We start from the raw sequence: 52,512 nt of genomic DNA on the forward strand, positions 1-52,512 counted from the left end.
GGCGCGACGGCGCCGGCAGGCGCATCGGGCGCGGCGGTGGCCGCACCGGCCTCGGGCACGGCCGAATCGCCGAACCCGGCCAGCGAAACGAACGTGCCGCCGATGCAGGTGGCGCCGCCGTCGCCGGGCGGGTTCCGCTTCCCGAGCATTCGTCTGCACTGACGGATTTACATTCGTTACAGCCAGAAACGATTCAGTCGGTAGCGTGCGCGAACTTGCGCGTAAGCTACCTGCTCCAACCTTCGCATCGACATATTCATGCAGGTCACTATGATGAAAAAACTGTTCCTGATCCCCGTTTTCGCGGCGCTGTTCTCGTTCGGCAGCGCAGCCCACGCGCAAGTCGACCAGTCGAACCCGCAGGCGCTGATCAAGACGGCGACGCAGCAGGTGCTCGACGAAGTCAAGCAGCAGACGATCAAGCAGGGCGACACCAACCGCATCATCACGATCGTCAACAAGGACATCCTGCCGTACACCGATTTCCGCCGCACCACGCAGCTCGCGATGGGCCGCAACTGGCGCGCGGCGACGGCCGAACAGCAGCAGCAGGTTCAGGAGCAGTTCAAGCTGCTGCTGATCCGCACGTATTCGGGCGCGCTGGCGCAACTGAAGCCGGACCAGCAGATCCAGTACCCGCCGTTCCGCGCCGATCCGGCCGATACCGACGTCGTGGTCAAGACGGTCGCGATGAACAACGGCCAGCCGGTCCAGATCGACTACCGCCTGTACAAGACGTCGAACGGCTGGAAGGTGTATGACCTGAACGTGCTCGGCGCATGGCTGATCCAGACGTACCAGCAGCAGTTCAACGAGAAGATCCAGCAAAGCGGCGTGGAAGGGCTGATCCAGTTCCTCACGCAGCGCAACCAGCAACTTGCCGCCGGCAAGCAAGCGTCGTGAGCGGCTTCGAAGCCGGCTCCTCGCTGACCGTCGCGAGCGCGAAGTCCGCGCTCGCGGACGGTCTTGCGCGCATCGGCGCGGGCGCGACCGCCGTCGATTGCGCGGCGCTGACGCAGTTCGACTCGTCCGCGCTCGCCGTGCTGCTCGCATGGCAACGTGCCGCCAAGGCGCGCGGCGCGACCCTCGACATCCTCAATCTCCCCCCGAAGCTCGCCAGCCTCGCGCGCGCCTACGGCGTCGACGCGCTCATCGAAGGCACCGGGCGACATTGACCCTGTCCGACCGGAGCCTGCCGCGCCAGCCGGCGCGCGCACGCTTCAGGCCGCGTGCCTCCGGCACCGGCTCCACCAGCCGGTTTGCCCTATAATCAAGCGTTTTGCGGGGCAGCCAATCGGCGTCCGGCCCCCATTTTCATTCGCAGCAAGCACAGAATAGGCGTCGCGGCCCTTGCGCCGCGCACAGTCATGTCAGCCATAGAAATCCGTCACGTCAAGAAGCGCTACAAATCGCTTCAGGCGCTCAAGGGCGTCAGCCTGTCGGTCGAGGAAGGCGAGTTTTTCGGTCTGCTCGGCCCCAACGGCGCAGGCAAGACCACGCTCATCAGTATCCTCGCCGGGCTCGCCCGGGCCGACGAAGGCAGTATCTCGGTGCGCGGTCACGACGTCGTCAAGGACTTCCGTGGCGCGCGCCGCGCGCTCGGTGTCGTGCCGCAGGAACTCGTGTTCGACCCGTTCTTCACCGTCCGCGAGACGCTGCGGATCCAGTCCGGCTATTTCGGGCTGCGCCGCAACGACGACTGGATCGACGAAGTGATGGCCAATCTCGACCTCACCGAGAAAGCCGATGCGAACATGCGCGCGCTGTCCGGCGGGATGAAGCGCCGCGTGCTGGTCGCGCAGGCGCTCGTGCACCGGCCGCCCGTGATCGTGCTCGACGAGCCGACCGCCGGCGTCGACGTCGAATTGCGCCAGACGCTGTGGAAATTCATCTCGCGCCTGAACCGCGAAGGTCACACGATCGTGCTGACCACCCACTACCTCGAGGAAGCCGAGTCGCTGTGCGACCGCATCGCGATGCTGCGCCGTGGCGAAGTCGTCGCGCTCGACCGCACCGACGCGCTGCTGCGCCGCTTCGCGGGGCTGCAGCTGTACCTGCGGCTGGCAACGGGCGCGCTGCCCGCCGAGCTGCGCGGGCTGGAGACCGATCCGGCCGCGCGCGCGCCGGGCGAGCACCTGCTGCGCCTGACGAGCTACGACGATGTCGAGCGGATCCTTGCGCAATGCCGCGCGGCGGGCTGCACATTCGACGAGATCGAGGTCCGCAAGGCCGACCTCGAGGACGTGTTCGTCCAGGTGATGAACGGGGCCGAGGTGATCGAGGGACTGGCATGAATCAACAACCCCCACGCGAACTGCGTTCGCTCGGGGGGGCGAAGCCCCCCCGTTCCCTCCAAACTCCTGAGCCGGGCGCTATCGGGCGAGTGTCGGGTAGCGGTTTTCAAACGCTGTTCTACAAGGAACTGCTGCGTTTCTGGAAGGTGTCGTTCCAGACGGTGCTCGCGCCGATCGTGACGGCGCTGCTGTACCTGACGATCTTCGGCCACGCGCTGTCGGGCCGCGTCGAGGTCTATCCGGGCGTCGAGTACGTGAGTTTTCTCGTACCGGGCCTCGTGATGATGAGCGTGTTGCAGAACGCGTTCGCGAACAGCTCGTCGTCGCTGATCCAGTCGAAGATCACCGGCAATCTCGTGTTCGTGCTGCTGCCGCCGCTGTCGTACCGCGACATCTTCGGCGCGTACGTGCTCGCGTCCGTGGTGCGCGGCCTCGCGGTCGGCACGGGCGTGTTCGTCGTGACGATCTGGTTTATCCCGATGCATTTCGCGGCGCCGCTGTTCATCATTGCGTTCGCGCTGCTCGGCTCGGCGATCCTCGGCACGCTCGGCCTGATCGCCGGGATCTGGGCCGAGAAGTTCGACCAGCTCGCCGCGTTCCAGAACTTCCTGATCATGCCGCTGACGTTCCTGTCCGGCGTGTTCTATTCGACGCACTCGCTGCCGCCCGTGTGGCGCGAGATCTCGCGTCTCAATCCGTTTTTCTACATGATCGACGGCTTCCGTTTCGGGTTCTTCGGCGCGTCCGACATCAACCCGTTCGCGAGCCTCGCGATCGTCACCGGTTTCTTCGTGCTGCTCGCGCTGATCGCGATGCGGCTGCTCGCGACCGGCTACAAACTGCGTCATTGATATCGACAGGCAGCGGCCGCCCTCCGGGCGGCGCGCGCCGACAGGAGCCTTACACCATGTTGCCGACTCCCGAACAGGTCAAGCAATACATCGCCGGCGGTCTCGCCTGCACGCATCTGGAAGTCGAAGGCGACGGCCAGCATTTCTTCGCGACGATCGTGTCGGCGGCCTTCGAAGGCAAGCGGCCGATCCAGCGGCACCAGCTCGTCTATGCGGCGCTCGGCGATCGCATGAAGCAGGAAATTCACGCGCTCAGCATGAAGACGCTGACGCCCGCCGAATGGCAGAACGCATAACCGGAACTCACTGAGTGCAAGTCACCGTCAACGAGCGCGACGCCGTCCAGAGCGTCGCCACGGCACACCCGGCCGCCAACGGGGAATCGCATGGCCATGGGATGGACAAGCTCGTGATCGAAGGCGGCCACCGCCTGTCGGGCGAGATCGTCGTGTCGGGCGCGAAGAATGCCGCGCTGCCGATCCTGTGCGCGGGGCTGCTCACCGCCGATCCGGTCGACCTCGACAACGTGCCGAACCTGAAAGACGTGCGCACCACGCTGAAGGTGCTGAACCAGATGGGCGTGAAGAGCGAGACCGACGGCTGCCGCGTGCAGCTCGACGCGTCGCGTGTCGACAACCTCGTGGCGCCGTACGAGCTCGTCAAGACGATGCGCGCGTCGATCCTCGTGCTCGGGCCGCTGCTCGCGCGTTTCGGCGAGGCGAAGGTGTCGCTGCCGGGCGGCTGCGCGATCGGCGCGCGGCCGGTCGACCAGCACATCAAGGGCCTGCAGGCGATGGGCGCCGAGATCAGCATCGAGCACGGTTTCATCGAAGCCCGCGCGAAGCGCCTGAAGGGCGCGCGCATCGTGACCGACATGATCACGGTGACGGGCACCGAGAACCTGCTGATGGCCGCGACGCTGGCAGACGGCGAGACGGTGATCGAAAACGCGGCGCGCGAGCCGGAAGTGAGCGATCTCGCACACTTGCTGGTCGCGATGGGCGCGAAAATCGACGGCATCGGCACCGATCGCCTCGTGATCCAGGGCGTCGAGCGGCTGCACGGCGCGCGCCATTCGGTGATCCCCGATCGCATCGAGGCCGGCACGTTCCTGTGCGCGGTCGCGGCGGCGGGCGGCGACGTGATGCTGACGGGCGTGCGCCCGCACATCCTCGACGCGGTGATCGACAAGCTGCGCGAAGCCGGCGTGTCGATCGAGGAAGGCGACAGCTGGCTGCGCGTGAAGATGGACCGCCGGCCGTCGGCGGTCACGATCCGCACGTCGGAATACCCGGCGTTCCCGACCGACATGCAGGCGCAGTTCATGGCCCTCAATACGGTCGCGACGGGCACCGCGCAGGTCGTCGAAACCATTTTCGAGAACCGTTTCATGCACGTGCAGGAGCTGAACCGGCTCGGCGCGAACATCACGATCGACGGCAACACCGCGCTCGTGACGGGCGTCGAGAAGCTGTCGGGCGCGAACGTGATGGCGACCGACCTGCGTGCGTCGGCGAGCCTCGTGATCGCCGGGCTGCGTGCCGACGGCGAAACGCTCGTCGACCGCATCTATCACCTGGACCGCGGCTACGACCGCATGGAAGCCAAACTGACCGCCGTCGGCGCGAACGTGCGCCGCCTTTCCGGGAGCCAAGCATGACCGCGCCGCTGACCCCGCCGTTGACCCTTGCGTTGTCGAAGGGCCGGATTTTCGAGGAAACCCTGCCGCTGCTCGCCGCCGCCGGCGTGCAGGTGACGGAGGATCCGGAAACGTCGCGCAAGCTGATCCTGCCGACGACGAACCCGGACCTGCGCGTGATCATCGTGCGCGCGAGCGACGTGCCGACCTATGTCGAATACGGCGCGGCCGATTTCGGCGTGGCCGGCAAGGATGTGCTGGTCGAGCACGGCGGCTCGGGCCTGTACCAGCCGATCGACCTGAACATCGCGCGCTGCCGGATGTCGGTGGCCGTATCGGCCGGCTTCGATTACGCGAGCGCCGTGCGCCAGGGCGCGCGGCTGCGCGTCGCGACGAAGTACGTCGAAACGGCGCGCGAACACTTTGCCGCGAAGGGCGTGCACGTCGACCTGATCAAGCTGTACGGCTCGATGGAGCTCGCGCCGCTGGTGGGGCTGGCCGACGCGATCGTCGACCTCGTCAGCTCGGGCGGCACGCTGAAGGCGAACAATCTGGTCGAGGTCGAGGAGATCATGGCGATCTCGTCGCGCCTCGTCGTGAACCAGGCTGCGCTGAAGTTGAAGCGCACGGCACTCAAGCCGATCCTCGACGCGTTCGAACGCGCGTCGCAGAATGGCGGTTGAGCGCATCACCGTAACGGAACTCCCATGTCCATCACCATCCGCAAGCTCGATTCGACGAGCGAAGGCTTCGGCGCCGAGCTGCGCGCGCTGCTCGCATTCGAGGCAAGCGAAGACGCGGCGATCGAGCAATCGGTCGCGCAGATCCTCGCCGACGTGAAGTCGCGCGGCGACGCCGCGGTGCTCGAGTACACGAACCGCTTCGACCGGCTGAGCGCGAACAGCGTCGCCGCGCTGGAGCTGCCGCAGGACGCGCTGCAGACGGCGCTCGACGGCCTCGCGCCGAAGGCGCGCGCGGCGCTGGAAGCGGCGGCTGCGCGGGTGCGCGCGTACCACGAGAAGCAGAAGATCGAGTGCGGCACGCATAGCTGGCAGTACACGGAAAGCGACGGTACGGTGCTCGGCCAGAAGGTCACGCCGCTCGACCGCGTCGGCCTGTACGTGCCGGGCGGCAAGGCCGCGTATCCGTCGTCGGTGCTGATGAACGCGATTCCCGCGCGCGTCGCGGGCGTCGGCGAGATCGTGATGGTCGTGCCGACGCCGGACGGCGTGAAGAACGACCTCGTGCTCGCCGCGGCGCTGCTCGGCGGCGTCGATCGCGTGTTCACGATCGGCGGCGCGCAGGCGGTCGGCGCGCTCGCGTACGGCACGGCGACGGTGCCGGCCGTCGATAAGATCTGCGGTCCCGGCAATGCGTACGTCGCGTCGGCGAAGCGCCGCGTGTTCGGCACGGTCGGCATCGACATGATCGCCGGGCCGTCGGAAATCCTCGTGCTGTGCGACGGCACGACCGACCCGAACTGGGTCGCGATGGATCTCTTCTCGCAGGCCGAACACGACGAGCTCGCGCAGTCGATCCTGCTGTGTCCGGACGGTGCGTTCCTCGAGCGCGTCGAGAAGGCGATCAACGAGCTGCTGCCGTCGATGCCGCGCCAGGACGTGATCCGCGCGTCGCTCGAAGGCCGCGGCGCGCTGATCAAGGTGCGCGACATGGCCGAAGCATGCCGGATCGCGAACGACATCGCGCCCGAGCACCTGGAAATTTCCGCGCTGGAGCCGCAGCAATGGGGCCAGCAGATCCGCCATGCGGGCGCGATCTTCCTCGGCCGCTACACGAGCGAGAGCCTCGGCGACTACTGCGCGGGCCCGAACCACGTGCTGCCGACGTCGCGCACCGCGCGTTTCTCGTCGCCGCTCGGCGTGTACGACTTCATCAAGCGCTCGAGCCTGATCGAGGTCAGCGCCGAAGGCGCGCAGACGCTCGGCGAGATCGCATCCGAACTCGCGTACGGCGAGGGGCTGCAGGCGCACGCGAAGAGCGCCGAATTCCGGATGAAGAACTGAGCGCACGCAGCGCGGGGCCGGGGCAGGCGCGAATGTGCCGCCCGGCCCGCACCCCGAAGGCCGGGGCTGGAGACACCTGTGCAGGGCGGCGGCCGCCGCCCTGCCGATCATTTGACGCCGGCGCGACGCACGCCGGCTTGAGATCATGACGACGCCACAAGACATCATTCGCCGCGACGTGCTCGCGATGACGAGCTATCCGGTGCCGGACGCGAGCGGATTCGTGAAGCTCGACGCGATGGAGAACCCGTACCCGCTGCCCGAACCGCTTGCCGCGGCGCTCGGCGAGCGTCTCGCGCAGGTCGCGCTGAATCGCTACCCGGCGCCGCGCCCGGCCGCGCTGATCGACAAGCTGCGCCACGCGATGGGCGTGCCGGCCGCCTGCGACGTGCTGCTCGGCAACGGCTCGGACGAAATCATCAGCATGATGTCGGTGGCCTGCGCGAAGCCGGGCGCGAAGGTGCTCGCGCCGGTGCCGGGCTTCGTGATGTACGAACTGTCCGCCAAGCTCGCCCAGCTCGAATTCGTCGGCGTGCCGCTGAAGGCCGACCTGACGCTCGACGTCGACGCGATGCTCGCGGCGATCGCCGAGCATCGTCCGGCGCTCGTCTATCTCGCCTATCCGAACAACCCGACCGGCACGCTGTACGACGATGCCGACATCGAACGGATCGTCGCCGCCGCGCGGCACAGCCTGATCGTGATCGACGAGGCGTACCAGCCGTTCGCCGGGCGCTCGTGGCTGCCGCGCGCCGCCGAATTCGACAACGTCGTCGTGATGCGCACGGTGTCGAAGCTCGGCCTCGCGGGCATCCGCCTCGGTTATCTGGTCGGTTCGCCCGCATGGCTGACCGAATTCGACAAGGTGCGCCCGCCGTACAACATCAACGTGCTGACCCAGGCGACCGCCGATTTCCTGCTCGACCACCTCGGCGTGCTCGACGCGCAGGCGGCCGATCTGCGGGCGGAACGCGCGCGTCTCGCGCAGGCCGTGGCCGCGCTGCCGGGCGCGACGGTGTTCCCGAGCGCCGGCAATTTCCTGCTGGTGCGGGTGCCGGACGCGGCCGCCGTGTTCGACGCGCTGCTCACCGAGCGGGTTTTGGTCAAAAACGTGAGTAAAATGCATCCGTTGCTGGCTGAATGCGTGCGGCTCACCGTCGGTTCTCCCGACGAAAACGCGCGCCTGCTGGCCGCTTTGAAACTCGCGCTGCCCGGTTGAGCCTGCGGGCGCCGCAGCGCGAAACGATCAATCCCCATTTACATCGACTCAGTCAAGGAATTGCCATGCGTGTGGCGGAAGTCGTTCGCAATACCAGCGAAACGCAGATCCGTGTGAAGCTCAATCTCGACGGCACGGGCCAGCAGAAGCTGGCTACCGGCGTGCCGTTCCTCGACCATATGCTCGACCAGATCGCTCGACACGGTCTGGTCGATCTCGAGGTTGAAGCGCATGGCGATACGCATATCGACGACCACCACACGGTCGAGGATGTCGGCATCACGCTCGGGCAAGCCGTCGCGAAGGCGATCGGCGACCGCAAGGGCATCCGTCGCTACGGCCATTCGTACGTGCCGCTCGACGAGGCGCTGTCGCGCGTCGTGATCGACTTCTCCGGCCGGCCGGGCCTCGAATTCCACGTGCCGTTCACGCGTGCGCGGATCGGCACGTTCGACGTCGACCTGTCGATCGAGTTCTTCCGCGGTTTCGTGAACCACGCGGGCGTCACGTTGCACATCGACAACCTGCGCGGGATCAACGCGCACCATCAGCTCGAGACCGTGTTCAAGGCCTTCGGCCGTGCGCTGCGCGCGGCGGTGGAGCTGGACGAGCGTGCGGCGGGGCAGATCCCGTCGACGAAGGGCAGCCTCTGAACCTGAACTGACCGGACGGAGCGTCAAGGACAACCTCACGGCTTCGGCGCGCGGCGTCGGCTTGCGATGGATCTGCTCAAATCGTTCATTTCGCTGCTGGCGCTGATCAACCCGATCGGTGCGGTGCCGTTCTTCCTGAGCCTGACGGCGCAGCAGACGGACATCGAGCGGCGGCGTACGATCCGGATCGCGTCGGTGTCGGTGTTCTGCGTGATGACGGTGACGGCGCTGCTCGGGCAGCAGATCATCGACTTCTTCGGCATTTCGGTCGGGTCGCTCGAGGTGGGCGGCGGGATCATCATGCTGCTGATGGCGATCAACATGCTGAACGCGCAGATCGGCAACACGCGATCGACGCCGGAGGAGCGCCACGAGGCCGAGCTGAAGGACAACATCGCGGTCGTGCCGCTGGCGATTCCGCTGCTCACGGGCCCCGGCTCGATCAGCACGGTGATCATCTACGCGGCGAACTCGCGTCACTGGTATGAGCGGGCCGGACTGGTCGCGATCGGCGCGGCCCTGGCTTTTCTGTGTTTCGTCGCGATGCGGCTCGCCGAGCCGATCGCGAACTGGATCGGCCGCACGGGCATCAACATCGCCACGCGGCTGATGGGTCTGATGCTGTCGGCGCTGGCGGTGGAATTCATCGTCAATGGACTGAGGGCGCTACTGCCTGCACTGAGATGAAAACTTCGATTGCGATTGTGGATTATGGGATGGGCAACCTGCGCTCGGTCGCGCAGGCGCTCAAGAAGGCCGAACCGGCCGCCGACGTGGCGATCGTCGACACGCCGGCCGCGATCCGCGCGGCCGACCGTGTCGTGCTGCCCGGCCAGGGCGCGATGCCCGACTGCATGCGCTGCCTCGGCGAGTCGGGCTTGCAGGAGGCCGTGATCGAGGCCTCGCGCACGAAGCCGCTGCTCGGCGTGTGCGTCGGCGAGCAGATGCTGTTCGACTGGAGCGCGGAGGGCGACACGAAGGGCCTCGGCCTGTTGCCCGGCAAGGTCGTGCGTTTCGAACTCGACGGCCGCGTGCAGGACGACGGCTCGCGCTTCAAGGTGCCGCAGATGGGCTGGAACCGCGTGCACCAGTCGCAGCCGCATCCGCTGTGGGACGGCGTGCCCGACGACGCGTATTTCTACTTCGTGCACAGCTACTACGTGACGCCGGACAACCCGGCGCATACGGTCGGCGAAACGGCCTACGGCGCGCCGTTTACGTCCGCGGTCGCGCGGGACAACCTCTTCGCGACCCAATTCCACCCCGAGAAAAGCGCGGAGGTCGGGTTGCGTCTGTATCGCAACTTCGTACACTGGAAACCGTGAACGTCGCGTGCGTGCCACAGTCGGCGGGCCGCAGAGGCCCGTCTTACGGGGCTCGCGCGCCTAAGCGCCGAAAGAGTTGTACTAAACTAGCGAGACGGCGCGGTACCGGATTGGCCGGTACGCGCCGGATTCTTTTCTTTTTCCACGACGACACCCGATTGCTATGTTGCTGATTCCGGCCATCGATCTCAAAGACGGTCAGTGTGTGCGCCTCAAACAGGGCGATATGGACCAGGCCACGATTTTCTCCGAGGACCCGGCGGCGATGGCCCGCAAGTGGGTTGATCTCGGCGCCCGGCGGCTCCATCTGGTCGACCTGAACGGCGCGTTCGCCGGCAAGCCGAAGAATCTCGAGGCGATCGAAGCGATCCTCGACGAAGTCGGCGATGAAATCCCCGTACAGCTCGGCGGCGGCATCCGCAGCCTCGAGACGATCGAGAAGTATCTCGACGCGGGCCTGTCCTACGTGATCATCGGCACCGCGGCCGTGAAGGATCCGGGCTTTCTGCAGGACGCGTGCACCGCGTTCGCGGGCAACATCATCGTCGGGCTGGACGCGAAGGACGGCAAGGTCGCGACCGACGGCTGGAGCAAGCTCACGGGCCACGAAGTGGTCGATCTCGCGAAGAAGTTCGAGGACTACGGCGTCGAATCGATCGTCTACACGGACATCGGCCGCGACGGGATGCTGCAGGGCATCAACATCGAGGCGACCGTGAAGCTCGCGCAGGCGGTCGGCATCCCGGTGATTGCCAGCGGCGGCCTGTCGAACCTCACGGACATCGAGAACCTGTGCGAAGTGGAAGAGCACGGCGTCGAAGGCGTGATCTGCGGCCGTGCGATCTACTCCGGCGATCTCGATTTCGCGGCCGCGCAAAAGCGCGCGGACGAACTGAACGGCGAACTCGACAACGCATAAGCGCGCGGTTGTCCCGCTCGCCGGGGCTGCCAGCAGGCGGCCCCAACGGAAGCCTCGCGCGAGGCTTTCCGCAACCGGCCGTCCCATCGCGGCATTTGGCGCAACATCATGGCTCTAGCTAAACGCATCATCCCCTGCCTGGACGTGACTGCCGGGCGTGTCGTCAAGGGCGTCAACTTCGTCGAACTGCGCGATGCCGGCGACCCCGTCGAGATCGCCCGCCGCTACGACGACCAGGGCGCCGACGAACTGACGTTCCTCGACATCACCGCGACGTCCGACCAGCGCGACCTGATCCTGCCGATCATCGAAGCCGTCGCGTCGCAGGTCTTCATTCCGCTGACCGTCGGCGGCGGCGTGCGCGCCGTCGAGGACGTGCGGCGCCTGCTGAACGCGGGCGCGGACAAGGTCAGCATGAATTCGTCGGCCGTCGCGAACCCGCAGCTCGTGCGCGACGCGGCCGACAAGTACGGCTCGCAGTGCATCGTCGTCGCGATCGACGCGAAGCGCGTGTCGGCCGACGGCGAGACGCCGCGCTGGGAAGTCTTCACGCACGGCGGCCGCAAGAACACGGGCCTCGACGCGATCGAATGGGCGCGCAAGATGGCCGAGCTCGGCGCGGGCGAGATCCTGCTCACGAGCATGGATCGCGACGGCACCAAGTCGGGCTTCGACCTCGCGCTCACGCGCGGCGTGTCGGACGCGGTGCCGGTGCCGGTGATCGCGTCGGGCGGTGTCGGCTCGCTGCAGCACCTGGCCGACGGCATCAAGGACGGCCGCGCCGATGCGGTGCTGGCCGCGAGCATCTTCCACTACGGCGAGCACACGGTCGGCGAGGCGAAGCGCTTCATGGCCGACCAGGGCATCCCGGTGAGGCTGTGATGAATACGGAAACGAATGCATTGCCCGCGTGGCTCGACAAGGTCCGCTGGGACGACAACGGCCTCGTGCCGGTGATCGCGCAGGAGGCGTCGACGAACGACGTGCTGATGTTCGCGTGGATGAACCGCGAGGCGCTGGCGAAGACGATCGAGACGCAGCGCGCGGTCTATTATTCGCGTTCGCGCAAGCGCCTGTGGTTCAAGGGCGAGGAGTCGGGCCACGTGCAGCACGTGCACGAAGTGCGGCTCGACTGCGACGAGGACGTCGTGCTGCTGAAGGTCGAGCAAGTGTCGGGCATCGCATGCCACACCGGCCGGCATTCGTGCTTCTTCCAGAAATTCGAAGGCACCGTCGACAGCGGCGACTGGGTCGCGGTCGAACCGGTGCTGAAAGATCCCGAACACATCTACAAATGACGCAATCGACCGAAGACACGCTGCTGCGCCTCGCGGCCGTGATCGATAGCCGCAAGGGCGGCGACCCCGATCAATCGTACGTATCCCGCCTGTTCCACAAGGGCGACGACGCGGTGCTGAAGAAGATCGGCGAAGAGGCGACGGAAGTCGTGCTGGCCGCGAAGGACGTGCGCCAGGGCGGCGCGCCGACCGCGCTCGTCGGCGAGGTGGCCGACCTGTGGTTCCACTGCCTCGTGATGCTGTCGCATTTCGACCTGAGCCCGGCCGACGTGATCGCCGAGCTCGAGCGCCGCGAAGGGCTGTCGGGGATCGAGGAGAAGGCCCTGCGCAAGCGTCGCGAGCGTGAGGAAAACGGCGGGTGACAGACCCTTGTCGCGGGATGGCCACAGTGCGGTAAGCTGTAAGAATTGTCATCTAACGGGGGTAGCATCATGACCGATACGCCAAGTCAGTTTCCGCCGCCGTCGGTGCCGGGGGCCGCGGACGCCGAACGCCTGAACGGGCTGCGCACGTTGACTCACGTGCTCTACGGCCTCTACGCGTTTCATTGGCTCACGGGCGGCGTCACGGGCATCATCGCGATCATCATCAATTACGTGAAGCGCGACGATGTGGCCGGTACGCCGTATGCCGCCCACTTCGAGTGGCAGATTCGCACGTTCTGGCGCGCGCTGATCGCGTACGTGATCGGGTTCGCGCTGATGTTCGTGGTGATCGGATTCGCAGTGATGTTTGTCACGTGGATTTGGACGCTGTACCGTATCATCAAGGGTTGGCTGTACCTGAACGACAACAAGCCGCTCGATCCGCAGGCCTGGTTCTGACCGGCCGCGTTCGGGCGTCTGCAGGAGCAACATGAGTCACGATCCGAATTGCCTGTTCTGCAAGATCGCGGCAGGCGAGATCCCGAGCACGAAGGTGCACGAGGATGACGAATTCGTCGCGTTCCGCGACATCCGCCCGGCGGCCGAGACGCACGTGCTCGTGATTCCGCGCCAGCACCTGCCGACGCTGTCGGCGGCGAGCGAGGCCGATGCGCCGATGCTCGGCCGGCTGATGCTGCTCGTCTCGCGTCTCGCTGGCCAGCTCGGCGTCGCCTATACGGGCGGCGAAACGGGTTTCCGTACGGTGATCAATACAGGCCCGGGCGGCGGGCAGGAGGTCTACCACCTGCACGCGCATATCCTGGCCGGCCCGCGCCCCTGGCAGCGGATGGGTTGACGGCGCGGGGCGTTTCCCCGCATCGATAGTCGAAGCCGGCACGTTGCCGGCGATTTGCGCCGCGTAGCGGCGTGGTTGAGGAGAGGTTTCATCATGGGTGGATTGAGCATTTGGCACTGGCTGATCGTGCTGCTGATCGTCGCGCTGGTTTTCGGTACGAAGAAGCTGCGCAATATCGGCAACGATCTCGGCAGCGCCGTGAAGGGTTTCAAGGACGGCATGAAGGACGGCGAAGCACCGGCTGACGCGCAGCAACTGCCGCGCTCGGGCTCGGTCGACGTCAACGCGAAGGAAACGACGCGTTCCGATTCGAACAAGGCGTAACGCCGGCACGCTGACAGGCATTCGCGATGCTGGATCTCGGTCTTTCGAAGATGGCGCTGATCGGCGTCGTCGCGCTCGTGGTGCTCGGCCCCGAGCGCCTGCCGCGCGTCGCGCGTACGGCAGGCGCATTGTTCGGCCGCGCGCAGCGGTACATCAACGACGTGAAGGCCGAGGTCTCGCGCGAAATCGAACTCGACGCGCTGCGGACGATGAAGACCGATTTCGAATCGGCTGCGCGCAATGTCGAGACGACGATTCACGACAACCTGCGCGAGCACGAAAAGGAATTGAACGACACGTGGCATTCCGCGGTTGGCGGCCTTGACGAAGCGTCGGGCAGCACCGGGTCCCATGAGTCCGACACGCCCGCGGCGCCGTCGTGGCGCGGCAGTACGGCCGCGCTCGCGCCCAAGCGCCGCAACTGGCGCGTCAAGCAGGCGGCTGCGCCTGTCTGGTACAAGCGCGCGACCACCCGCCGCACGCACGTGCAGTCGGGCGCCGCGCGCGTCGCGCGCCACCAGCCGGCCAGCCTGCGCCGGCCGACGCGCTTCTTCTGAGCCGAGCGCATGCTCGCTCGTCAATCCTACCGAGGGCCGGTGTGAGCGACCCCCAGCAGAACCCGGGCGATGCCCCGGAAGAAACTTTCATTTCCCATCTCGTCGAGCTTCGCGATCGCATCATTCGCGCGGGGGCGGCCGTGATCGTCGTGTTCCTCGGGCTCGTCTACTGGGCGCCCGACATCTTCCGGCTGCTTGCGCGGCCGTTGATGGAGAACCTGCCGAAGGACGGCAAGATGATCGTCACCGACGTCACCGGCTCGTTCTTCGTGCCGATGAAGGTCACGATGCTCGTCGCACTGGTGATCGCGCTGCCGATCGTGCTGTACCAGATCTGGGCGTTCGTCGCGCCGGGGCTGTACCAGCACGAGAAAAAGCTCGTCGCGCCGCTTGTCGGCAGCAGCTACTTCCTGTTCCTGTGCGGGATGGCATTCGCGTACTTCCTCGTGTTCCCGACGATCTTCCGTGTGATGGCGCACTACAACGCGCCGCTCGGGGCGGAAATGACCACCGACATCGACAACTACCTGAGCTTCGTGCTCGGGATGTTCATCGCGTTCGGGGTCACGTTCGAGGTGCCGATCGTCGTCGTGCTGCTCGTCCGGATGGGCGTGCTGTCGCTGAAGAAGCTCAAGGAGATGCGGCCGTACGTGATCGTCGGCGCGTTCGTTGTCGCGGCGGTCGTCACGCCGCCGGACGTATTCTCGCAACTGATGCTCGCGTTGCCGCTCATCGTGCTGTTCGAGATCGGGCTGCTGGCCGCGCGGTTCTTCGTGCCGAAGAAGCCGGCCGAGGAAGGCGAGGCGGGGAACGGCGAAGCCGCCAGCTGATGGCGGCGCGCCGGGCGATGCACGGCAGGCGGGTTTCCGGCCAGGCCTGAGCGGCCGGGTGGTGTCGCTGGCCGGAACGCGTGCGGCGAGGCCGCCGTCCCGGCAAGGAAGGTCTTTCGATGCAAAGCAAAAGGGCAGCCATGCGGCTGCCCTTTTTCGTTTCCGGTGGAGTTCGGCACGCGGCTGCGCGCCGCCCGCCTGACGTCATTCGGTATCGCTGTCCTGCTCGTCGAGCGTCTGCTTCGGCGGCGGCGGGCGCTTGCCGATCACGACGTTCATGTCGAACTCCTTGCCCTTGCGTACGACGTGCACCTTGGTCGGCGTGCCCGGCTTGATCTGCGCGACCGTGTTCAACAGCTTCGTCGTGTCGGTGATGTCCTCGCCGTTGACCGAGACCAGGATATCGCCCGGCTTGATGCCGGCCTTGTCGGCCGGGCCGCCCTGCAGCACGCCGGCGACGATCGCGCCCGATTTCTGCTGAAGCCCGAACGATTCGGCGATCTCCGGCGTGACGTCCTGCGGCTCGACGCCGATCCAGCCGCGCGTGACCGAGCCCGTCGTGATGATGCTTTCGAGCACCGTGCGCGCGGTCGACACGGGAATCGCGAAACCGATGCCGAGCGAGCCGCCCGAGCGCGAGTAGATCGCGGTGTTGATGCCGAGCAGGTTGCCGTTCACGTCGACCAGTGCGCCGCCCGAGTTGCCGGGGTTGATCGGCGCGTCGGTCTGGATGAAGTTCTCGAACGTGTTGATGCCGAGGTGGTTGCGGCCCAGTGCGCTGATGATCCCCATCGTGACCGTCTGGCCGACGCCGAACGGGTTGCCGATCGCGAGCACGACGTCGCCGACCCGCGACTGGTCGGAGCGGCCGAGCGTGATCGTCGGCAGATTCGTCATGTTGATCTTCAGCACGGCGAGGTCCGTTTCGGGATCGCTGCCGATCACCTTCGCGGTGGCCGTGCGCCCGTCGGCGAGCGCGACCTCGATCTGGTCGGCGCCGTCCACGACGTGCTGGTTCGTTAGAATGTAACCTTCCGGGCTCACGATAACGCCCGAGCCGAGGTTGGCGGCCGGTTCGTCCTGCTGCTTGCGGGCGTTGCGGTCGCCGAAGAAGTAGCGGAACAGCGGATCTTTCGCGCGCGGATCGGGCGGCAGCGAGCCGTCCTTGCTGGAGAAGACGTTGACGACGGCCGGCATCGCCTTCTGCGCGGCTTCCGCGTACGACGTGGTCGCCGGCGCGCCGCCGATGCCCGGCGCGACTTCCCGCAGCGCAACGATCGGCGTGGCGAGCTGCTTGCCGAGCTGTCCTTGCCGTTGCAGCCATTGCGGCTTGAGCGTCACGACGATGAACATCAGCGCGAGCAGCACGGTAACCGCCTGCGCGAAGAACAGCCAGAAGCGTCTAAGCATCTGAATGGATTAGAGGTTTATATGGATCGGATCGAACTTGAATTGTACTTGAACAATACCCTTGAAACCGCGCGCTTCAAGGACTATTGCCCGAACGGCCTGCAGGTCGAGGGGCGTCGCAAGATCGAGAAGATCGCCACCGGCGTGACGGCGTCGGTCGCGTTTCTTGAAGCCGCGCTCGAATGGGGGGCGGATGCCGTGCTCGTCCATCACGGCTATTTCTGGCGCAACGAGCCGCCGCAGATCACGGGCCGCAAGTATCAGCGCCTGAAGCTGCTGCTCGCGAACGACCTGAACCTGTTCGCGTTCCACCTGCCGCTCGACGCGCATCCCGAATTCGGCAACAACGCGCAGCTCGGCGAGCGGCTCGGGCTGATCGGCGAGCAGCGTTTCGGCGAAGGCGACCTCGGCTGGATGGCCACGCTGCCGATGCCCGTCTCGCTCGAGCACTTCGTCGCGAAGGTCGAGCGCACGCTCGGCCGCACGCCGCTCGTGCTCGGCGATCCGGACATGCAGCTGCGGCGCATCGCGTGGTGCACGGGCGCCGCGCAGAGCTATTTCGACGCGGCGATCGATGCCGGCGCGGACGTGTTCCTGACCGGCGAGGTGTCCGAATACGTGACGCACACGGCCGCGGAGAGCGGCGTCGCGTTCGTTGCGGCAGGGCACCATGCGACCGAACGCTATGGAATCCAGGCACTCGGCGCCCACTTGTCCGAGGAATTCGGTATCGAACACCTTTTTATCGACATCCATAACCCGGTCTGAGTGCCGGAATTGCGGCAGCGCATCGAAATTTCTCAATGTAGCGGATGCTTAATAGCGAAATGATTTAATCACTCCGATAGTGGGGGGAAACCCTTAACTATCAATCACTTCGAAGGGATTTTCATCTCCGGGCCTTGTAAATGGCGACTCCATTCGAGCAAACTAGCGGCGGAATGGAAAGTCGTGACGGAAAATCCAACTCAGAAGTGGGGCGTGTGATGCGAGACAAGGAAGAGAAACGCGTCGACAGCGGCCGCCGTACCTGGCTGATTGCGACATCCGTAGCAGGTGGCGTAGGAGGCGTCGCCACCGTCATACCTTTCGCGGCGTCGCTTGCGCCGTCCGCGAAAGCGAAAGCGGCCGGAGCACCGGTCGAAGTCGACATCAGCGGGCTGAAGCCCGGTGAAATGGTGACCGTGCCGTGGCGCGGCAAGCCGGTGTGGATCCTGAACCGCACCGACACGATGCTTGCCGACGTGGTCAAGGCCGACAAGGAAGTGGCCGATCCGACCACCGAAAAGCCCTATACGATGCCGTTGCCCGCGTATTGTGCGAACGAATATCGCTCGCGGGCCGATCGCAAGAACATTCTCGTCGTGATGGCCGTGTGTACGCACCTCGGCTGCACGCCAAGCCAGCGCTTCACGCCGGGTCCGCAGCCGAACCTGCCGGACGACTGGCCGGGCGGTTTCCTCTGCCCGTGCCACGGTTCGACCTACGACCTCGCCGGCCGTGTGTTCAAGAACAAGCCGGCGCCTCAGAATCTCGACATCCCGCCCTACATGTTCACGTCGGCGACGACCCTCGTGATCGGCAAGGACGAGAAAGGAGAAGCGTGATGGCCGACAACAAGGAAGTCTCCACGACAGGTCTCACCGGCTGGATCGATCAGCGCTTCCCGCTCACGTCCACCTGGAAAAAGCACGTTTCCGAGTACTACGCGCCGAAGAACTTCAACTTCTGGTACTTCTTCGGCTCCCTCGCGCTGCTGGTGCTCGTCAACCAGATCGTCACCGGCATCTTCCTGACGATGAACTACAAGCCCGACTCGACGCTCGCGTTTGCGTCGGTCGAGTACATCATGCGCGAGGTGCCGTGGGGCTGGCTGATCCGCTACATGCACTCCACGGGCGCGTCGATGTTCTTCGTGGTCGTCTACCTGCACATGTTTCGCGGGCTGCTTTACGGGTCGTACCGCAAGCCGCGCGAACTCGTGTGGATCTTCGGCTGCGCGATCTTCCTGTGCCTGATGGCCGAGGCATTCTTCGGTTACCTGCTGCCGTGGGGCCAGATGTCGTTCTGGGGCGCGCAGGTGATCGTGAACCTGTTCTCGGCGATCCCGTTCGTCGGCCCCGACCTGTCGCTGTGGATTCGCGGCGACTACGTCGTGTCGGACGTCACGCTGAACCGCTTCTTCGCGTTCCACGTGATCGCGATTCCGCTCGTGCTGGTCGGCCTCGTGATCGCGCACCTCGTGGCGCTGCACGAAGTGGGGTCGAACAACCCGGACGGTATCGAGATCAAGGCGAAGAAGGACGAGAACGGCGTTCCGCTCGACGGCATCCCGTTCCACCCGTACTACTCGGTGCATGATTTCCTCGGCGTGTGCGTGTTCCTGATGGTCTTCGCGCTGATCGTGTTCTTCTCGCCGGAGATGGGCGGCTACTTCCTCGAGGCGAACAACTTCGTCCCGGCGAACCCGTTGCAGACGCCGCCCGAGATCGCGCCGGTCTGGTACTTCACCGCGTTCTACGCGATGCTGCGCGCGACCACCGACCCGTTCAAGATCGTCCTGATGGTCGTCATCGCGCTGCTCGGCGTGCTCGCGCTGATCCGCGCGCGCGGCAAGTGGAAGGCCGGGTTGCCGGTGCTGGCCGCGGCGATCGTCGTCTTCATGTACCTGACGGAGTCGAAGTTCTGGGGCGTCGTCGTGATGGGTTCGGCGGTGATCACGCTGTTCTTCCTGCCGTGGCTCGACCGCAGCCCGGTGAAGTCAATCCGCTACCGGCCGCTGTTCCACAAGGTGTTCCTCGGGATCTTCGTCGCGGCGTTCCTGACCCTCGCGTTCCTCGGCACGCGGCCACCGTCGCCGGCGGCCACGCTGATCGCGCAGTGTTGCGCGCTGATCTACTTCGCGTTCTTCCTCGGCATGCCCGTCTGGACGCCGCTTGGCACGTTCAAGCAGCCGCCGGAGCGGGTGCGCTTCAAGCCCCATTAACGTGAGCGAGGAGAGAACGACATGAAGAAACTGCTTTCGACACTCGCGCTGATCGGGGCGACCGCGTGTGCGCTGCTGGTGGCGCCGGCGGTGCGGGCGGAAGGTAATTTTCCGCTCGACCGGGCGCCCGATAACACGGAAAATCTCGTTTCGCTTCAGCACGGCGCGCAATTGTTTGTAAACTATTGCCTGAACTGCCACAGCGCGAACCTGATGCGCTACAACCGTCTGACGGATCTGGGCATATCCCAGAAGGAGATCGAAAAGAATCTCCTGTTCACGACCGACAAGGTCGGCAACACGATGTCCGTCGCGATGCGGCCTGAAGACGCGAAGAACTGGCTCGGCACCTCGCCGCCCGACCTGTCGGTCGAGGAGCGCGCGCGCGGCCGCGACTGGCTGTATACGTATCTGCGCAGCTTCTACCGCGACGATACGCGGCCGACCGGCTGGAACAACGCGGTGTTCGAGAACGTCGGCATGCCCCATGTACTGTGGCAGCTGCAGGGGCAGCGCACCGCCAAATTCGAAGACAAGACGGACGAGGAGACGGGCGAGAAGGTCCATACGCTCGTCGGCTTCCAGCAGGTCACGCCGGGGACACTGTCCGCGGTGGATTATGATGCTGCGGTTGCCGACCTGGTGGCGTACATGACCTGGATGTCCGAGCCGGCTCAGCAGACCCGCAAACGCCTCGGCGTATGGGTGCTGATCTTTCTCGGTGTCCTGACTTTCCTGGCCTGGCGGCTCAATGCCGCGTACTGGAAAGATATCAAGTAATCACGCCTGACCGGCGTGGGGCCGGCGCAAGGTGGAACCCCGGAAGGAGGTTCGCCGCGTGCCGGCCCTCGGCTTTTTTGAGGAAACGCAAACATGATGGTTCTGTATTCCGGCACAACTTGCCCGTTCTCCCAGCGTTGCCGGCTGGTGCTGTTCGAGAAGGGCATGGACTTCGAAATCCGTGACGTCGACCTGTTCAACAAGCCGGAAGACATTTCGGTGATGAACCCGTACGGTCAGGTACCGATCCTGGTCGAGCGCGACCTGATCCTGTACGAATCGAACATCATCAACGAGTACATCGACGAGCGCTTCCCGCACCCGCAACTGATGCCGGCCGACCCCGTGCAGCGCGCACGTGCACGCCTGTTCCTGCTCAACTTCGAGAAGGAACTGTTCGTCCACGTCAGCACGCTCGAGAACGAGAAGGGCAAGGCAGCGGAGAAGAATCACGAGAAGGCACGCCTCGCGATCCGCGATCGCCTGACGCAGCTCGCGCCGATCTTCGTGAAGAACAAGTACATGCTCGGCGAGGAATTCTCGATGCTCGACGTCGCGATCGCGCCGCTGCTGTGGCGTCTGGATCACTACGGCATCGAGCTGTCGAAGAACGCCGCGCCGCTGATGAAGTACGCCGAGCGGATCTTCAGCCGTCCGGCCTATATCGAAGCATTGACGCCGTCCGAAAAGGTCATGCGTCGTTGATGATGCAATGAAGGCAAGACGGGGAGGGCGGCGCGGCGTGCCGCGCGCCCGCTCCGGGTTCGAGGATTGTGATGCAAGAGATTTCAACGAAGCCTTATCTGCTGCGCGCGCTGTACGAGTGGTGCACCGATAACGGTTACACACCGCATATCGCGGTGAGGGTCGACAACTCGACGCGCGTGCCGCGTCAGTTCGTGCGTGACGGCGAGATCGTGCTCAACATCAGCTTCGAGGCGACGAGCCAGTTGCAGATGGGCAACGAGTGGATCGAGTTCACGGCCCGGTTCTCCGGGAAGGCGCACAAGATCGAGATTCCGGTTGCCAACGTGCTCGCGATCTATGCGCGCGAGAACGGGCAGGGGATGGCGTTCCAGGTCGATGCGGTTGCGGGCGAAGGCGAGGATTCGGGCGCGTTCGACGAAGAAGCCGCGCAGGCGGATGACGCGCAGCGCGACGAGTCGCCTGCTGCGTTGACGCCGGTTGCCGACCGCGGCGCGAACGAGGAACCCTCCGAAGGCGCCGACGAACCGCCGAAAACCGACGGCGATGGCGACGGTTCGAAAGGTGGCAACAGACCTCGCCTCAAGATCGTGAAATGAGGTAGAATCTCGCGCTACGCCGGCTTAGCTCATCTGGTAGAGCAGTTGATTTGTAATCATCAGGTGGCGGGTTCGAGTCCTGCAGCCGGCACCATATCTGACAAGGGGTTACGCGATGTTTGCGTAGCCCCTTCGCGTTTCCAAAACCCCCCTCACGTTTCCAAAAGCGTGAGGCGGTGCTCGCAGACCAGCTCGTCTATGATGTCGAGCACGCACGAATAGGCCGTCGTGCGCGGTCAAACTGTCGCCCGGCCGGCGCAGTCCACAACGAAAAATCCAACAAGAATCAACCGTGAAGTTTTCTCGTATTCCCGAGCTTGACCTGCTTCGCTTCATCGCAGCCATTTCCGTGGTGTTCTTTCACTACGCGTTCCGTGGCTATGCGGGCGACGACCTGACGACCATGCACTATCCGGCACTCGAGCCGATCGCGCAGTACGGCTTTCTCGGCGTCCACCTGTTTTTCATGATCAGCGGCTTCGTGATCCTGATGACGGCGGGCGACGGGAGCATCAAGCGCTTCATCGCTTCGCGCGCGTCGCGGCTGCTGCCCGCCTTCTGGGTTTGCTGCACGATCACGTTTTTCGTGACGCTCGCGATCGGCGGCGATCGATTCGTGGCGACTTGGCCGCAATACCTTGTGAACATGGTCACGCTTGGCGGCGGATTCGGCGCCGACCCGATCGACGGCGCGTATTGGTCACTCGGCGCGGAGCTACGGTTCTACCGCCTGGTCGGCATACTGCTCATCATCGGTCAGATTCATCGCGCAGAACGCTGGCTGTTCGCTTGGCTTGCCGCGACCGTGCTTGTAGAACTGTTCCCGTTCATCAAGCTCAAGGGCTTTCTGGTGACGGACTACGCTGGCTTCTTCATCGCCGGCGCTGCGTGTTTTCTCATCCGTGAGCGCGGCCTGTCGCGATCGCGCATCACGCTCGTTTGTGCTGCCTGGATGCTCTCGCTCTATCACGAATTCAAGCTCCTGCCGTACTTCGGCGAGAACTTTGGGCAGGCACTGAATCCCGCGGTCGTGGCGGCCGTGATGACGTTGTTCTTCGTTGTGATGCTTGCGCTCGCGTTGCGCCATACATCGATTCTCGCCAGCCCGCGGTGGGTCTGGTTCGGCGCAGTCAGCTACCCGCTGTACCTAATCCACCAGAACGTCGGCTACATGGTTTTCAACGCAGCGGGCTCGGCAGTCGACCAGGTCGTGATGTTCTGGGCGGTAATCGCGATGGCGATCGGCGCTGCGCTCCTGGTGCACATTGTGATCGAGAAGCCGGTTGCAGGCCCACTGAAGCGCAGCCTGTTGCGCCTGCTCGAAGCACTGCAGCGCCGGGCACCGAAGCTGCAGACGCGTCGACACCGGCAACAAGACAATCAGCGCGACGGTTTCACTGGCCGCGCGCCACGAACGTAGCGCGCCGTCATACCCGGCCCGCTGTGGCCCGCAAGGCGTTGTCCTGCTTCGAGCCCTTCGTCGATCGTCTTGTGCGTTACCCCGCGGGCGCGAAGGTCGCGGAACTGAAACTTCGCCTTCTCGATGCCGGCCAGCTCACGCGCCTTGTCAAATCGCGAGCGCAGCTTGCCCTTCGTCAGCGGGTAGCCTTCCTCGTCGCGCAGCAGATACGGCGACACGTCGACCTTCGTGCCGCGCCACGCGAGTAGACGCTCAATCAATGTCGCGAGGTCGCCAGTGATCTGGATGGTGACGAACGCGCCGGTCTTGCGAGTGCGGAAGATCAGATTGCCTTTCACGATGTTCGTCTTCAACACGCCGAGGACATCGGACGGACGTTGTGCGCAGAGATCGGCCAGGTCCATCGCATTGCGAAGCGGCTGATCGGCAACGGCATAGACAGACGCGTACAGCTCGTCATCGATGAGGATGTCTTGCCGGCCCGTCTCCTTTTTCCCGCGCACCCCTGCGCATGGGTTTGCGATCGTCATCATGTTCCACAGCCGACCGCAGTTCAGGACGAGCGACAGCACTGCCTTCGTGCGGTTCGCTGTCACGGTGCCGCGCTTCTCCGACGTCGCTCGCCAGATCGCAGCCACGTCGGCCGGCGTGAGTGTGTCGAGCTCACGATCTCCGATGACGGCCGCGAGTCGAGACAGGAACAGGTCGTACATGCGCTGCGTGGCGGCTGATTTCTGCGACAGCTCGCGCTGGCGATAGGCCCGCTCGAGCATCGCGAACGTGTGTCGTGTCACCTCGGTAGAGGGCACGCGCCTGCCTTCGAGCTCGGCCCATCGCTGCAGCGCGACTACGCGGTCGGTGCCGAGCGGCTCGAGGAACCGCCGACCGTCTACCTCGCCATGGTCGTAGTAGTAACGCAGCGTTCCGTCTGCGTTCGTGCGTGACCGAAAGCGCGGGATAGCTCCGGCGGTTTGTGCTTTGCGACCCATCACACTGCACCGAGGTTGAGCGAAGTCGGCGTCGCAGTTTGCGATGCGCGTACGTGTTTCGATTCGATGATGCCCATCTGCTTGTCGTGGTAAGCGCGTGCGACCAACACGCGGCCGTGCACGTCGACGACATGCGGCCATCCCTGTTGAGCGAGCCACAGGATCTGGCGTGCACGCTGCGGCGTGCCGGTGAGTTCGCGCAGTTCTTGTCGGCCGAGATACGCGCCGGTGCCGCGCTGCGAACCGCGGCTTGAATATTCTTGCATGGTGATTTTCAACGCGTAAAGAGGGGGCACGCAGAACAACTCGTGGACTCGTGGTTCACGCGAATATCTATCGTAAGTTGTTGATTATTAATGGTTGTGTGTGCCACTAGTTGCCACGAAATACCCGTGGCACCCCCTTCCGAATCGTGGCCTAAAAAATAGGCAGCGTTTCCGACTCGTGGCAAAGCGCGCCCGACTCGTGGCGTGGATTTCAGGATGATTTCCGGCCCTTCCCCGTATTCTTTCTTCTTCTTTTTCAATGAATTAGAGAGAAGAGAAAAAGGGGCGATGGCGGCCGGCGAAAAAACGGGACTAGTGGCAAAAAAGGCTCGACTAGTGGCAAATTGAATGCGATTCATGGCGGCACACTTCTCAACAATCAAAGACTTACGAGCGGATACCGCCGAAAACCACGAGTCGCGCGCACTGCCTGTCCGTCCCCTGTGGAAAAAGCGGCCCGCGCGGCCCCCCTCCCTCAAGGCCCGCGCTGTTGCCCGGGCGGTTCGACTTGCGGGGGGTACGGGGGGAGCAGGACAGCACGGCGGCCGTGTGACGGCGTGCGCCGACTGCTGCGCGCATCGACGCACGCACCGGAAACCCGAATACAGGGCCGCTACGCGGCCGGAAAGAATGAGGCAAGGGGTACGGCCGCACGGCGGCCGCATCGGCTGAGAGGGCGTCACGCTGCAGCCCCTTGCCGCGCGTCGGTCGCCAGATCCTCGCGCACCGAGACGTGCAGTCCGAAGCCGACCAGGCGATCCAGCGAGATCGGGGTGAGGTACGGCACGCGCCGGGTGTAGATGCGCCGCTCGACTTCCTTCTCGCCGACCACGACGCCGGCGTGCTTGAGCTGCGCCTTGAACACGCGGTCGGATTTGACCGGCAGGCCGTTCCACTTGTCGCGCAGCGCGCTCGTGTGGGCGATGTGATCCATCACGTGGCCAGTGCGCAGCAGCAGGCAGAACTCCCCGTCGACGGTATCGAACGTGAATGGGTGCTTGTAGTTGCCGCCGTCGATCTCCGACAGCACGGTTTCCATGATCCAGACCCACGGTTCCCGATCCGCGCTCGTTTCGCGGATGTGACCGTTCATCTCGGTGAGCAGGTCGCGCGCGAAGTCGCCTTCGCTGGGATCCATGCCGGCGAACTCGCACAGGTAGCGCCAAGCGAGCGCGACCGCCGCGTAGTTGCCGGCCATGCGTTTTGCGCCGTCGTCCTCGCCGCTCGCGCGGCAGTTGGCCAGGGCCTTGTCGCGCAGAGTCGCGTACTGGTCGCCCACGGCGCGCTTATCCAGGCTGGCGAGGAATTCGAGCCACTGCCGAACCGGGAAGCGCGGCAGGTCGTCGGGCATGAGCGGGCCGCGCTTGCCAGTCAGAGTCGTGCGCACGAGCTTGCCGAGCAGGCTGCGCACGGGCACGTCTTCGCCGGCCAGCATCACGGGCGCGCACAACAGATATTCGGTCATGTCGCTGCCGCGACGCGTCACGGTGTACTGGTAGTTTTCCTGCAGCAGCCCGACGGCCTTGTCGATCACGTCCTGCCGGCGTGCCGACAGTTCCTCCCAACCGACCGGATGGCTGGTGTGGCTGATGCTGGTGAGCAGGCGGAACTCGGTCTGCAGCGACTGCCCGGAAAACATCGTGAATGCGAGTGAGCGCTCGAGCCGTTTGATGAGCGTCGACTTACCTGCGCCTTTGTTCGCCTGGATGGTGATGTGCGGCCAGAAGCCGAGCAGTGCCTTCAGGTGGCCGCCGAGCGCCCATACGAGCGGGATCGTCGCGGCATTCTGCTTGAACGTCGCCTGGTACGCGGCGATGACGCGGCGCGCGTCGCTGGCCGGGCCGGTCGGGAAGGTCAGGTTGTGATACGGGCACTGCTTGTCGGCTTCGGTGAAGTAGCAGTCCGGGCCTTCGTTGACGATCAGGCGGCCATCGCGCCAGGCGAGCCCGACGAAGTTTGCCGCCTGGCGCGCACCGAGGTCGGCGCCGCGCTCGAGGATGTTCACCATGCGTTTGAATGGCGCCGGCGCCCAGATCGGGCCGAACTTGCCCCACTGGTCGACGTTGTGGAGCTGGTCGTCGAGCATCACGCGGCGCACGAGCTGCGCGCCGTGGCGCGGTGCCTGGACGGCCACGGCGAAGTAGACCGTGGGCGCCTGGTCGGCGTCGCCCGTCATCGTCGACGTCGCGCTTGCGACCGACACGCGGCTGATCCCGGCAATGCGGAAGCCGCACAGATCCGTTATGACCGGCGTTTCGACGCCCGAGTCCTCGTTACGATCCATCTTCGTGATGTAGCTAGTGAAGTCCGGCCGCACACGGAAGCGCCAATACTGCGCGAAGTCGTGCGAGGGCAGGAAGATGCGCGGCCGGCCGCGACGCGTGGCGTCGCCGGCCAGGCCGGCGATGAGCCAGGGCTCGAGCTGCTCGAGCGCGCGCGACAGCTCGGCCGGGCCACGCAGCTGCAGGTAGTCGTTGACGTCGTTGATCGGCTTGGCGGTTTTCTCGCCGTCCGCGAGGTCGGCCAGCCAGCCGGACTGGTCGACGAGCACGGCGCTGATGTTGAGCGAGGTGAGCCGCTCGTAAAGCGTCCATGCGGCTTCCGGGCCGGGGCGATGGCCGGCGCGCGGATGGCCATCTGCGAACGGCTCGTCGTTGTCCAGGCAGACGATGACTTGTTTCCCGCGCAGGAACGTGAAGTCGATGTCGTCGACGTTTGCCAGGCCGCGCAGTGCGAGGGCGGCGGTGCCGGGCATCGCACAGGTGTCGATCGACAGCGCGTTGATCGCGCTTTCCACGATGATGACGCGCTTCGCCTTGTCGAGCCGGCGGGGATCGGCCGTCCAGCCGTAGCCGGCCTTGTCGCCTTGGGTCTGCGTCTTGACGCCACCGTTGAGCGTCGGATCGACGTAGCGCATGTCGACGGCGACGACCCGCGCATCGCCCGATGCGCGGACGATGAACGCGGCGGCCGGGCCGGCGTGGCCGACTTCGCCGGCGGCGACCTTGGTGCTCGTCCACGTGTTGAAGCCGAGCGTGCGCGCGGCGATCGCGGCGTCGATCGCGCCGGCGGAAATGCCACGGCCGCCCAGGTATTCGCGCACCTGGTCGCGTTCGGCGAAGCACCGATCGGCGATGTATTCGACCGTCGTTTTTTCGCGGCGCTCGGCCGGCGCCTGCCGATCGAGAGGGATGCCGTACGCGTCGTGCAGGTAGCGCACCGCGTCGGCGACGGTGCCGCCGCGCGCATGGATGACCAGGTCGATGCACGAGCCGCCGGCATCGGCACTGTGGTCGCGCCAGCCGTTGCCGTGCTTCGGGTGGTTCACGTAGATCGACAGGGACGGGCTCTTATCGTCGTGCTGCGGCGAGTGGTACAGCGCGCGGTCGCCGCCGCGACCTCGCTTCAAGCCGAGGCGATCGGCGAGGTCGTGCAGGTCGATGCGTTGTTTAAGTTCGTCGATCGAGGCCATCGTTATTGCTGTTGGTGCAGAGAGAGGGCGGCAGGGTTGCCGGGTGTCGCGGGGCTGTCGACGAGGGCGCGGAGCGCGCCGGCTGACGCGGGGAAGGCAAGCGCCAGGCGATCGCCGAGGACGCTGACGAACAACGCGAGCACGGCGACGCGCTGCAGGCCGCCGGGTTCATGGTCGAAGCGAAGGGCGTCGGCGGCCGCCGCGATGGATGCCGCGAGCGCGGCGTCGTGTGGGGTAGTTGAGTGCGTCATGCTGCTGCGCCTCCGAGGATGTCGTGATGGTTCTGCTGCAGGCGTTGTGCGGCGTGCTGCAGCTCGTAGCGCGAGGTCATCGCCTGGTCGAGCGTGGCGCGCAGGCGGTCGCGGTTGCGATCGACGTTTGCCGTCGCGTTCGCACGCGCTGCGTCGTGTGTGACGCCGTGGCCGATCCGGATGCCCGAGGCAAGGTGGGTGACGACCCACTTTTCGGGGTGGCCGTCGCGCAGGTGCGGTTCGACGTGAATGCCGAACGCGGCGCCGGCGTCGTTCGGGATAACGACGTGATCGCCGGCGACGGTGCGCAGGCCTGCCGACGTCAGCAGCTCGTAGCGAATGGTGGGTTCGTGCGTCATGTTCACCACTCCCTGGCGATGACGGTGCCGTAGGTGGGTTTCGTGGTCATCGCATCACCCCCGCGGCGGGACGGTGACGGCGAGCGCCACGATCAGCGCGAGCAGCGCGCCGGCGCCGATCGAAAGCGCGATCAGGCGCGAGCGGACGTTGCAGCGCTGCAGCGCGGCGTCTGCGCCGCGCGCCAGGCCGGCGCCGGCGGAAATGAGCATCAGCAGGACGCTGACGGCGAACAGGTAGTCGTTCATGGTGGATCCTCGGTTGGTGTTCAGTGGTCGGTGTCGCCGCTCGCGAGGCGCTTGAGGTCACGCGGCGGCTGTGATGCGGCGCGGCTTGCATGTGCGCGCGCAGCGGATTCGATAGCGACGCGCACGGCTGGCCGGCGCATGGATTGGTCGTAGTCGCCGACCATCCGAAGCCGGCGCCAGGTCGCGCGCAGCTCGATCTCCGTGAGGGCGGGACGCATGGCGCGGACGCTCAGTGCAGCCATGCGAGGATCGGTGTGCCGTTCGCGTGATCCCAGGTGACGTGGAACCCGAGCGCGGTCGCCGAGCGCACGAACACGTCGGCGCGCACGTCGGCCAGGGAGATCTTCTTGAGGTAGGCGACGCGTTCGTCGTAGGACATCGATGCAGCGAGCGCGGCGAGCGGAGCGTGGATCAGCGTTTGCATACGGCCTCCAAGAAATTTCAGGCAAAAGGAGTCCCCCGCGCCCGCGAGAGCGGGAGCGATGGGCGTTCAGCGAAAAGGCGGGTTAGGGCTTAGGCGTCGAGCAGCGGAAGCTGACGCGAATCGGCCGGGAGCCGATCAACCTTGCCGAGTGGCACGTAGACGTGCGGATTCGGCGAGAGACTCGGCGCGATGGTGTGGACGGTCGCGACGTGGATCTTGTAGGTCGTCGCGCATTCGATGTTGGTGCACTGGCAGTACGCCTCGCGGACGAGCGCGGACAGCGTGCGGCTGGTTCGAATGACGGCGCGGCTGCCGCAGTGGTGACACTTCAATTTCATCGTGACTTCCTGTCGGAGACTGCCGCGTTAGGAACGGCTGGTGTTAGGGACGACGTAGAGGGCCCGGTCTCGTCCGGTGAGGCGACGCGCACCTTGGCGTAGTCGTCGCTTCACGAGCCATTCGGCCGCCTGCTGAATCGTCGCGAGACCTTCCTGCTGGCGCACGCGCTCGAGTAGTTCGGCGTCCTGCTCGGTGAATATGATTTCGAGTTCGGGCATGGAATCGGCTGCTTCTCAGTTGCTGCCTTTAGCCGCGCTCGTGGGCTACATTGCCCGATGGCAACAAAGCCTCTGCGGCTTCGCGTAAAACCATTTGGCGAATCAGCGTCGCGGTTTGCTCGCCCTGGTAGTTGGCGAGCGCAGTGATGAGGGCGTATTCGTAGTCGTCGAACCGCACCATCAGGCGTCTTTCACGGACGCGCTTGGGATCCGGATACATGGTTGTCACCTCGGGTTCAGCTTGCGGAAACGTTGCCCGTGGTGTCCTCAAATGAGGACATCTTGGCGAGGTAGAGGGGGAGCCCTTCGAGATAGATGAGGCGCGCGAGGCTCGACAGGGAGCGCCGTCCTTGATGGCCGAGCAGCTCGAGCTGGGCTCGTTCTGCAGGAAGGAGGCGCAGCGAAACGGTCTTGCTGGACATGACGCCCGGCGGCGCACGCCGCGGGCCTTTGTGGGTAGTCATGGCGGGTATACTCAATTTCGATAGTGCTTCACTAGGGATAGGTGAAGTGTAAGGTAATCAAAACGAAACCGCAAGATGTCGGATAACTCAATCGGAAACCGCCTGAAAGATGAGCGGATGCGCATCGGCCTGAGCCAGGCGGAATTCGCGGCGCTTGGAGGGCTCGGGAAACAGGCGCAGCTCAACTACGAATCCGGTGCGCGATCGCCTGACGCGAACTACCTTGCCGCGCTCGCCAAGGTCGGCGTCGACCCGCTGTACGTGATAACCGGTGAGCGTGCGCATCCGTCGACGGTGCCGGAAGACGAGGCCGTGCTGCTTGAGGGGTTTCGCCAGTTGAACGATGTTGGCCGTACAGCGGTGCAGGCGTCGATCAACGGCTTTCTGCTCGCCGGCGCAATGACGATTTCCGGTGAGCCCGCGAAGCGACTCCCGAGGCTCGCTGAGAACCGTGCGGCGAAGCTGGATGAAGTCGCGCTCGAGGCGCTGAAGGACGCGCAGGCCGACGCGCAGCTTACGAAGCGTGTGCGGTCGCCGCGGAAGAGCGGCGGAAAAGCTCAGGACTGACGAAGAGAATCCGCGGCGCGCTCGAGTGCCGCCATCGCCGCTTCCACTTCGCTCAACACGTCGATCGTCGTCACGGCGATCGATTCACCCGCTGGCTGCTCGCACAACGCTGCGAGTTCACGATCGAAGCGCGCTACAACGTCTCGAAGCTGCGCGCCGTAGCGTGTGAGCCGGAATCCATCACTCCCCGACCTGCGAACCATCAGCGGTTGGCCGAGCACGCGCTCGAGCGCAGACACCTTTTCGCTCACGGTGGGCCGCTGCAGGCCCATCGCCTGCGCCGCCTCAGAAATGCTGCGATACCGCGCGATCTCGCTATACGAGCGCAGCAAATTCCAGTTGAGCCGAGGGGGAGTCGTCCGGGAAACCATGATTCAAGCGAGAGTTGTTATTGGCCGTGATGCGCCATTCGCATTGGCAGAGGGACGGGTATTCCGGAGACAGCCAGCAAAAGTTAGGCGATTTCCTAACTTTCAGAGGGCTTTCTCCTACATTCCAATCGTATGAAAAAAGCACGAGAATGGTGCAGCGTTACAGCACCCGTGAATGCCGTGTCACGTCGTAGCGCCTCTGAAAATATCCGAAGAGGAAGCCGCAGTGAGTAACAAGCCGCAAGACCCGCAATTCCAAATTGAAACAGCCGAGGACGGGGTAATCCGACGCTGTACCGACGCCACGATCGCCGCTCGTTCTGGGCGCGGCAACGCCACTGTAGCGGGGAACCGCGAAGCGCGTGCAGTGCGCGAGCTGACAGCAACCGAGCGTGCCGCGTTGCTCGCGCAGGTAACGAGCGTGATGTTGAGCCTGTCGAACATACGCAATTTGCTACTGACGTAACGTCGCGCTCACTCCGAGGTGTCGATCTCCGGCACCTCGCTGGCCTTGACCTCGAGGTCAAGATCCGACGTGTAACCGCCGTTACCGTCGATCGTGTGCGTGATGCGCGCGACGATCCACTTGCAATCGTCGATGACACGTTTGTAACCACGCACGGTTACAGGTAGTTCTGTCATCAGCTCGGGCCTTCCGAGCGCGAGGACGATGCTGAATTCCGCAACTCCCCTCTGTAATTTCTCCCATTCCGCTTTCGCCGCGCGCGTTGCATTCCCCTTGTTCGCATACGTGTGCCGTAACGTCTTGACGTTCTCGGCCGTGCCGAACAGAACGTCACCGCTCTTGTCGATCGGCTTCTTTTTCGTCGTGCGTCGTCGGCGCCGCTTAACTGTTGTCGACTGTTTCTTCGCCGTGCGGGTGTTCAGGTAGTACGCCTGGACGCCAGAGTACGTATCTCGATCGGCGACGGTGAAGTTGTGCCGATCGCCGACGTCGCGCGTGATCGTGACCGCTGGCATCGGCTTGCCGCTCGCAGTTGTCGCCTCGCCCGCTTTGATAAACAGCAGCATGTCGTTCTTCACGGTCGCAATCGCATCGAACATTTTCGCCAAGCGTGACAGGAGGTTCGCGTCGGATTCTGCAGTCTGGTCGATGTGGTCGACGAGCTGGCCGTCGAGCGCCTTCGTGATGCGTGCCTGGATCCCATTCTGGCTCGCGATTGCGCGCACGATCGCTCCGACCGTTTGCCGGTGCCACGACCGCTCCTTCTTGATCGAGAGGCCGGCGCGCAAGTCGGCGCTGCGCGCGCGGATCGTCAACACGTCGGGCGTGCCGGAGTGCCCCACCTCGTCGACGACGAACACCCCTTTTTCCACGAGGCCGTTAGCGGCGCCGGCCCAGCCGATCGCGACCTTCAGTTTCACGCCGCGATTCGGGATCTCGAGCGCGCCGTCATGGTCGTCCAGGCTGATGTCGAGCTGATCCGCGTCGAAACCGCGGTTGTCCTGCAGGGTCATCGAGATCAGGCGGCCGTCGAACTTCCGCGATATGTCCTTGCCGTCGAGCGTGATCGAGTAAATCGCGCGCGGCAGGCGATCGTCGGCCAAGACGACCTTTTGCACCAGGTCGGCGCCAGGAATGTCGGAGAGGTTCATAGCGAGATCGCCCCCTTGATCGCGTCCGTCACGATGCCGAGCATGTCCAGATCGTCAGATCGCGTGAGCGCGATCGTGAATTCGATCCGCCTGGCGGCGCCGTCCGAGAAGAAGAGCGTGCGCGTCGTGCTGATGATGTCGATCGTGAACATGCCGTAGATGTGCCCGGTGCCCTCGATCAACGGCCAGGACGTATGTTGGTCGGCCATCAACTCCAGGACGGACAGGGAAAGGTCGCCTCCCGTCAGCTCGGGCAGCAGCACGCCGGAAAGCTGGATCGTTTCGTCGTCCTCGCTCGCAAACTGCCGTGCGGGCCGCTTGCCGACGCGGTTGTTGCTTGCGTACCGCCAGCCGCGTTTCCGCTGCAGTTCCTGATACGGCAGGGTCGACAGGCTGAACACAAACAGCCCGAGCGCCATCATCATGACAACCTCTCCTTAATCCCGATCGCGCAGGCGCGAGCGTTCGCGCGCGGCCTGTGTGGCCTGTTCCTGGCGAATAACCTGGCGAACCTGCTGCGCAAGCGCCTCGACGTCCATCCCCGGCGCCGCGTAAACGTTGATCGTGACCGGTGCCGATGCCACCGGCGCACGCGCTGCGGACGACGCGGCCGTGAGCGGGGGCCGGTTGTCGACGGTGAGCGGCGCACCGCCGGCGATTGCCGCGCCCGTGATGCTGATGCCGGCGCCGGCGGCCACGATCCGCTTGCTCACCTCGAGCACGGTCGATAGCGGCCCGTCCTGGCCCTCGCGCAGCCCCTGCTCGAGCCCGGCCATCGTGAAGCCGCCGAGCGCGGCGAACACGCGGCTCGGCGAATGGATGCCAAGCTTTTCCTTGAACCAGCCGATCACGCTTTCGCCCGCCGACTGGATTGCGGTCTTCACGTTGCTCAGGCCGTTCGTAATCCCATCGGCGAGCCCCTGCAGAATCTGCCGACCGAACGTCGTAAATTTCGTCGGCAGATCGATCCCGAACCAGGACAGCACGCCGGCGAATGCGCGGTAGAACAGGCCGACCGGCGACCAGTTGAGGATCAGCGCGCCGATGCCGACAAGCCCACCATCGAACGCGGCACGCGCGCCACGCATGGCGGCTCCAAACATCCCAGCGAGAGCGCCGATGCCGCGTACGAGCAGCGTGAGCGGTAGCAACGCGGCGCGTAACGCAGAGTCGACAACGTAACCGAACCCACTGCCGGCGGCGCCGGCCGCCTGCAGCCTATCGGCGATCGCCGACGCGCGCGACGATAGGTTGTCGAACCATCGCGCCGCGGTCGATACCGTCGACACGAGCCAGTCCCATACTGGCTTCGCTGCGGCGAGCACCGGTGCGAGCGACCGCAGGGCTGATGCGATCCCATTGGCAAACCCCTGCAGGATCGACTGGCCGAACGTCGTGAATTTCGCAGGCAGGTCGATGCCGAACCAGGAGAGCACGCCGGCGAACGCGCGATAGAAGAGGCCGACGGGCGACCAGTTGAGGATCAGCGCGCCGATGCTGGCGAGCCCACCGTCGAACGCGGCACGCGCGTCGCGCATGGCATCGCCGAACAGCCACGCGAGCGCGCCAATGCCGCGGGCAACCAGCGTGAGTGGTCGCAGCAAGAAGCGCAGCGCTGCACCAAGAATCTCGCCGAACCGTCTGCCGGCCTGGCCTGCAGCCTGTAGTTCGCGGGCCGTTGTAGAAGCGGGCGAAAGCAGCCGCCCAAACCACCCGACAACGGTGGATACCGCAGACACCAGCCAGTCCCACGCCGGCTTCGCTGCGGCGAGTGCGGGGCCGAGCGGTGCCAGTGCATCCGCGAACGCTGCACGGAGAGGGGCAAGGGCCGACGAGATTCCAGCGAACATGCCGGCGAAGAACGCCTTTATCGGTTCCCAATACTTCACGATCAGCACGGCCGCGAGCGCGATCGCGGCGGCGACCAACCCGATCGGCGACGTGAGGAATGCGCGCCCGACGAGCACGAGCGCTCGGCCGAGTACCTGGAACGACGCCGCGGCCAAGCGCACGCCCACCGACAGCAAACCGCCTCGCATGCCGAGCATCGTCATGCCGTATCGCACGATCGCCATCGGGCCGATGACACCCGCGAGCGCGATCGTCAGCGTGCCGAGGACGGCGAGCAGCACGCCGAGGGCGGCGGTACCGATCGCGACGGCACGCGTGAAATTTGGATATTCCTTCGTGAACCCGAGAATCCGATCCAGGATCGTTGCGGTGATCTCGAGCGCCCGGTTGTAGACGGGTAGCACCTGCTCACCGATCTCGGTACGCAAGTTGCGCACCTTCGCCAGCGCGATCAGCTCCTTGCCTTCGGTCTGCTTCTGGCCGAGCACATGCATGTCGTCGATGCCGTACGCGCCGGCGTTGAGCTTCTCGTTCTTGTGAATCTGCTCGCGCTGCATGTACATCGTCGAGAAGAGGTTCGCCGCGGTTCGGTTCGTGAAGATCGTCGAGATCATGTCCTTCACGCGGTCGGGATCGGTGATCCCTTTCGCGGCGAGCTTCGGCAGCAGCACTTTCTCGAGCCACTCGAGCGGCGACGCCTTGAACAAGTCGCCGCCGGTCAGCGCGCCCGGCTTGATCTCCTTGATCGTCCCGATCTTGGTGTCGACGACCTTCTTCCTGTCGAGCAGGCCGAGGTCGATCATCTGGTTCGCGGCTCGCTTTGTGGTCTTTCCCTGGTACGCGTTGCTGTATGCAGACATGAGGCCCGTACCGACCTGGTGCCCGCCCATTTCCTGAATGAGCGGTTCCATCTGGTAGTAGAACGCGTCCTGGCGCATCTGCTTTGCAGCGACGCCGCCTGTCTGGATGAAGTTGCGCCACTCGTCGCCGCCGACCCGGCCGCCCGTCGCCGACAGCACCTTCTGAACCATGTTCGCTTCGTTACGAAACGCTGCTTCGCTCTTGGTGCCGCCCCGCAGCTCGATCACCTTGAGCATGTTCATGAACTTCTCTTCGTTCTCGTGGCCGTCTTCGCCACCGAACATCGCTTCGTTCGCGAACTTCATTTTTGCGAGTGTCGGCATGACCATCTGCGCGTGATGCTCGTCCGCGAAAATCGAGAGGGCGTCGCGCATCAGTGTCATGTTGTCGGACGTGGTCGTGCCTACCGACTTCATCGCGCGCACGTACTGCTCGGCGTCATGCGTGGCTTGGGCGCCCAGGCCGAGCGCTTCAATACGGCCGCGCTCGTTCTGGACTTTCTTCGCTTCGGCCATCGGCTCGCGCAGATCGTTCAGGATGTGCGAACCGGTCGCGCGCGCGGCATAGCCGCCGATCGCCATTTCGGCCGCGGCGCCGCGCGCGTCCTGCATTTTCTTGCGCGCGCTGGCGATGCGCCGCTGCCGGTCGTTCATTGCGTCGAGGCGACGGGATTGTTCCGACAGCGTCGCGTTCGTGGCCGCGACGTTCGAGCGCAGCGTGCGCTGATGTTGCGCCAGATTCCGCGTACTGATGCCGCTTTCTGAGAGGCTCGAGCGGACGCGATCGAGGCGCGCGCGCTCCTGGTCGAGCTGTGTGGTGAGCGCTTTCGCGGCGCGGGCGGCCTGCTGATGCTCGCGCGTGAGAGCCCGCGAGGGCTTCTCGGCGGCCTGCATTTCGCGTGCGAGCTGGCGCATGCGTTCTTGCGCGGAGCGCGCCTTGGCTTCAGTCGCCTGCATGCCGCGGCGCAGGTCGCGGAATTCGCCGACACGCTTCTGCGTGTCGCCGAGTTCCTTGAGGCGCGCGCGCGCGTCGCGCAGATTGTTCACGAGCTGCCGATTGCTACCGACAACCTGCTTGATCGGCCGGCTCGCCTGGTCGAGCGCCTTGAGGACGACCTCGAGGCGCAGAGAGCGGCCGGCGCTCATTCGTCGCCCCGTTCGTAGCGGACGCGCGCACGCTCGCGCCAACCCATCAGTTCAGGCAGGGGCATGGCCTCCATGACGGCGGGCGTCCAGTTGAACACGAGGGCGATGTCAGCCATCACGTCGTCGACGTCTCGCGGGATGCGTCCATTTTCGACGAGCTGGGCACCAAAAAACCGGCGACTTCCGTGCCGAGCTGCACCAGGTCGGCCGGATCCAGGCGCATGACGTCCTGCTCGGTCAGAATCGGATTGCTGATGCGTGGGATAACCTTCGACAGCGCGATAACGTCGAGCTGCAGCACATCGGTGAGCGTGACGCCGCGCAGCGCGCCCGAGAGCGGTTTGGTCAGCGTGACCTCGGCGATCGTCTGCTCGCCGCGTTGGATCGGCGTATCGAGGGTGACGCTTGCGGATTGGTTTTTCTGCATGGTGTGGTTCCTGGTAGGAGAGGGGTTAGCGGGCACAGTGAGCTGGCCCGCCAATGCGATTACAGGCCGATTGCGCTGCGCTGCTGCGCCAGGCGATCCTCGCCGCCGACCATTTCGACGAAGTTGACGAAGTCGATCTCGACGAGCGTTTCGCCGTTTACGACCAGCCGGTAGTACGAGAGGGACATCGAGCCCTTCTGCTCGGCGTTGTCGCCAGCCTTCGCAGTGCCTTGCTCGATCTCCTTGTAGCGCCCGCGCACGTACACCTCGACGGCGTCAACATCGCCGGTGTCGTCGCGTTGGTAGGCGCCGGCGAAGCGCACGGTGACACCGTCGTGCTTGGACGTGCCCCAAGTCTTGAACGTGGCAGCGACGAAGCCGCCCATCGTCACACCGAGTTCGAGCTTCTCGTTGCCAAGGTCGATATCGACCGGGCCGTTCATGCCGCCACCGCGATATTCCTCCATCTTGCGCGACAGCTTCGGCAGCTCGATCTCGGGCACCTGGCCGACGTACGAGACGCCGTCCTCGAACACGTTGAAAGCCTTCAGTTTGGATGGCAGAGCCATTGCGATTTCCTATGGTGAGCGGGCGCCGTCAGACGGCGATGCTTTCCGCGAACTTGAGCAGGTAGCGGTCGGTGATCCGCTGGCGGAACGTCAGATCCTCGAGCGGCGGAACCGGGCAGAAGTCGTAGTCGAGGAAGCCCTGGCCGGCCTTCAACGAATCCTTGTCGTTGGCGGCCGGGTCGAACCAGCATTGACCGTCGATGATGTAGCCGGCGGTTTTCCACGAGCGGAACCTCGCGTTGACGCTGTCGACGATGTCACGGATCAACGTTCGGCTCATGGGCTTGTCGACCGCCCACATATGCGCCTCGGCCATCGTGTCGGCGATCACCTGCGCGGTGCGAACGTAGTTCTCAAACGCCCACAGCTTGTCGGCGGAACAGGTGCGCGAGCCCCAGAAGCGGTAGCCGTCTGCGTTCACCAGCGTCGTGACGTCGTGACTGTTGAGGTAGCCCGCGTCAGTGTTCGGATCCTGCAGATCCCAGAACACGTCGCGGCTGATGCCGGTGACGCCGTTGACGGGCACGTTGGAGATCGTCTTGTGCCAGCCGATCTCTTCGTCGATCTTCGCGCGCATGCCGAGCGCGCGGGCCGTCGCCCAGGTGATGTCTTCCGCGTTCTTCGAGGTATTCCAGTTCACGAAGTCCGGCCAGATCGTCATCAGCTCGCGTTGCCCGAAGTTCTGGCGGTACGCGGTCACGTCCTCCTTCGTTTTCGAGTCGCCCGCACTGACGTAGCCGAAACCGCGCAGCTTTTGCGCAATGGTCGCCAGTTCGGTCGCGACCGGCAGCGTATCGAGGCCAGGACAGCCGAGCACGCGCGGCTTCACGCCGAGCTTGGTGTTGGCCGCGAGCAGCGCCTTCATGCCGGTGTACTGGCCGTCAGCAGTCGCCCCGCCGATCACGGCCGAATTCGTCTCGTCGGCGCTTTTGCCGCTCGGCACGCGCACGGCAACGATCACGGGCGAAGTCTGCGCTGCGATCGCGTCGAGGGAGCGCGCGAGCGTGCCCTTCGTGCCGGCCTTGCCGATCGCGGACTGGACGTTCGTGATGAGAACCGGACGGTTCTCGGGGAAGGTGGACGCATCGGCATCGTCGCCGGTGCAGACCATGCCGATCACGGCCGTACTGACCGTTCGGATGGGGCGCGTTCCGTCATCGACCTCGATGACGCGTACGCCGTGGTGGTAATCGTTAGGCATGCAATCTCCCGGAAGTGAGCGTCCTGAAAGATTGCCCTTCGCGCGCGCGGAGATCACGTGCGGGAGGTTGTACACGGAAGCGGCACAACCGAAACAGCCGCCGGCGCGCGCGATCGCCGCCGGCGGCTGCAGCAGTAGTTACGCGGCCGCCGGCAGCTCGTCGAGTTCGGCCAGGCGCGCGCGCGCGATCTCGTGATACGCGGGCTCGAGTTCGCAACCGATCCAGTTCAGGCCGGCGCTCTTCGCCGCGGCGAGGAACGTGCCCGACCCGGCGAACGGATCGAGGACGACGCCGCCAGCAGGCGCGAGGCGCACGACGTCGCGCGCGAGCTGCGACGGCTTCTCGGTCATGTGGCGTTTCGGATGCGCGAGTCGTTCAGCGAATACGCCGGGCAGATACACGTCGGCGCGGCGCACGGCGCCCTTCGTGGCCCAGACCAGGAACTCGGACTGTTGCGCGAAGCCGCCCGCGCGCGGGCGAGTGCGGCCGCCGGTTTTGTCCCATACGGCGACGCCGCGCCAGGTGAACCCGGCCGCCTGGATGGCGTCCGTCAGGCTCGGGAGCTGGCGCCAGTCGACGAAGCACGCCAGATGCGCCTCGTTGCGGCAGACGCGGTATGCCTCAGCGAGCCAGGTCATGCACCAGAACGTCCACGAGCGTTGATCCTTGTTGTCGTGGTGGAACTCCGGATAGAGGTCTTGCGACTGGCTGACAAGGTATTTTTTCGATGGTGACTGCGTGCGTGCCGCTGTGTGCGTGCCGCCCGACGAGTAGGGGGGATCCGTGAAGACCAGGTCGACGCTGTTGTCGGGCAGCTCGCGCATGACGTTCAGCGCGTCGGTACGGTGCAGGCGGTTGATCAATTCCGCGGGGATGGTGTGTTGCATGGGGTGAATCCCTTGTCGGAGGCTCGGTGGCCTGCGGGTAAGGGGCGCTCGGCCCTCATGACGTTCATCGCGCCGCAGCGCGGGCATTTGATGTTGAGCCGGATGTACTCGCCGGCGCCGAGTTTGCGGTTACAGCTTCCGCAGCGAATGTCTTGCATTGCGTGATTCCTGCTTGTGCTAGGATGCCGGCGCCTCTCGAGAGGTGTCGCGGCCCTGGCCAATCCTGCAGGTCTGCTCTGCGGGTGCGGGGCGTGCAAGATGTTCCTGCATCTCGCACGTCGCCGCGTCCTTTCCTTCCTACGTCGCGTTACGTGACGATCTCCCCATCGGCGAACATATACCGGTCGAACGTGCCGTAGGGCGCCGGCACGTCGGTAGTCTTGCTGTCGCCCTCGGGCTTCGGCTCGACCAGGCGCTTCTGGACATACGCGAACGCGCCCTCGTTGTCTTTCGGCATACCCGAAACGGAAATCGACTGACCGCCCTGCAGCGGAAGCTTGCCCGCCTTGAACGCTTCTTCCGAGACGTAGCTCTGGACGGTCGCGATCGTCACTTTCGTCGTTGCATCGATCGATACGTTGCCCACGACGTGGTAGCTCACCGGCGCGCCGGTCGAATCCAGAACGAGTGCTTTCTTGATTGCCATGTTGTTCCCTTCTCAGTGTCAAAGTGGGCGGATGCCCGGTTGTTCAAACTCGTCAGCGCACTGTTACGTGCCAGGTGCAGCGGGCCATTCGATATTCGGAAACCCGGCCTGGTCGGGCAGGTCGCGCAGTTCGCGGCGATACCGCAGGACATCGCGGTATTGCTCGTCGGTCAAAGTGGTGGCGATTCCTTCGTCAACCTGGTCGCGATGTCTCGTGACGATGCGATCGCTTTCATCGAGCAGGCGCTTCCGCTTCCTTCGTGCGACGTCGAGAACTTCCTCGATCGAGCGAGGCCGATGCTCGACGAACGCGGGCCGGCCCTGCTCACAAAGCGCCATGCACTTCCCCTGCGACTGCCCGTCGAGCAGCGCCGCATGGTCGTCGTCACTGATTTTGACCACTCCTTCTGGAATCTCAGCCTTCGAGTGAAATGCCTCGTCGTAGAAGGAGACGATGCGCCGTTCATCGTCCAGTCGTGCGTACTTTTGTCCCATGTCACCACCCCATTGCAGTCCAGAAGAAGCCGGTAATTCGTCCGGATCCAGACGATTGAACGAACGGTTGCCATTGATCGTTGTTCCACCACACGGCCTGAACCCACTCGTCTGATTGAATCGTGGCGCTCGTGTTGCAGCCCGTAGCGTTGAGGCTCACGATCGCGCCGGGGAATCGAATGGGGAACGTGATCGCGCCCGGAGCCCCTTCGCCCATGTCGCCGCCTACATAGCCCCACTGAATGATGAAACCGCTTGGATGCCGCCAGAAGCCGTTGCCACTTCGGTTGAATGAGAGATCAAGATTCCCGCCGAAAAGGGCACTCACATACTTTCCTGCCCACTGCATCCAGATGTTGCCGTCGCCCTGGTAGGTCGATCCGCCGATATGCAGGTTCCCGTTATCTTCGAAGAACGCCGGTACGCTGTTGTATGCGCTGTTGATGAGTTCAAGACCACCGCCGCGTCGCGCGCGCAAGTACGTATTCCAGCCGTCTGCCGCGCGAAGCCCGATATCGGCATCCCAACCGTCACGCTTGAGAACGAGGCGGTCATTGAAGATGGATTGCCCCTGCGTACGTAGGTTGAGGATCGTTGCGGAGTTGTCGGCCCCGGTCACCGTGATTACGTTTGCCTTCCACCCACCGGACGCGTCCATAGTTGCCCACGCCGAATAGCCTTCTCCACCGTTCTGCATCGAGCCATGAAACCAGCCCAAACCAGTGCCGTTCGGGCGAGACAGAACCAGCCCTTTTGCAGTCTTGGTGTCGGGCTGTTGCACGCGAAGGTCGCCGGTCATGGTGTCGCCGTATCGACTTACGCGTGTGTTGGGATCGAAATTAGACGGATCCCATACGCGCGCGCCGTTCACATAGAACCCGCCTTTCACGTCCCACTTGCCCGTGCGGAAGTCGTAGAAACCGTTCACTGAGCCGTCATAGGTTTTCATACCCATACCGTTCCAGCCGAACATCGCGAAGTTGTGCTTGTCGTATGCTGCGCCGTCTCCGTTGCCGATCTCGAAGCCACTCTTCGATCCGCCGTATGACTGGACGTACAGCGCTGCCTGCATCGTGCCGCCGACGTTCTTGTCGAGCGGGGTGAGGTTCATGCTGTCCCAGGGCGTCGCACCAGCGAATGAGGGGCGCTTCATGAAGCTCACGACCTGATTTCCGCGCGAGATTTCGAACACTCGGTTCTGGCCCACGGCGTCATCGGCCCATGCAGTCACGGCGAAATCATCCGTGTCCGTCTTGCCGAAGGCGAAGCGCGTCTTCGCGCCGTTCTTGAAATAGATGGTCGCCCACGACGATCCGCCGTCGACCGCATAGCCGCGCCCGCGAATCAGTCCTTCTGCATTGAGGATCGAGCCATCATCAGCAGCGTTGCCGACCAATACGCGTCCCCCATTCGGCATCAGAAACATATTTCCAGCGGAATAGCCGGCGCCGCGTGAAACAGTGAGCACGTTCTGCGAAGCGGAATACCCATCATTTACGGTGCGGATGCCAAACCCACCCGCACCGTCGTGCAAGAGTTCCCATTGCTTTTGATCGACGGCGCCACCTTCACGACGTAGGACGATCGACGTTTGGTTTGTCCCGCCACCGTTGGACGCGATGAGCGCCCCGACGCCGCTAACCCCCTTGACTGATCCACCGGCCGACAGACCCCTGGCCACGTTGACAGCGCCTCCGAAATTCGCGCCTGCGCCTGTTCCATCGATTGCCACGACGCCGTCGTTAAGCCCCCACTGGAAGGGGCGGAAGGCGTTGCCTGCACCGTATTGATCCTTGGCGGCGGTCTGCATGAGGAACGCGTTGGCCCCGTCCGCTCGCAGAAACACGCCGAAGTCGCCATAAACGATACGCAGTCCGTTCGCGCTCTTCGACTGGAATTCCCCCGTGAAGCGGGCATTGCCCGCAGCCTGCAGGACTGTTGCGCCGTCGTCGGCCGCTGCCCCAAGCGTCATCCGTCCACCGGGATAGAACCGCGCGACTTCAGAATTGCCAGCAACCAGTTGCAGGACGCCGCTTGGGCTCTCGCTGCCGATCGATACGTGCCCGTTCGAGCGAAAGTAACTCCAGGCGGCGTCGCTGTTGGCCCACGCTGTAGTCTTGCCGCTGCCGAATCGATGCAGTCCGCGCGTAACGGCGTTGCCTCCGACCTGCAACATACTGCCATCGTCGGCTGGCGGGCCAATGATGACGCGATTGGCATCGCCCGCGAGGAACCGCATGGTCTCGCGTCCGTTGTTTGTCACCCCAAACACACCATCAGCAATATGGAAAAAGCCGGTGTCGGGTGCGCCGTCGTTCACGAACGAAATGCCCGGTTCTGTCGCGCTACCTTCCGCCGCGCGAAACTGCCCGGACATCGTGATACCGGTCGTTTGAGCCGGGTTCGGCAGGTTCCCTGCATGCCACACTTCGCTTCCACTGCCGACGACCAGATTCTTCTTCGTGAAATCGAATGCGAATAGCGCGCCCGTGGACGGGAGGTAGAACCCGGCTTGCGCCGCGTTGCCGAAGAAGTACCCGCCGCTCGCACCGATGAGCATGCGCCCTTCGTTTCCGCCATTCCGAAGGTTCAGCATGCCCTTGACGTTCAACTGACCGCCGACGTACGTTCCGGCCCCCGTGTCGTCGAGCGACAAGACCCCGGTGGCGACGTTGACCGTGATCGGCCGAAAGTCGTTCCAGGATGCACCGTATCCGCTGCCGTTCGAGAGCAGCACGTAGAAATTCGATCCGTCGTTTCGCAGCAGCACATCCTTGCTGTTCATCAACCGGAAGTTCGCACCACCTGCGTCGAGGCCGCCGGAGGAAACTCCTCCACTGAAGGCACCATTGCCACCGACCTGAAACGCATTCGCGGTGTCGTCGTTCCGATTGCCGACGACGATCCGACCACCGTACGTGATCCGCATGGCGCGAACCTGATTCGCGTCGCTGTTGGAGTCGTTCGGCGCGCGGTTGATCCAGAAATCCAGATATTCACGACCCCACGTGCCGGCGTCGTAGCCGGCGCGCATCGACGCAATGAACCGTTTGTTGGTGTCCGTCGTTCCGGCTGCGAATGTCCCGTGAAAGCGGATCTTCGCCTCGCGATTCAACGCGCCGGATGCCCCGGCAATGGTGAGCTGCGCGTCTTGGTCGGTCGACGTCGACGTGATGCTGACGGGGCCGGTGAGCTGCGGGCGCACGAGCGGCGCATAACGCGACGCTGCAGTCTTCGGCGTCACGGCGCGCGTGTCGTCTGCACCGTCGTCGACTTCGGCTTGCGTCGCCAGCTCGACAACGCCCTTGCGCTCGGTAGTCGCCGGCGGATTGAGGAACGACGTCGACCCGAACACCAGTTTCGACACGTCGATCGAGGCGAACACAGTATCGGCAGCCAGCAGCAGCATCGAGGCCGGCGCTTTTTCGAGGATCGGATCGTTCTGCACATAGACGCCGAACAACACGCCGTTGTCCAGGTACAGCCCGAACCCGTACAGCTTGTACTGGTCGACGCTGTCGTCCTGGATCACGATGTGGATCGTGTCCTTCGCAACCGTGTCGCCGCCGAACGTGGTGATGCGCTTCAGCTCACTCGGCAATGCGGCCATGTCCGGCTTGTACGCGAATGGTGCCGTGGCGAGGCCAATCTGCGTGACCTGGCGCGCAGTGGTTCCGGTGTTGCCGGGTGCCACCAGTGCGGCGCGGCCGGCGTCCGTGATGTAAATGAGGTTTCCAGCCATGTCGGTTAGTCCGTGAGAGAAAGGCGGCGATAGACGGCCGCGCGCACGCCGCATGCGACGCCGATCGAGCCGTGCATGCTGAAGCCCTGCGTGAAGGTGTAGTGGGCCGTTCCCCGCTTCGCGCGATCGACCTCGGCCCGGATGTCGTTGACGTACTGCGCCGTGGCGGGCACGCCGTCACGCGCACCGACCGTCATCACGATCTCGAATGTGCCAGGCACACCTCGGGGCGTTTTCTCGAACCACTCGCGCATGACCACGTTCGCGCCGAAAGACGCGCAGACGTCGCGAACAGCGTCGGCCGTGCCCTTTTTGCGGGCGATTCGGATCGCGGATTTCACGCGCGCGCGCTTCACCTGCTCGGGCCATTCATCGCGCCAGGTGTCGACGCCCATGTGCCAGGCGAGCCAGGGGAGGAAGCGCAGCGGGATGCGGTCGGGATCCATCAGCGTGTCAATCTCGACCGGGATGTCGAGAACGTCCGCATTGGTTTCAGCCAGGCGCCGCTCGAGCGCCGTCGCGTTCCGTGGCAGCAGGGAGGGGGCGAACTTAGTCATCCGCGACCCCACCATCCATCAGCACGATTCCCGTGCAATACGGTGCCTGGTCGATTGCGATCGGCACGCCTTCGGCCGGCGTCTCGAGCAGCACCTTCTGGACGCCGGCGACGCGTATCGACGCGTACAGGCCGTCTTTCGTAATCTCGGAACCAGGACGGTGCATCGATTCGGCGAACTGCTGCGTCTTTTTCTGCGCTTCGGCGAGCGCGACCGCGCGATCCGGGCCATCGAAGAAGCGCAGCGTCGCGCGGATCGCGTACTTGACGATCTTCGCGCTCTGCACGATCACCTCGTCGGCCTGCGGCCGCTTCTTCTCGAGCGTCTTCTTGACGATGTCCAGCAGCTCCTGGCTGGCCGTGCCGTCACCTTCGCGCGACAGAACCGTGACGATCATCACGCATGGCGACGGGCTGTAAGCGGTGGCCGCTTTCACGCGCCCATCAGCGGCGCGCGTATGGAATACGTACGCGTCCGTAGGGCCAGCGACGGAGAAGCCGCGGGGCGCGAGCTGGATGCGTTCGCGTAGGCTGTCGTCGTCCTCGTAGACAGGATCGATACCCTGATCCGGGTTACCCGGCGAGATCAGCAGCCGGTCGACATCGAAGAGGGCGCCGATGTGCTCGAGCGTGGTGCGTTTCGCATACGCGAGCAGAATGCCGCGCGCCTTCTCGTTCATCAGCCCGAGCAGGAGCATTTTTTCGTATGCGGCTTCCTGCAGCAGCTTCACCATCGGCTCGGATTCGAGCTCGAGCGCTGCCGCGATCTCGGCTTGCTGTTCTTTGGGGTACAGCGACACCAGGCGCGCCTTCTTCTCGGCCAGGATCGTTTCGTAGTCGAGTTCTTCGACAATGTCCGGGGCCGGGAGCTGAGACAGATCGATCGGCGTGGTTCTCATGCCGCACCTCGGCCGGTCGTCGCCGGCAGACGAATGGAGAAGGACGCGCCCGCACGCGGCCCGTCCGTGCGGTCGCCTTGCAGCTCGAGCACGGCGCCGCCGTCGATGCCCGTACTACTGAAATCGACCTGGTTGACCTGGATGCGTGGTTCCCAGCGGGTAAGGGCCATGACGGTCGCAGCCATGACGCGCATGCGCATCACGGGATTGACGGGGCCGTCGATCAGCTCGGGAAGAAGCGAACCGTATTCACGGCGCATCACGCGCGTGCCGAGTGGCGTGAACAGGATGTCGGCGACAGACTGCTCGATGTGGGCCTGGCCGGCGATCGCGCGGCCGGTGCGTGCGTTCATGCCGATCATGCGGCACCCGGGATCGGTTTCGACGTGGTAGCGAATTCGCCTTGTGCCTTGTGCGGGTGCTCCACGAGGCTGACATTCCGCGACCGTACGTCGACGTCCGCGGTCACCGTGCCAGTGAAGTGCGCACTACCCTGAATTTCGATCACGGAGCCACCGCCGCCCGCGCCGCGCCCATCCTTGCCGGTCGCGCCCGATTCGAACGTAAGCGGCCCCTTCACGAGCAGCGCGCCGGTCACGGTCGTATCGTCTGCGTCGATCGTGACGGATTTCGCCTTGACGGTCGCAGTGTTGGTTTCGATGGTGACGCTGCCGGGCGCGATGACATGCACGGTTGCGCCAGCCGGCAGCTCGGCAGAAAGCGCGTGCGTGGCGAAGTCGTATGTCACGCGGGCGGTGTCGGGGTAGACGCGGACGTGCTGCGTCGGGCTGGAGCTGGGCGCATCGTGGCCGTCGCAGTAGACGCCAGGGAGGAAGAGGGCGGTCGTCGGTTCGCCGGACGGGCAGAGCAGCAGCCCCGGCTCGCCGCGTGAGGGCGGATCCCAGGTGATGCTGTTGCCGGTGCGCGGTGTGAGCCAGCGGATCCAGTCGGTTTGGAGGCCGCCCGATTCCACACGAACGCGGCGAACATCGTGATCGATGTCGATCACGGTGCCCTCGCGCAGCATGCTCTCGAGTCGGCGGTTCAGGTCGGCAAAATCATCCATGCGGCGAGGATGCCGCGCGCGCGGGAGAGGGTCACGCGGATGTGGTTGTGGCGAGGAGGCGCACAACAAAAAAGCCCGCCGGTTGCGATGCGGCGGGCTCCTACTTCGTAGCAGATATCACGCGAAGAAGTCTTCGGTGTTGACTGTCGTGAGCTTGTCCTGAAGGGCGGTTAGCACGATATGGCAGATCTCGTAGATGATGTCGTCGTCAGTTAGGCGCGGGCGGTCGGTCACGGCAGATTTGTTGATCGCGGTGATGAAACCTCCCCCGTCGAAGTTCAGGGACGTGATCCGCGACGCCGTTGTTTTACCATCCGCCAAGACTCGAACGGCGAAAAACGTCGCTTGAGCGGCAAGCTTCCCATCGGTGCGCACGTGTTCCACGATGCCTATTATTTTGCCGTGTGGCGTACGGATGTCGATTGTGCTGTTCTCGAACGTCGCCACGGCAGACACACCCTTCGAAGTGAAGGCGCTGTCGCTTAATTCCCTTTCCATGGTTCTGAGGAGTTTGTCGACATGGTGGTTCAACTTCACACCGTGGTGCAAGACTTCAAATGTTCCGTCGACTGTTCGAGCGTCGATAATTTCCAAGATGGTCTCCTTCGATGGAATAGCCATTCTGACAAGTCGTCAACCTCCTAACAAGTACATGACGTACATCAGGGTGTGGCTGGCCTATTGCGCCACAAAGTCGAAAACCAGGTCAGCGATACGATCGATATCCGCGTCGGCCAGGCCGAGTAGCTCGCGCGCGGGATACTTCACGATCGGCCCCTTGTTGCGCCGCACGCGATCGCGTAGCCCCTCCTGGTGCACGCGCGCGATGCGCTCGACCTGTTTCGTGAAGTGCAGTGCGGCCACGTCCGCGCTCGACTCGGTCTTCAGGAATCGCGCCGTGCGCAGCTTCGCGAACATGGCGCGGCGGATCCGCCCCTTCTTGCGGCGCGCCTGCGGCTTCCGCGGCTCGTACGGGCTTCCGTCAGGATTACGCGCCTCGCCGATTCGCCGGGAATGACGTCGACGCAGCTCGGCGGCCAGCCCTTTCGCCAGGAGCGCGCGCTGCGGGCTCGTGAGCTGGCCGAGCAGGCCGGCCGCCCAGTCTTCGGCCCGTGAGAGGCGATCGGCCATGCGGTCAGCCTGGGATTGACGGTTCCGCGAAGTGGCGGATCTCGTAGCCTTCCGGCTTCTCGAGCACACCCACGCGTTCGGTCAGCTTCAACAGGATCTCGACGTCGGATTTGCCGTTGTCGAGCAGCTCGGCCTGGAAGCGGAAGCCGTCGCGGCATAGCTCGCGGTTGAGCAGCATCTCGGGCTGGTTCACCTTCAGCCATGCGATCACCGGGACGATGAGGTGATCCGCGTGTCCAGCGTAGTCTGTCACGACGACGTCGAGCGTGTACGCGTACTCGAATGACAGGGAGTTCGCTGCCGTGGTCGCGATCGAGCCGTGTTCGATGAACACGTGCAGACGATCGGGATTGCGCGCGAACTCGGGGATCGCGGCGGTCAGCGCCGCGCGCAGGCTGTCGGGCTTGTTCATGGCTTCGACTCCTCTGCCCCGCGCAGACGCGCCTGCAGCGCGATCAGTTGCTCGGCATTTTCGTGACAGGTCGTGTAGTTGTCGGCGACAGTGCCGGCGACGGCAGAGAGTGCAATTCCCGCGGGGGCCGCATCAGTGCTTCCGGGATCTCCAACCTGCACGTTGGTGGCGGCTGCGTCGTGCACGCGCACAAAGCCGACAGGGACAGTGCAAGCACGATCGGCTTCGCGATCGACATAGACAGGAACCTCCTTGATGATCGTGTCGCCCTTGCCGCGGACGACCTGGACGCGGTCGACGTACTTCGTGACGACCTGGACATTGAGGCGCGCCTGATCGCGTTCCGCCGTTCGGTCATGGATCTGGCGCGCGAGGTCGGCCGCATGCTCGCCGGCGTCGACCAGGCGCGCATGCTGAATCGCGATCGCGGCGGCCGCCGCGCAGAGCGCAATGAGGCAGACGACCAGGGCGCGCGCGGTGCCGGTCATGCCGCCTTCGCCTGGCTGTAGCGGCCATATGCCCGCTCAAGCTTCACGTCGTACAGGTTTTCGGCGTACGCCCTCCCGTTGTAAAGCTCGGCGAACTTCGCCCACTTCTTGGCCCGGAGCGCGGCGAGCATCGTCTTGTCGTTCAGGATGAAGCGGACGAACGCCTCGAGCTGCTCGGCCTCGCTCACCTTCATCGCCTCCACGAACGCGAACACGTCGGGGTAGCCAAGCGTCGACCAGTGGAAGCCCATGATTTGAAAGGCGCCCCAGCTCGCCGCCTCGAGCGCACACGCGGCGGATATCTGCTGCGCGTTCGCCAGGCGCCCATATTCCGCCGAGTCGCCGGCGTAGCCGCCGCGCTTCGGGTTGACCAGGGCGGGGTACCTTGCAGCGAGCGCGTCGGCGTCCATGCCAGCGGCCGCGAGCTGGCGGTACATGATGTGCCGTTCGAACAGGATCACGGGCCGCCCGTCCGGGAGGAATCCCGAGCCCCGCGATTCGACTTCGTTGACGGCGCGCACCGATGCGACGTCTACCTGCAACCGCTCGGCCGCGCGCTGCAGATCCGCATCGGTAAGGTGCCGCGGATCGCGCTGGCCGGCCGCGAGAGTTGACCAGGTCTTCGCGCCGGCAATTCCGTCCGCGACCAGGCCGTGAGATGCCTGGAACGCCAAGACGGCGCCGCGAGTCGCGTTTCCGTAAATTGCGTCTGCGTCTATGCGCGCGCCGGCGTTGATGAGCTGGCGCTGCAGGTAGCTGACGTCGGCGCCGCGGTCGCCGAGGCGAAGGGTCTTATACATGGCGCCCCCAGAGTTTGAACTGCAGCACGCGCGCGATCAGCGACCCGCGCGGATCACCGCAATGGAACAGCTCGACCACGTTGCCGCGCACCCCGAAGACGGCCAGGCAGAGAACGGCGACCAGGAAGGTATCGCCGAGGCTCGCCGGCGGCAGCGTGCCGAACGCTGCGCGGATCGGCGCGGCGCCGGCAGCGACGGCCAGCGCGTAGGCCAGGCACGACGCGAGCGGCCGGTGCGCGCCGGTGCCGCGGCGGAATGTCACGAGGCGCAGTGCGAGCGCCGCGCAGAGCAGGGCGTAGACGTACGTGAGCATCACTTTTCCTTCCCCCTGAACGCGTTGAGTAGGCGATCGGGCGCGTCGGCCTGGGCGATCAGCCAGAGCAGCAGCTTCACGACGAGCGCGGAGGCGATCAGCGCGCCGATGCCGGCGTGCACTTCGATGCGCGTCGGCAGCACGGCGTCGAGCGCGGCCGCGAACAGATCGGCCGTGAGGCAACCGGAGACGAACGAGATCACGAAAAACGCGATGCGCTTCGGGATCGACGGATCCGCGGCGGTCATGACGAACAGCAGCGAGCCGGCGAAAGCGCCCATGACGACGTTGGCGTCGACGCCGGGAAAGAGCGACAGCGTTGCGACGCCGAGCGCCGCGGCCGTCGCGGACGACGTGGAAATAGGTTCAGCCATCTTCAGTCCCATAACTGGAGCCGCTCGGCGCTGGATTGCGCCGCTTGCGGTACTTCGTCGGGCAGCTCGACGAGCAGCCCGTGAGGCAGGATCGGGCCGTACTGTGCGAGATCCGGGTTGAGATCCAAGACGAGCTCGACGACGCCGCGCGTGCGGCCGAGTGCCCGCCAGCAAAGCCCGTCAACCGTTTCGCCCTGCAGCGCGCGCACTTCCATCAGATCAGCTCCACCGTGACGCGCGGCCGGCGCAGCAGGGCGCTGATGGCCCATCGCGCGTCGCGGCGCAGCTCGTCACCCTGCGGCTCGAGTTCATCGGCGCGCCTGGCTCCTTCGCCGGTTGTGTCGTAGTCGCGATACCGCTCGATGAGCGAGGCTTTTGCCAGGCAGTAGATGGCGCGGCGGTAGTGATGCAGCAGTGCGCTTTCGCCGTCGAGCTGGTCACCCGGCACGTCGGCGAGCCGAGCGGCGCCGGCGGCCTGCCAGGTCGCGCGCGTGTCGCGTAACTCGTCGTTCACGCTGGCGATCGCGTCGAGCAGCTCGTGGCGCAGGCGTGTGTCCGTCACGGTGCCGTCGAGGCGCATCGTGTCGCGTGCCTGCTCGAGCGCCACATCGGGATAGAACGGATCGTTCTTGATCGGCTTCGCCGGTTCCGCTTCCGCCGGTGCGCGTGGCAGTGGGGGCGTCGAGACAAAGGACATGATCGGGCTCGTCTGGTGAATAGAAGGAGGCGGTGGACGGGGCTTTCGCGCGGACAGTGCCGGCTTCGGCCCCGTGCCGCCTGGTGCGTGGGCTACGCTCGGTGTCAGCCGCCAGGGCCGGACTGGTCGCCGGCGGCCGTGTTCTTCAGCTCGCGCTCGAGCCGCTCGATGTCCTTCTTCACGCCGACATTCGCGAAGAGCTGCAGCGCGCGGCGCAGGTGCTCGAGCGCGCGCGGCGGATCCGTCTCGGTGAGGCCGTAACCGATCGCCTTGTTCAGCTTCGCGCGCACCTCGTCGGGCATGTCGGCATCGGCCGTGAGCCGGCCAATCTCGACGAGCGGTTCGACCTGGATCGATTCGCCCGCGCGGTTCGCGCGCAGCGCCGCGTCGGCGAATTCCTCGACGAGCAGGCAGGGCGTGCTGCGCTTGAACTGGTCGGGCAGCGTGAGGCCGTGCTGCAACGCATAGGCGCCGATCTTGAGGGCGCCCTGGTAGTCGCCGCCGTCGATGCGCCACACCATGATCGTCATGAGGACATCGTCCTGGGCGCCGGCGCCGCCGGCCAGGACGCCGTCCACCCACGCGTCATACGCGGGCAGGAACTGGCGCTTCAATGCGGCCTTGCGCTCGACCGACTCTACGGCCTTCAACGCACGCCGGTGGTCGTCGAGCTGCGCGAGCATCAGCGTGTAGGCCGAGTCGTCTCGCAGCGTGCCGACGCCCGCCGGCGCGCCGCGCGCGGCCTTCGCCGCAACGCTGCGTTGGAAATGCTGGCGGAAGCGGTTCGTCATGCGCCGGCCTTGGGAGCGTCCGGAGCGTGGTCGATGTCGACGAACTGGATGTTCTCGACGACGCAGCCTGCACCGTATTCCTCGATCACGTACGCATCGTTCGAACTTTCGTAGTTCTCGATGCGGTCGCGCTTCGGGTTGTCCATCAGGGCACGCCGGCGGGCGGCGATTTGCCAGTAGATCGACAGATTGTCCAGACGGGTGACCATCAGCGCGCGCGGCGGGAAGTACGGCACACGCACGGCCGGCAAATTGCCGATGCGCTTCTGCGACGTGATGACGTCGGCCGCGAGCGTTTCGGTCGGCGGCTGATCCTTGTTGATGATGGGGAAATACTTGTCCTGGAGCAGCTCGCGACCACAGATCACGACGAGATTCGGATCCTCGACAAACCACGGATCGAGCAGCTCGTTCGTCGCATTGACGACCACTGCATCGAGGTTCTTGAATTCTTCGGCCTTGCCGATCTTGACGCCGGGAATCACGCGTTCGGGCGCGTTGTCGCGGTATTGCTGCAGCCAGC

Annotated in this window: 72 protein-coding genes, 1 tRNA gene and 1 pseudogene (1 of these 74 only partly in view); 32 read left to right on the forward strand and 42 right to left on the reverse strand. The window is 64.8% G+C overall.

Features of this window, described 5'->3' with window-relative positions; all coding sequences use genetic code 11:
* The 22 genes and pseudogenes from DPV74_RS03855 to tatC all read left to right on the forward strand — a co-directional run.
* A pseudogene (locus DPV74_RS03855) lies at positions 1-162 on the forward strand (VacJ family lipoprotein); the annotation flags it as partial.
* Positions 163-273: 111 nt separating this feature from the next.
* On the forward strand, positions 274-903 hold the full coding sequence (locus DPV74_RS03860) for a phospholipid-binding protein MlaC (RefSeq protein ID WP_027788545.1): 630 nt from the start codon (positions 274-276) through the stop codon (positions 901-903).
* Positions 900-1,175: a lipid asymmetry maintenance protein MlaB gene (locus tag DPV74_RS03865; RefSeq protein ID WP_027788544.1), complete on the forward strand. Its 276-nt coding sequence runs from the start codon at positions 900-902 to the stop codon at positions 1,173-1,175. The genes DPV74_RS03860 and DPV74_RS03865 overlap by 4 nt, the downstream gene beginning before the upstream one ends.
* Positions 1,176-1,367: 192 nt before the next feature.
* Positions 1,368-2,294: an ABC transporter ATP-binding protein gene (locus tag DPV74_RS03870; protein ID WP_034189820.1), complete on the forward strand. Its 927-nt coding sequence runs from the start codon at positions 1,368-1,370 to the stop codon at positions 2,292-2,294.
* Complete coding sequence (locus tag DPV74_RS03875) at positions 2,291-3,145, forward strand: ABC transporter permease (protein WP_226113712.1); 855 nt, start codon at positions 2,291-2,293, stop codon at positions 3,143-3,145. The genes DPV74_RS03870 and DPV74_RS03875 overlap by 4 nt, the downstream gene beginning before the upstream one ends.
* 56 nt (positions 3,146-3,201) lie before the next feature.
* On the forward strand, positions 3,202-3,441 hold the full coding sequence (locus DPV74_RS03880; RefSeq protein WP_006477131.1) for a BolA family protein: 240 nt from the start codon (positions 3,202-3,204) through the stop codon (positions 3,439-3,441).
* 14 nt (positions 3,442-3,455) lie between these two features.
* Complete coding sequence (gene murA / locus DPV74_RS03885) at positions 3,456-4,805, forward strand: UDP-N-acetylglucosamine 1-carboxyvinyltransferase (RefSeq protein ID WP_027788541.1); 1,350 nt, start codon at positions 3,456-3,458, stop codon at positions 4,803-4,805.
* Positions 4,806-4,813: 8 nt separating this feature from the next.
* On the forward strand, positions 4,814-5,467 hold the full coding sequence (hisG, locus tag DPV74_RS03890; protein ID WP_027788540.1) for an ATP phosphoribosyltransferase: 654 nt from the start codon (positions 4,814-4,816) through the stop codon (positions 5,465-5,467).
* 24 nt (positions 5,468-5,491) lie between these two features.
* Positions 5,492-6,808, forward strand: coding sequence for a histidinol dehydrogenase (gene hisD / locus DPV74_RS03895; protein WP_059698110.1), 1,317 nt, complete (start codon positions 5,492-5,494; stop codon positions 6,806-6,808).
* A 145-nt stretch (positions 6,809-6,953) separates the two neighbouring features.
* Positions 6,954-8,027, forward strand: coding sequence for a histidinol-phosphate transaminase (hisC, locus tag DPV74_RS03900; protein ID WP_021161857.1), 1,074 nt, complete (start codon positions 6,954-6,956; stop codon positions 8,025-8,027).
* Positions 8,028-8,092: 65 nt separating this feature from the next.
* Positions 8,093-8,680: an imidazoleglycerol-phosphate dehydratase HisB gene (hisB, locus tag DPV74_RS03905; RefSeq protein WP_011350728.1), complete on the forward strand. Its 588-nt coding sequence runs from the start codon at positions 8,093-8,095 to the stop codon at positions 8,678-8,680.
* A 66-nt stretch (positions 8,681-8,746) separates the two neighbouring features.
* Complete coding sequence (locus DPV74_RS03910; RefSeq protein WP_027788538.1) at positions 8,747-9,367, forward strand: MarC family protein; 621 nt, start codon at positions 8,747-8,749, stop codon at positions 9,365-9,367.
* Positions 9,364-10,005: an imidazole glycerol phosphate synthase subunit HisH gene (gene hisH, locus DPV74_RS03915; protein WP_027788537.1), complete on the forward strand. Its 642-nt coding sequence runs from the start codon at positions 9,364-9,366 to the stop codon at positions 10,003-10,005. The genes DPV74_RS03910 and hisH overlap by 4 nt, the downstream gene beginning before the upstream one ends.
* 163 nt (positions 10,006-10,168) lie before the next feature.
* On the forward strand, positions 10,169-10,924 hold the full coding sequence (hisA, locus tag DPV74_RS03920) for a 1-(5-phosphoribosyl)-5-[(5-phosphoribosylamino)methylideneamino]imidazole-4-carboxamide isomerase (RefSeq protein ID WP_021161854.1): 756 nt from the start codon (positions 10,169-10,171) through the stop codon (positions 10,922-10,924).
* Positions 10,925-11,032: 108 nt separating this feature from the next.
* Positions 11,033-11,806: an imidazole glycerol phosphate synthase subunit HisF gene (hisF, locus tag DPV74_RS03925; protein ID WP_011350732.1), complete on the forward strand. Its 774-nt coding sequence runs from the start codon at positions 11,033-11,035 to the stop codon at positions 11,804-11,806.
* Positions 11,806-12,222: a phosphoribosyl-AMP cyclohydrolase gene (gene hisI / locus DPV74_RS03930; protein ID WP_039366640.1), complete on the forward strand. Its 417-nt coding sequence runs from the start codon at positions 11,806-11,808 to the stop codon at positions 12,220-12,222. Before hisF ends, hisI begins: the two co-directional genes overlap by 1 nt.
* A complete protein-coding gene (locus DPV74_RS03935) occupies positions 12,219-12,584 on the forward strand; it encodes a phosphoribosyl-ATP diphosphatase (RefSeq protein ID WP_006485344.1) in 366 nt (121 codons plus the stop codon). The genes hisI and DPV74_RS03935 overlap by 4 nt, the downstream gene beginning before the upstream one ends.
* Before the next feature lie 69 nt (positions 12,585-12,653).
* Positions 12,654-13,046, forward strand: a complete 393-nt coding sequence (locus DPV74_RS03940) for a DUF4870 domain-containing protein (protein ID WP_011350734.1) — start codon at positions 12,654-12,656, stop codon at positions 13,044-13,046.
* A gap of 31 nt (positions 13,047-13,077) precedes the next feature.
* Positions 13,078-13,443 carry a histidine triad nucleotide-binding protein gene (locus DPV74_RS03945; RefSeq protein ID WP_021161851.1) on the forward strand — a complete coding sequence of 122 codons (366 nt, stop codon included), beginning with the start codon at positions 13,078-13,080 and terminating at the stop codon, positions 13,441-13,443.
* A 93-nt stretch (positions 13,444-13,536) separates the two neighbouring features.
* On the forward strand, positions 13,537-13,767 hold the full coding sequence (gene tatA / locus DPV74_RS03950) for a Sec-independent protein translocase subunit TatA (protein ID WP_021161850.1): 231 nt from the start codon (positions 13,537-13,539) through the stop codon (positions 13,765-13,767).
* 26 nt (positions 13,768-13,793) lie between these two features.
* Positions 13,794-14,324, forward strand: coding sequence for a Sec-independent protein translocase protein TatB (gene tatB, locus DPV74_RS03955; RefSeq protein ID WP_059698108.1), 531 nt, complete (start codon positions 13,794-13,796; stop codon positions 14,322-14,324).
* A 41-nt stretch (positions 14,325-14,365) separates the two neighbouring features.
* A complete protein-coding gene (gene tatC, locus DPV74_RS03960) occupies positions 14,366-15,154 on the forward strand; it encodes a twin-arginine translocase subunit TatC (protein WP_059698106.1) in 789 nt (262 codons plus the stop codon).
* A 204-nt stretch (positions 15,155-15,358) separates the two neighbouring features.
* On the opposite strand, the gene DPV74_RS03965 is transcribed toward tatC, so the two are convergent.
* Positions 15,359-16,564, reverse strand: coding sequence for a Do family serine endopeptidase (locus DPV74_RS03965; protein ID WP_021161847.1), 1,206 nt, complete (start codon positions 16,562-16,564; stop codon positions 15,359-15,361).
* Between the two features lie 21 nt (positions 16,565-16,585).
* Here DPV74_RS03965 and DPV74_RS03970 point away from each other — a divergent pair, with 21 nt between their 5' ends.
* The 8 genes from DPV74_RS03970 (at position 16,586) to DPV74_RS04005 (ending at position 23,054) form a co-directional block, all read left to right on the forward strand.
* Positions 16,586-17,332: a Nif3-like dinuclear metal center hexameric protein gene (locus DPV74_RS03970; protein ID WP_027788534.1), complete on the forward strand. Its 747-nt coding sequence runs from the start codon at positions 16,586-16,588 to the stop codon at positions 17,330-17,332.
* 218 nt (positions 17,333-17,550) lie between these two features.
* Positions 17,551-18,171 (forward strand): ubiquinol-cytochrome c reductase iron-sulfur subunit, encoded by a 621-nt coding sequence (gene petA / locus DPV74_RS03975; RefSeq protein WP_119336563.1) that lies wholly within the window; start codon positions 17,551-17,553, stop codon positions 18,169-18,171.
* Positions 18,168-19,550 carry a cytochrome bc complex cytochrome b subunit gene (locus DPV74_RS03980; protein ID WP_119336564.1) on the forward strand — a complete coding sequence of 461 codons (1,383 nt, stop codon included), beginning with the start codon at positions 18,168-18,170 and terminating at the stop codon, positions 19,548-19,550. Before petA ends, DPV74_RS03980 begins: the two co-directional genes overlap by 4 nt.
* A 21-nt stretch (positions 19,551-19,571) precedes the next feature.
* Positions 19,572-20,330 (forward strand): cytochrome c1, encoded by a 759-nt coding sequence (locus DPV74_RS03985; RefSeq protein ID WP_021161843.1) that lies wholly within the window; start codon positions 19,572-19,574, stop codon positions 20,328-20,330.
* Between the two features lie 93 nt (positions 20,331-20,423).
* Positions 20,424-21,035 (forward strand): glutathione S-transferase N-terminal domain-containing protein, encoded by a 612-nt coding sequence (locus DPV74_RS03990; RefSeq protein WP_006400565.1) that lies wholly within the window; start codon positions 20,424-20,426, stop codon positions 21,033-21,035.
* Between the two features lie 71 nt (positions 21,036-21,106).
* Positions 21,107-21,634 (forward strand): ClpXP protease specificity-enhancing factor, encoded by a 528-nt coding sequence (locus tag DPV74_RS03995; RefSeq protein WP_027788532.1) that lies wholly within the window; start codon positions 21,107-21,109, stop codon positions 21,632-21,634.
* A gap of 18 nt (positions 21,635-21,652) precedes the next feature.
* Positions 21,653-21,728: transfer RNA gene (locus DPV74_RS04000), tRNA-Thr, on the forward strand.
* 198 nt (positions 21,729-21,926) lie between these two features.
* The gene (locus tag DPV74_RS04005) at positions 21,927-23,054 is read left to right on the forward strand and encodes an acyltransferase (protein WP_240439918.1); all 1,128 of its coding nucleotides are present in this window, start codon (positions 21,927-21,929) and stop codon (positions 23,052-23,054) included.
* On the opposite strand, the gene DPV74_RS04010 is transcribed toward DPV74_RS04005, so the two are convergent.
* The 13 genes from DPV74_RS04010 to DPV74_RS04070 form a co-directional block, all read right to left on the reverse strand.
* Positions 23,015-24,043, reverse strand: coding sequence for a tyrosine-type recombinase/integrase (locus DPV74_RS04010; protein WP_119336565.1), 1,029 nt, complete (start codon positions 24,041-24,043; stop codon positions 23,015-23,017). The genes DPV74_RS04005 and DPV74_RS04010 overlap by 40 nt on opposite strands.
* Positions 24,043-24,309 (reverse strand): DUF4224 domain-containing protein, encoded by a 267-nt coding sequence (locus DPV74_RS04015; RefSeq protein WP_196487800.1) that lies wholly within the window; start codon positions 24,307-24,309, stop codon positions 24,043-24,045. Before DPV74_RS04015 ends, DPV74_RS04010 begins: the two co-directional genes overlap by 1 nt.
* Positions 24,310-24,317: 8 nt before the next feature.
* The gene (locus DPV74_RS04020; RefSeq protein ID WP_205571884.1) at positions 24,318-24,668 is read right to left on the reverse strand and encodes a hypothetical protein; all 351 of its coding nucleotides are present in this window, start codon (positions 24,666-24,668) and stop codon (positions 24,318-24,320) included.
* Between the two features lie 320 nt (positions 24,669-24,988).
* A complete protein-coding gene (locus DPV74_RS04025) occupies positions 24,989-27,781 on the reverse strand; it encodes a toprim domain-containing protein (RefSeq protein WP_119336566.1) in 2,793 nt (930 codons plus the stop codon).
* 2 nt (positions 27,782-27,783) lie between these two features.
* A complete protein-coding gene (locus tag DPV74_RS04030) occupies positions 27,784-28,032 on the reverse strand; it encodes a hypothetical protein (protein WP_060286223.1) in 249 nt (82 codons plus the stop codon).
* Positions 28,029-28,391, reverse strand: coding sequence for a hypothetical protein (locus DPV74_RS04035; RefSeq protein WP_060222644.1), 363 nt, complete (start codon positions 28,389-28,391; stop codon positions 28,029-28,031). Before DPV74_RS04035 ends, DPV74_RS04030 begins: the two co-directional genes overlap by 4 nt.
* A gap of 54 nt (positions 28,392-28,445) precedes the next feature.
* Positions 28,446-28,637 (reverse strand): hypothetical protein, encoded by a 192-nt coding sequence (locus DPV74_RS04040; RefSeq protein WP_060286224.1) that lies wholly within the window; start codon positions 28,635-28,637, stop codon positions 28,446-28,448.
* Positions 28,638-28,657: 20 nt separating this feature from the next.
* Entirely contained in the window at positions 28,658-28,855 is a 198-nt protein-coding gene (locus DPV74_RS04045; protein WP_059688398.1) for a hypothetical protein, read from the reverse strand.
* 11 nt (positions 28,856-28,866) lie between these two features.
* Entirely contained in the window at positions 28,867-29,061 is a 195-nt protein-coding gene (locus tag DPV74_RS04050; protein WP_059688399.1) for a hypothetical protein, read from the reverse strand.
* Positions 29,062-29,150: 89 nt separating this feature from the next.
* On the reverse strand, positions 29,151-29,399 hold the full coding sequence (locus tag DPV74_RS04055; protein WP_059688400.1) for an ogr/Delta-like zinc finger family protein: 249 nt from the start codon (positions 29,397-29,399) through the stop codon (positions 29,151-29,153).
* 27 nt (positions 29,400-29,426) lie between these two features.
* Entirely contained in the window at positions 29,427-29,618 is a 192-nt protein-coding gene (locus DPV74_RS04060; RefSeq protein WP_060286225.1) for a hypothetical protein, read from the reverse strand.
* A gap of 28 nt (positions 29,619-29,646) precedes the next feature.
* The gene (locus DPV74_RS04065; RefSeq protein WP_059688402.1) at positions 29,647-29,838 is read right to left on the reverse strand and encodes a hypothetical protein; all 192 of its coding nucleotides are present in this window, start codon (positions 29,836-29,838) and stop codon (positions 29,647-29,649) included.
* Positions 29,839-29,854: 16 nt separating this feature from the next.
* Positions 29,855-30,082 carry a hypothetical protein gene (locus tag DPV74_RS04070; protein WP_226161370.1) on the reverse strand — a complete coding sequence of 76 codons (228 nt, stop codon included), beginning with the start codon at positions 30,080-30,082 and terminating at the stop codon, positions 29,855-29,857.
* Between the two features lie 75 nt (positions 30,083-30,157).
* Between DPV74_RS04070 and DPV74_RS04075 the strand changes: the two genes are divergently transcribed.
* A complete protein-coding gene (locus DPV74_RS04075; RefSeq protein WP_119336567.1) occupies positions 30,158-30,649 on the forward strand; it encodes a helix-turn-helix domain-containing protein in 492 nt (163 codons plus the stop codon).
* Here DPV74_RS04075 and DPV74_RS04080 read toward each other — a convergent pair.
* Positions 30,640-31,020, reverse strand: coding sequence for a LysR family transcriptional regulator (locus tag DPV74_RS04080; protein ID WP_119336568.1), 381 nt, complete (start codon positions 31,018-31,020; stop codon positions 30,640-30,642). The genes DPV74_RS04075 and DPV74_RS04080 overlap by 10 nt on opposite strands.
* A gap of 226 nt (positions 31,021-31,246) precedes the next feature.
* Between DPV74_RS04080 and DPV74_RS04085 the strand changes: the two genes are divergently transcribed.
* Positions 31,247-31,486 carry a hypothetical protein gene (locus DPV74_RS04085; RefSeq protein ID WP_155635805.1) on the forward strand — a complete coding sequence of 80 codons (240 nt, stop codon included), beginning with the start codon at positions 31,247-31,249 and terminating at the stop codon, positions 31,484-31,486.
* A gap of 8 nt (positions 31,487-31,494) precedes the next feature.
* Here DPV74_RS04085 and DPV74_RS04090 read toward each other — a convergent pair whose 3' ends face one another.
* From DPV74_RS04090 to DPV74_RS04220, 27 genes are all read right to left on the reverse strand, one after another.
* Positions 31,495-32,637 (reverse strand): phage late control D family protein, encoded by a 1,143-nt coding sequence (locus DPV74_RS04090; protein ID WP_060286226.1) that lies wholly within the window; start codon positions 32,635-32,637, stop codon positions 31,495-31,497.
* On the reverse strand, positions 32,634-33,062 hold the full coding sequence (locus DPV74_RS04095; RefSeq protein WP_119336569.1) for a phage tail protein: 429 nt from the start codon (positions 33,060-33,062) through the stop codon (positions 32,634-32,636). The genes DPV74_RS04090 and DPV74_RS04095 overlap by 4 nt, the downstream gene beginning before the upstream one ends.
* Positions 33,063-33,074: 12 nt before the next feature.
* Positions 33,075-36,494 carry a hypothetical protein gene (locus DPV74_RS04100; RefSeq protein WP_240439919.1) on the reverse strand — a complete coding sequence of 1,140 codons (3,420 nt, stop codon included), beginning with the start codon at positions 36,492-36,494 and terminating at the stop codon, positions 33,075-33,077.
* Positions 36,491-36,610: a GpE family phage tail protein gene (locus DPV74_RS04105; protein ID WP_081064873.1), complete on the reverse strand. Its 120-nt coding sequence runs from the start codon at positions 36,608-36,610 to the stop codon at positions 36,491-36,493. The genes DPV74_RS04100 and DPV74_RS04105 overlap by 4 nt, the downstream gene beginning before the upstream one ends.
* Entirely contained in the window at positions 36,610-36,921 is a 312-nt protein-coding gene (locus DPV74_RS04110; RefSeq protein WP_119336570.1) for a phage tail assembly protein, read from the reverse strand. The genes DPV74_RS04105 and DPV74_RS04110 overlap by 1 nt, the downstream gene beginning before the upstream one ends.
* Positions 36,922-36,980: 59 nt before the next feature.
* Entirely contained in the window at positions 36,981-37,490 is a 510-nt protein-coding gene (locus tag DPV74_RS04115) for a phage major tail tube protein (protein WP_060222653.1), read from the reverse strand.
* 28 nt (positions 37,491-37,518) lie between these two features.
* Positions 37,519-38,691: a phage tail sheath protein gene (locus DPV74_RS04120; RefSeq protein WP_119336571.1), complete on the reverse strand. Its 1,173-nt coding sequence runs from the start codon at positions 38,689-38,691 to the stop codon at positions 37,519-37,521.
* Between the two features lie 138 nt (positions 38,692-38,829).
* On the reverse strand, positions 38,830-39,579 hold the full coding sequence (locus DPV74_RS04125; RefSeq protein WP_119336572.1) for a site-specific DNA-methyltransferase: 750 nt from the start codon (positions 39,577-39,579) through the stop codon (positions 38,830-38,832).
* The gene (locus tag DPV74_RS04130; protein WP_081064874.1) at positions 39,552-39,737 is read right to left on the reverse strand and encodes a Com family DNA-binding transcriptional regulator; all 186 of its coding nucleotides are present in this window, start codon (positions 39,735-39,737) and stop codon (positions 39,552-39,554) included. The genes DPV74_RS04125 and DPV74_RS04130 overlap by 28 nt, the downstream gene beginning before the upstream one ends.
* 149 nt (positions 39,738-39,886) lie before the next feature.
* Entirely contained in the window at positions 39,887-40,225 is a 339-nt protein-coding gene (locus DPV74_RS04135; protein WP_119336573.1) for a hypothetical protein, read from the reverse strand.
* A gap of 63 nt (positions 40,226-40,288) precedes the next feature.
* Positions 40,289-40,720: a tail fiber assembly protein gene (locus tag DPV74_RS04140; RefSeq protein WP_119336574.1), complete on the reverse strand. Its 432-nt coding sequence runs from the start codon at positions 40,718-40,720 to the stop codon at positions 40,289-40,291.
* 1 nt (position 40,721) lies between these two features.
* Positions 40,722-44,462 carry a phage tail protein gene (locus tag DPV74_RS04145; protein WP_240439920.1) on the reverse strand — a complete coding sequence of 1,247 codons (3,741 nt, stop codon included), beginning with the start codon at positions 44,460-44,462 and terminating at the stop codon, positions 40,722-40,724.
* Positions 44,463-44,467: 5 nt separating this feature from the next.
* Positions 44,468-45,019: a phage tail protein I gene (locus DPV74_RS04150; protein WP_119336575.1), complete on the reverse strand. Its 552-nt coding sequence runs from the start codon at positions 45,017-45,019 to the stop codon at positions 44,468-44,470.
* The gene (locus tag DPV74_RS04155; protein ID WP_119336576.1) at positions 45,012-45,917 is read right to left on the reverse strand and encodes a baseplate J/gp47 family protein; all 906 of its coding nucleotides are present in this window, start codon (positions 45,915-45,917) and stop codon (positions 45,012-45,014) included. The genes DPV74_RS04150 and DPV74_RS04155 overlap by 8 nt, the downstream gene beginning before the upstream one ends.
* Positions 45,914-46,279 carry a GPW/gp25 family protein gene (locus DPV74_RS04160; protein ID WP_059688415.1) on the reverse strand — a complete coding sequence of 122 codons (366 nt, stop codon included), beginning with the start codon at positions 46,277-46,279 and terminating at the stop codon, positions 45,914-45,916. Before DPV74_RS04160 ends, DPV74_RS04155 begins: the two co-directional genes overlap by 4 nt.
* Complete coding sequence (locus DPV74_RS04165) at positions 46,276-46,983, reverse strand: phage baseplate assembly protein V (protein ID WP_059688416.1); 708 nt, start codon at positions 46,981-46,983, stop codon at positions 46,276-46,278. Before DPV74_RS04165 ends, DPV74_RS04160 begins: the two co-directional genes overlap by 4 nt.
* Before the next feature lie 117 nt (positions 46,984-47,100).
* Complete coding sequence (locus DPV74_RS04170) at positions 47,101-47,577, reverse strand: hypothetical protein (RefSeq protein ID WP_155635806.1); 477 nt, start codon at positions 47,575-47,577, stop codon at positions 47,101-47,103.
* 84 nt (positions 47,578-47,661) lie between these two features.
* Positions 47,662-48,114: a phage virion morphogenesis protein gene (locus DPV74_RS04175; RefSeq protein WP_119336577.1), complete on the reverse strand. Its 453-nt coding sequence runs from the start codon at positions 48,112-48,114 to the stop codon at positions 47,662-47,664.
* Positions 48,115-48,118: 4 nt separating this feature from the next.
* Positions 48,119-48,526, reverse strand: coding sequence for a phage tail protein (locus DPV74_RS04180; RefSeq protein WP_119336578.1), 408 nt, complete (start codon positions 48,524-48,526; stop codon positions 48,119-48,121).
* Positions 48,523-49,014, reverse strand: a complete 492-nt coding sequence (locus tag DPV74_RS04185; RefSeq protein ID WP_119336579.1) for a hypothetical protein — start codon at positions 49,012-49,014, stop codon at positions 48,523-48,525. The genes DPV74_RS04180 and DPV74_RS04185 overlap by 4 nt, the downstream gene beginning before the upstream one ends.
* A complete protein-coding gene (locus DPV74_RS04190) occupies positions 49,011-49,814 on the reverse strand; it encodes an N-acetylmuramidase domain-containing protein (protein WP_119336580.1) in 804 nt (267 codons plus the stop codon). The genes DPV74_RS04185 and DPV74_RS04190 overlap by 4 nt, the downstream gene beginning before the upstream one ends.
* Positions 49,807-50,127 (reverse strand): phage holin family protein, encoded by a 321-nt coding sequence (locus DPV74_RS04195; protein WP_059688422.1) that lies wholly within the window; start codon positions 50,125-50,127, stop codon positions 49,807-49,809. Before DPV74_RS04195 ends, DPV74_RS04190 begins: the two co-directional genes overlap by 8 nt.
* Complete coding sequence (locus tag DPV74_RS04200; RefSeq protein ID WP_119336581.1) at positions 50,127-50,501, reverse strand: putative holin; 375 nt, start codon at positions 50,499-50,501, stop codon at positions 50,127-50,129. The genes DPV74_RS04195 and DPV74_RS04200 overlap by 1 nt, the downstream gene beginning before the upstream one ends.
* Positions 50,502-50,503: 2 nt before the next feature.
* Complete coding sequence (locus tag DPV74_RS04205; RefSeq protein WP_060222668.1) at positions 50,504-50,716, reverse strand: tail protein X; 213 nt, start codon at positions 50,714-50,716, stop codon at positions 50,504-50,506.
* Positions 50,716-51,198 (reverse strand): head completion/stabilization protein, encoded by a 483-nt coding sequence (locus DPV74_RS04210; protein WP_060222669.1) that lies wholly within the window; start codon positions 51,196-51,198, stop codon positions 50,716-50,718. The genes DPV74_RS04205 and DPV74_RS04210 overlap by 1 nt, the downstream gene beginning before the upstream one ends.
* Before the next feature lie 104 nt (positions 51,199-51,302).
* On the reverse strand, positions 51,303-51,989 hold the full coding sequence (gene gpM, locus DPV74_RS04215; RefSeq protein WP_059688426.1) for a phage terminase small subunit: 687 nt from the start codon (positions 51,987-51,989) through the stop codon (positions 51,303-51,305).
* On the reverse strand, positions 51,986-52,512 hold the 3' portion of the coding sequence (locus tag DPV74_RS04220; protein WP_059688427.1) for a phage major capsid protein, P2 family. The gene runs 499 nt beyond the window's last position; 527 of the gene's 1,026 nt are visible here — the last part of the coding sequence; the start codon falls outside the window, past its right edge — the gene reads right to left on this strand; its stop codon occupies positions 51,986-51,988. The genes gpM and DPV74_RS04220 overlap by 4 nt, the downstream gene beginning before the upstream one ends.

This window comes from Burkholderia sp. HAN2018, assembly GCF_024704855.1.
GTDB lineage: Bacteria > Pseudomonadota > Gammaproteobacteria > Burkholderiales > Burkholderiaceae > Burkholderia > Burkholderia cepacia.

Coding starts and splice junctions, on each gene's coding strand:
- DPV74_RS04145 (WP_240439920.1), bottom strand. CDS start 44,462: ATGGCTGGAAACCTCATTTACATCACGGACGCCGGCCGCGCCGCACTG.
- hisH (WP_027788537.1), top strand. CDS start 9,364: ATGAAAACTTCGATTGCGATTGTGGATTATGGGATGGGCAACCTGCGC.
- DPV74_RS04150 (WP_119336575.1), bottom strand. CDS start 45,019: ATGACTAAGTTCGCCCCCTCCCTGCTGCCACGGAACGCGACGGCGCTC.
- DPV74_RS04035 (WP_060222644.1), bottom strand. CDS start 28,391: ATGACGCACGAACCCACCATTCGCTACGAGCTGCTGACGTCGGCAGGC.
- DPV74_RS04055 (WP_059688400.1), bottom strand. CDS start 29,399: ATGAAATTGAAGTGTCACCACTGCGGCAGCCGCGCCGTCATTCGAACC.
- DPV74_RS04160 (WP_059688415.1), bottom strand. CDS start 46,279: ATGATCGGCATGAACGCACGCACCGGCCGCGCGATCGCCGGCCAGGCC.
- DPV74_RS04140 (WP_119336574.1), bottom strand. CDS start 40,720: ATGGGACAAAAGTACGCACGACTGGACGATGAACGGCGCATCGTCTCC.
- petA (WP_119336563.1), top strand. CDS start 17,551: ATGCGAGACAAGGAAGAGAAACGCGTCGACAGCGGCCGCCGTACCTGG.
- DPV74_RS04200 (WP_119336581.1), bottom strand. CDS start 50,501: ATGGCTGAACCTATTTCCACGTCGTCCGCGACGGCCGCGGCGCTCGGC.
- DPV74_RS04075 (WP_119336567.1), top strand. CDS start 30,158: ATGTCGGATAACTCAATCGGAAACCGCCTGAAAGATGAGCGGATGCGC.
- DPV74_RS04125 (WP_119336572.1), bottom strand. CDS start 39,579: ATGCAACACACCATCCCCGCGGAATTGATCAACCGCCTGCACCGTACC.
- DPV74_RS03910 (WP_027788538.1), top strand. CDS start 8,747: ATGGATCTGCTCAAATCGTTCATTTCGCTGCTGGCGCTGATCAACCCG.
- DPV74_RS03965 (WP_021161847.1), bottom strand. CDS start 16,564: ATGCTTAGACGCTTCTGGCTGTTCTTCGCGCAGGCGGTTACCGTGCTG.
- DPV74_RS04090 (WP_060286226.1), bottom strand. CDS start 32,637: ATGAACCTCTCCGACATTCCTGGCGCCGACCTGGTGCAAAAGGTCGTC.
- hisD (WP_059698110.1), top strand. CDS start 5,492: ATGTCCATCACCATCCGCAAGCTCGATTCGACGAGCGAAGGCTTCGGC.
- DPV74_RS04050 (WP_059688399.1), bottom strand. CDS start 29,061: ATGCAAACGCTGATCCACGCTCCGCTCGCCGCGCTCGCTGCATCGATG.
- gpM (WP_059688426.1), bottom strand. CDS start 51,989: ATGACGAACCGCTTCCGCCAGCATTTCCAACGCAGCGTTGCGGCGAAG.
- DPV74_RS04015 (WP_196487800.1), bottom strand. CDS start 24,309: ATGCAAGAATATTCAAGCCGCGGTTCGCAGCGCGGCACCGGCGCGTAT.
- DPV74_RS04185 (WP_119336579.1), bottom strand. CDS start 49,014: ATGACCGGCACCGCGCGCGCCCTGGTCGTCTGCCTCATTGCGCTCTGC.
- hisI (WP_039366640.1), top strand. CDS start 11,806: ATGAATACGGAAACGAATGCATTGCCCGCGTGGCTCGACAAGGTCCGC.
- tatB (WP_059698108.1), top strand. CDS start 13,794: ATGCTGGATCTCGGTCTTTCGAAGATGGCGCTGATCGGCGTCGTCGCG.
- hisA (WP_021161854.1), top strand. CDS start 10,169: ATGTTGCTGATTCCGGCCATCGATCTCAAAGACGGTCAGTGTGTGCGC.
- hisB (WP_011350728.1), top strand. CDS start 8,093: ATGCGTGTGGCGGAAGTCGTTCGCAATACCAGCGAAACGCAGATCCGT.
- DPV74_RS04195 (WP_059688422.1), bottom strand. CDS start 50,127: ATGCTCACGTACGTCTACGCCCTGCTCTGCGCGGCGCTCGCACTGCGC.
- DPV74_RS04135 (WP_119336573.1), bottom strand. CDS start 40,225: ATGGCAATCAAGAAAGCACTCGTTCTGGATTCGACCGGCGCGCCGGTG.
- DPV74_RS04210 (WP_060222669.1), bottom strand. CDS start 51,198: ATGTCCTTTGTCTCGACGCCCCCACTGCCACGCGCACCGGCGGAAGCG.
- DPV74_RS03880 (WP_006477131.1), top strand. CDS start 3,202: ATGTTGCCGACTCCCGAACAGGTCAAGCAATACATCGCCGGCGGTCTC.
- DPV74_RS04180 (WP_119336578.1), bottom strand. CDS start 48,526: ATGAACAAGCCCGACAGCCTGCGCGCGGCGCTGACCGCCGCGATCCCC.
- DPV74_RS04105 (WP_081064873.1), bottom strand. CDS start 36,610: ATGGCTGACATCGCCCTCGTGTTCAACTGGACGCCCGCCGTCATGGAG.
- DPV74_RS04065 (WP_059688402.1), bottom strand. CDS start 29,838: ATGTATCCGGATCCCAAGCGCGTCCGTGAAAGACGCCTGATGGTGCGG.
- DPV74_RS03985 (WP_021161843.1), top strand. CDS start 19,572: ATGAAGAAACTGCTTTCGACACTCGCGCTGATCGGGGCGACCGCGTGT.
- DPV74_RS04190 (WP_119336580.1), bottom strand. CDS start 49,814: ATGTATAAGACCCTTCGCCTCGGCGACCGCGGCGCCGACGTCAGCTAC.
- DPV74_RS03970 (WP_027788534.1), top strand. CDS start 16,586: ATGGATCGGATCGAACTTGAATTGTACTTGAACAATACCCTTGAAACC.
- DPV74_RS03860 (WP_027788545.1), top strand. CDS start 274: ATGAAAAAACTGTTCCTGATCCCCGTTTTCGCGGCGCTGTTCTCGTTC.
- DPV74_RS04045 (WP_059688398.1), bottom strand. CDS start 28,855: ATGCGTCCCGCCCTCACGGAGATCGAGCTGCGCGCGACCTGGCGCCGG.
- DPV74_RS04030 (WP_060286223.1), bottom strand. CDS start 28,032: ATGACGCACTCAACTACCCCACACGACGCCGCGCTCGCGGCATCCATC.
- DPV74_RS03995 (WP_027788532.1), top strand. CDS start 21,107: ATGCAAGAGATTTCAACGAAGCCTTATCTGCTGCGCGCGCTGTACGAG.
- DPV74_RS04070 (WP_226161370.1), bottom strand. CDS start 30,082: ATGACTACCCACAAAGGCCCGCGGCGTGCGCCGCCGGGCGTCATGTCC.
- DPV74_RS04040 (WP_060286224.1), bottom strand. CDS start 28,637: ATGAACGACTACCTGTTCGCCGTCAGCGTCCTGCTGATGCTCATTTCC.
- DPV74_RS04060 (WP_060286225.1), bottom strand. CDS start 29,618: ATGCCCGAACTCGAAATCATATTCACCGAGCAGGACGCCGAACTACTC.
- DPV74_RS03870 (WP_034189820.1), top strand. CDS start 1,368: ATGTCAGCCATAGAAATCCGTCACGTCAAGAAGCGCTACAAATCGCTT.
- DPV74_RS04080 (WP_119336568.1), bottom strand. CDS start 31,020: ATGGTTTCCCGGACGACTCCCCCTCGGCTCAACTGGAATTTGCTGCGC.
- DPV74_RS04130 (WP_081064874.1), bottom strand. CDS start 39,737: ATGCAAGACATTCGCTGCGGAAGCTGTAACCGCAAACTCGGCGCCGGC.
- DPV74_RS04095 (WP_119336569.1), bottom strand. CDS start 33,062: ATGATGATGGCGCTCGGGCTGTTTGTGTTCAGCCTGTCGACCCTGCCG.
- hisC (WP_021161857.1), top strand. CDS start 6,954: ATGACGACGCCACAAGACATCATTCGCCGCGACGTGCTCGCGATGACG.
- hisF (WP_011350732.1), top strand. CDS start 11,033: ATGGCTCTAGCTAAACGCATCATCCCCTGCCTGGACGTGACTGCCGGG.
- DPV74_RS04205 (WP_060222668.1), bottom strand. CDS start 50,716: ATGGAAGTGCGCGCGCTGCAGGGCGAAACGGTTGACGGGCTTTGCTGG.
- DPV74_RS04165 (WP_059688416.1), bottom strand. CDS start 46,983: ATGGATGATTTTGCCGACCTGAACCGCCGACTCGAGAGCATGCTGCGC.
- DPV74_RS04115 (WP_060222653.1), bottom strand. CDS start 37,490: ATGGCTCTGCCATCCAAACTGAAGGCTTTCAACGTGTTCGAGGACGGC.
- DPV74_RS04010 (WP_119336565.1), bottom strand. CDS start 24,043: ATGGGTCGCAAAGCACAAACCGCCGGAGCTATCCCGCGCTTTCGGTCA.
- DPV74_RS04020 (WP_205571884.1), bottom strand. CDS start 24,668: ATGAATCGCATTCAATTTGCCACTAGTCGAGCCTTTTTTGCCACTAGT.
- DPV74_RS03935 (WP_006485344.1), top strand. CDS start 12,219: ATGACGCAATCGACCGAAGACACGCTGCTGCGCCTCGCGGCCGTGATC.
- DPV74_RS04155 (WP_119336576.1), bottom strand. CDS start 45,917: ATGAGAACCACGCCGATCGATCTGTCTCAGCTCCCGGCCCCGGACATT.
- tatA (WP_021161850.1), top strand. CDS start 13,537: ATGGGTGGATTGAGCATTTGGCACTGGCTGATCGTGCTGCTGATCGTC.
- DPV74_RS04120 (WP_119336571.1), bottom strand. CDS start 38,691: ATGCCTAACGATTACCACCACGGCGTACGCGTCATCGAGGTCGATGAC.
- DPV74_RS03940 (WP_011350734.1), top strand. CDS start 12,654: ATGACCGATACGCCAAGTCAGTTTCCGCCGCCGTCGGTGCCGGGGGCC.
- DPV74_RS03875 (WP_226113712.1), top strand. CDS start 2,291: ATGAATCAACAACCCCCACGCGAACTGCGTTCGCTCGGGGGGGCGAAG.
- DPV74_RS04025 (WP_119336566.1), bottom strand. CDS start 27,781: ATGGCCTCGATCGACGAACTTAAACAACGCATCGACCTGCACGACCTC.
- DPV74_RS04100 (WP_240439919.1), bottom strand. CDS start 36,494: ATGAGCGCCGGCCGCTCTCTGCGCCTCGAGGTCGTCCTCAAGGCGCTC.
- DPV74_RS04110 (WP_119336570.1), bottom strand. CDS start 36,921: ATGCAGAAAAACCAATCCGCAAGCGTCACCCTCGATACGCCGATCCAA.
- DPV74_RS03945 (WP_021161851.1), top strand. CDS start 13,078: ATGAGTCACGATCCGAATTGCCTGTTCTGCAAGATCGCGGCAGGCGAG.
- DPV74_RS03990 (WP_006400565.1), top strand. CDS start 20,424: ATGATGGTTCTGTATTCCGGCACAACTTGCCCGTTCTCCCAGCGTTGC.
- DPV74_RS04175 (WP_119336577.1), bottom strand. CDS start 48,114: ATGGCCGATCGCCTCTCACGGGCCGAAGACTGGGCGGCCGGCCTGCTC.